The organism is Spirillospora sp. NPDC052242 (assembly GCF_040679555.1).
Classification (GTDB): Bacteria; Actinomycetota; Actinomycetes; order Streptosporangiales; family Streptosporangiaceae; genus Spirillospora.
On sequence record NZ_JBFAUZ010000042.1, the window covers coordinates 1 to 57671 of the forward strand.

The 57671-nt window shown below is 70.4% G+C and carries 48 protein-coding genes and 1 pseudogene; 35 read left to right on the forward strand and 14 right to left on the reverse strand.

The genetic code is table 11. The features are described from left to right. Window positions 1–149 precede the first annotated feature (149 nt). Window positions 150–1205, reverse strand: coding sequence for a hypothetical protein (locus tag AB0L25_RS29480; protein WP_500175987.1), 1056 nt, complete (start codon window positions 1203–1205; stop codon window positions 150–152). Between the two features lie 393 nt (window positions 1206–1598). Here AB0L25_RS29480 and AB0L25_RS29485 point away from each other — a divergent pair, with 393 nt between their 5' ends. From AB0L25_RS29485 to AB0L25_RS29515, 7 genes are all read left to right on the forward strand, one after another. After that, window positions 1599–3881: a sensor histidine kinase gene (locus AB0L25_RS29485; RefSeq protein ID WP_500175988.1), complete on the forward strand. Its 2283-nt coding sequence runs from the start codon at window positions 1599–1601 to the stop codon at window positions 3879–3881. Further along, entirely contained in the window at window positions 3878–4294 is a 417-nt protein-coding gene (locus tag AB0L25_RS29490) for a roadblock/LC7 domain-containing protein (protein ID WP_416500731.1), read from the forward strand. The genes AB0L25_RS29485 and AB0L25_RS29490 overlap by 4 nt, the downstream gene beginning before the upstream one ends. Window positions 4295–4614: 320 nt before the next feature. Continuing rightward, on the forward strand, window positions 4615–5958 hold the full coding sequence (locus AB0L25_RS29495) for a long-chain-fatty-acid--protein ligase (protein WP_500175989.1): 1344 nt from the start codon (window positions 4615–4617) through the stop codon (window positions 5956–5958). Continuing rightward, window positions 5955–7373, forward strand: coding sequence for an acyl-CoA reductase (locus AB0L25_RS29500; protein ID WP_500175990.1), 1419 nt, complete (start codon window positions 5955–5957; stop codon window positions 7371–7373). The genes AB0L25_RS29495 and AB0L25_RS29500 overlap by 4 nt, the downstream gene beginning before the upstream one ends. Next, entirely contained in the window at window positions 7370–8245 is an 876-nt protein-coding gene (locus AB0L25_RS29505) for an oxidoreductase (protein WP_500175991.1), read from the forward strand. Before AB0L25_RS29500 ends, AB0L25_RS29505 begins: the two co-directional genes overlap by 4 nt. A gap of 2 nt (window positions 8246–8247) precedes the next feature. Then, a complete protein-coding gene (locus tag AB0L25_RS29510; RefSeq protein WP_500175992.1) occupies window positions 8248–9402 on the forward strand; it encodes an acyl-CoA dehydrogenase family protein in 1155 nt (384 codons plus the stop codon). A gap of 242 nt (window positions 9403–9644) precedes the next feature. Continuing rightward, complete coding sequence (locus AB0L25_RS29515) at window positions 9645–10757, forward strand: RNA-guided endonuclease InsQ/TnpB family protein (RefSeq protein ID WP_500175993.1); 1113 nt, start codon at window positions 9645–9647, stop codon at window positions 10755–10757. Window positions 10758–11145: 388 nt separating this feature from the next. Here AB0L25_RS29515 and AB0L25_RS29520 read toward each other — a convergent pair whose 3' ends face one another. Next, a complete protein-coding gene (locus AB0L25_RS29520) occupies window positions 11146–12192 on the reverse strand; it encodes a TIGR03617 family F420-dependent LLM class oxidoreductase (RefSeq protein ID WP_500175994.1) in 1047 nt (348 codons plus the stop codon). Window positions 12193–12318: 126 nt separating this feature from the next. Here AB0L25_RS29520 and AB0L25_RS29525 point away from each other — a divergent pair, with 126 nt between their 5' ends. Next, on the forward strand, window positions 12319–13494 hold the full coding sequence (locus tag AB0L25_RS29525; protein ID WP_500175995.1) for an acetyl-CoA C-acyltransferase: 1176 nt from the start codon (window positions 12319–12321) through the stop codon (window positions 13492–13494). Window positions 13495–13536: 42 nt separating this feature from the next. Here the strand turns inward: AB0L25_RS29525 and AB0L25_RS29530 are convergent, their stop codons facing one another. Then, window positions 13537–14760: a CaiB/BaiF CoA transferase family protein gene (locus tag AB0L25_RS29530; protein ID WP_500175996.1), complete on the reverse strand. Its 1224-nt coding sequence runs from the start codon at window positions 14758–14760 to the stop codon at window positions 13537–13539. Between the two features lie 109 nt (window positions 14761–14869). Here AB0L25_RS29530 and AB0L25_RS29535 point away from each other — a divergent pair, with 109 nt between their 5' ends. Beyond that, window positions 14870–15358 carry an FAS1-like dehydratase domain-containing protein gene (locus AB0L25_RS29535; protein ID WP_500175997.1) on the forward strand — a complete coding sequence of 163 codons (489 nt, stop codon included), beginning with the start codon at window positions 14870–14872 and terminating at the stop codon, window positions 15356–15358. 67 nt (window positions 15359–15425) lie between these two features. Here AB0L25_RS29535 and AB0L25_RS29540 read toward each other — a convergent pair whose 3' ends face one another. Continuing rightward, window positions 15426–16592: a CaiB/BaiF CoA transferase family protein gene (locus AB0L25_RS29540; RefSeq protein ID WP_500175998.1), complete on the reverse strand. Its 1167-nt coding sequence runs from the start codon at window positions 16590–16592 to the stop codon at window positions 15426–15428. A gap of 149 nt (window positions 16593–16741) precedes the next feature. On the opposite strand from AB0L25_RS29540, the gene AB0L25_RS29545 reads away from it, so the two are divergent. Genes AB0L25_RS29545 through AB0L25_RS29570 form a run of 6 tightly spaced genes read left to right on the forward strand, consistent with a single transcriptional unit; the run spans window position 16742 to window position 24574 of the window. Further along, a complete protein-coding gene (locus AB0L25_RS29545; RefSeq protein ID WP_500175999.1) occupies window positions 16742–18220 on the forward strand; it encodes an aldehyde dehydrogenase family protein in 1479 nt (492 codons plus the stop codon). Between the two features lie 23 nt (window positions 18221–18243). Beyond that, window positions 18244–19122 carry an NAD(P)-dependent oxidoreductase gene (locus AB0L25_RS29550; protein WP_500176000.1) on the forward strand — a complete coding sequence of 293 codons (879 nt, stop codon included), beginning with the start codon at window positions 18244–18246 and terminating at the stop codon, window positions 19120–19122. Beyond that, complete coding sequence (locus tag AB0L25_RS29555; protein ID WP_500176001.1) at window positions 19115–19936, forward strand: N-acyl homoserine lactonase family protein; 822 nt, start codon at window positions 19115–19117, stop codon at window positions 19934–19936. Before AB0L25_RS29550 ends, AB0L25_RS29555 begins: the two co-directional genes overlap by 8 nt. Window positions 19937–19953: 17 nt before the next feature. Further along, window positions 19954–21111: an acyl-CoA dehydrogenase family protein gene (locus tag AB0L25_RS29560; protein ID WP_500176002.1), complete on the forward strand. Its 1158-nt coding sequence runs from the start codon at window positions 19954–19956 to the stop codon at window positions 21109–21111. Then, the gene (locus tag AB0L25_RS29565; RefSeq protein WP_500176003.1) at window positions 21108–23207 is read left to right on the forward strand and encodes an acetate--CoA ligase family protein; all 2100 of its coding nucleotides are present in this window, start codon (window positions 21108–21110) and stop codon (window positions 23205–23207) included. The genes AB0L25_RS29560 and AB0L25_RS29565 overlap by 4 nt, the downstream gene beginning before the upstream one ends. A 5-nt stretch (window positions 23208–23212) precedes the next feature. Beyond that, window positions 23213–24574, forward strand: a complete 1362-nt coding sequence (locus AB0L25_RS29570) for an MmgE/PrpD family protein (RefSeq protein ID WP_500176004.1) — start codon at window positions 23213–23215, stop codon at window positions 24572–24574. Window positions 24575–24678: 104 nt separating this feature from the next. Here the strand turns inward: AB0L25_RS29570 and AB0L25_RS29575 are convergent, their stop codons facing one another. Further along, window positions 24679–25596 (reverse strand): SDR family NAD(P)-dependent oxidoreductase, encoded by a 918-nt coding sequence (locus tag AB0L25_RS29575; protein ID WP_500176005.1) that lies wholly within the window; start codon window positions 25594–25596, stop codon window positions 24679–24681. A 131-nt stretch (window positions 25597–25727) separates the two neighbouring features. On the opposite strand from AB0L25_RS29575, the gene AB0L25_RS29580 reads away from it, so the two are divergent. The 4 genes from AB0L25_RS29580 to AB0L25_RS29595 all read left to right on the forward strand — a co-directional run bounded on the left by AB0L25_RS29580 (window position 25728) and on the right by AB0L25_RS29595 (window position 30645). After that, the gene (locus AB0L25_RS29580) at window positions 25728–26759 is read left to right on the forward strand and encodes an LLM class flavin-dependent oxidoreductase (RefSeq protein ID WP_500176006.1); all 1032 of its coding nucleotides are present in this window, start codon (window positions 25728–25730) and stop codon (window positions 26757–26759) included. Then, window positions 26756–27550, forward strand: coding sequence for an SDR family NAD(P)-dependent oxidoreductase (locus tag AB0L25_RS29585; RefSeq protein ID WP_500176007.1), 795 nt, complete (start codon window positions 26756–26758; stop codon window positions 27548–27550). Before AB0L25_RS29580 ends, AB0L25_RS29585 begins: the two co-directional genes overlap by 4 nt. A gap of 61 nt (window positions 27551–27611) precedes the next feature. Then, on the forward strand, window positions 27612–29105 hold the full coding sequence (locus AB0L25_RS29590) for an aldehyde dehydrogenase family protein (protein ID WP_500176008.1): 1494 nt from the start codon (window positions 27612–27614) through the stop codon (window positions 29103–29105). A 157-nt stretch (window positions 29106–29262) separates the two neighbouring features. Next, window positions 29263–30645, forward strand: a complete 1383-nt coding sequence (locus AB0L25_RS29595; RefSeq protein WP_500176009.1) for a family 1 glycosylhydrolase — start codon at window positions 29263–29265, stop codon at window positions 30643–30645. A gap of 84 nt (window positions 30646–30729) precedes the next feature. Here AB0L25_RS29595 and AB0L25_RS29600 read toward each other — a convergent pair whose 3' ends face one another. After that, the gene (locus tag AB0L25_RS29600) at window positions 30730–31527 is read right to left on the reverse strand and encodes a VOC family protein (protein WP_500176010.1); all 798 of its coding nucleotides are present in this window, start codon (window positions 31525–31527) and stop codon (window positions 30730–30732) included. A 218-nt stretch (window positions 31528–31745) separates the two neighbouring features. Here AB0L25_RS29600 and AB0L25_RS29605 point away from each other — a divergent pair, with 218 nt between their 5' ends. Continuing rightward, window positions 31746–32606, forward strand: coding sequence for an SDR family NAD(P)-dependent oxidoreductase (locus AB0L25_RS29605; RefSeq protein ID WP_500176012.1), 861 nt, complete (start codon window positions 31746–31748; stop codon window positions 32604–32606). Window positions 32607–32608: 2 nt separating this feature from the next. On the opposite strand, the gene AB0L25_RS29610 is transcribed toward AB0L25_RS29605, so the two are convergent. The 3 genes from AB0L25_RS29610 to AB0L25_RS29620 form a co-directional block, all read right to left on the reverse strand. After that, entirely contained in the window at window positions 32609–33139 is a 531-nt protein-coding gene (locus AB0L25_RS29610; RefSeq protein ID WP_416502113.1) for a PaaI family thioesterase, read from the reverse strand. 61 nt (window positions 33140–33200) lie between these two features. Further along, window positions 33201–34529, reverse strand: a complete 1329-nt coding sequence (locus AB0L25_RS29615; RefSeq protein WP_500176013.1) for an acyl-CoA dehydrogenase family protein — start codon at window positions 34527–34529, stop codon at window positions 33201–33203. Between the two features lie 41 nt (window positions 34530–34570). Continuing rightward, entirely contained in the window at window positions 34571–35596 is a 1026-nt protein-coding gene (locus AB0L25_RS29620; protein ID WP_500176014.1) for a phosphotransferase family protein, read from the reverse strand. A gap of 119 nt (window positions 35597–35715) precedes the next feature. Here AB0L25_RS29620 and AB0L25_RS29625 point away from each other — a divergent pair, with 119 nt between their 5' ends. The 3 genes from AB0L25_RS29625 to AB0L25_RS29635 are packed head-to-tail and all read left to right on the forward strand — an operon-like array spanning window position 35716 to window position 38058. Beyond that, a complete protein-coding gene (locus AB0L25_RS29625; RefSeq protein ID WP_500176015.1) occupies window positions 35716–36510 on the forward strand; it encodes a FadR/GntR family transcriptional regulator in 795 nt (264 codons plus the stop codon). Next, window positions 36510–37286 (forward strand): SDR family NAD(P)-dependent oxidoreductase, encoded by a 777-nt coding sequence (locus AB0L25_RS29630; RefSeq protein ID WP_416499715.1) that lies wholly within the window; start codon window positions 36510–36512, stop codon window positions 37284–37286. Before AB0L25_RS29625 ends, AB0L25_RS29630 begins: the two co-directional genes overlap by 1 nt. 31 nt (window positions 37287–37317) lie before the next feature. Then, the gene (locus AB0L25_RS29635; protein ID WP_416499714.1) at window positions 37318–38058 is read left to right on the forward strand and encodes an SDR family NAD(P)-dependent oxidoreductase; all 741 of its coding nucleotides are present in this window, start codon (window positions 37318–37320) and stop codon (window positions 38056–38058) included. 64 nt (window positions 38059–38122) lie between these two features. Here AB0L25_RS29635 and AB0L25_RS29640 read toward each other — a convergent pair whose 3' ends face one another. Continuing rightward, on the reverse strand, window positions 38123–39202 hold the full coding sequence (locus tag AB0L25_RS29640) for an amidohydrolase family protein (RefSeq protein ID WP_416499713.1): 1080 nt from the start codon (window positions 39200–39202) through the stop codon (window positions 38123–38125). Window positions 39203–39350: 148 nt separating this feature from the next. Here AB0L25_RS29640 and AB0L25_RS29645 point away from each other — a divergent pair, with 148 nt between their 5' ends. The 6 genes from AB0L25_RS29645 to AB0L25_RS29670 are packed head-to-tail and all read left to right on the forward strand — an operon-like array spanning window position 39351 to window position 45698. Then, on the forward strand, window positions 39351–40790 hold the full coding sequence (locus tag AB0L25_RS29645; protein WP_500176016.1) for an OB-fold domain-containing protein: 1440 nt from the start codon (window positions 39351–39353) through the stop codon (window positions 40788–40790). An 11-nt stretch (window positions 40791–40801) separates the two neighbouring features. Then, window positions 40802–42007, forward strand: a complete 1206-nt coding sequence (locus AB0L25_RS29650) for an acetyl-CoA acetyltransferase (protein ID WP_500176017.1) — start codon at window positions 40802–40804, stop codon at window positions 42005–42007. A gap of 26 nt (window positions 42008–42033) precedes the next feature. Continuing rightward, window positions 42034–42525, forward strand: a complete 492-nt coding sequence (locus tag AB0L25_RS29655; protein WP_500176018.1) for a PaaI family thioesterase — start codon at window positions 42034–42036, stop codon at window positions 42523–42525. Window positions 42526–42533: 8 nt separating this feature from the next. After that, on the forward strand, window positions 42534–43373 hold the full coding sequence (locus AB0L25_RS29660) for an enoyl-CoA hydratase-related protein (protein WP_500176019.1): 840 nt from the start codon (window positions 42534–42536) through the stop codon (window positions 43371–43373). Between the two features lie 20 nt (window positions 43374–43393). Then, complete coding sequence (locus AB0L25_RS29665; protein WP_500176020.1) at window positions 43394–44257, forward strand: acyl-CoA thioesterase; 864 nt, start codon at window positions 43394–43396, stop codon at window positions 44255–44257. Window positions 44258–44294: 37 nt separating this feature from the next. Then, window positions 44295–45698, forward strand: coding sequence for a class I adenylate-forming enzyme family protein (locus AB0L25_RS29670; protein WP_500176022.1), 1404 nt, complete (start codon window positions 44295–44297; stop codon window positions 45696–45698). A gap of 120 nt (window positions 45699–45818) precedes the next feature. Here AB0L25_RS29670 and AB0L25_RS29675 read toward each other — a convergent pair whose 3' ends face one another. The 3 genes from AB0L25_RS29675 to AB0L25_RS29685 are packed head-to-tail and all read right to left on the reverse strand — an operon-like array spanning window position 45819 to window position 50581. Beyond that, window positions 45819–46562: an ABC transporter ATP-binding protein gene (locus AB0L25_RS29675; RefSeq protein ID WP_500176023.1), complete on the reverse strand. Its 744-nt coding sequence runs from the start codon at window positions 46560–46562 to the stop codon at window positions 45819–45821. Then, complete coding sequence (locus AB0L25_RS29680; RefSeq protein ID WP_500176024.1) at window positions 46559–49318, reverse strand: ABC transporter permease subunit; 2760 nt, start codon at window positions 49316–49318, stop codon at window positions 46559–46561. The genes AB0L25_RS29675 and AB0L25_RS29680 overlap by 4 nt, the downstream gene beginning before the upstream one ends. Before the next feature lie 9 nt (window positions 49319–49327). Next, entirely contained in the window at window positions 49328–50581 is a 1254-nt protein-coding gene (locus AB0L25_RS29685; protein ID WP_500176025.1) for an ABC transporter substrate-binding protein, read from the reverse strand. A 183-nt stretch (window positions 50582–50764) separates the two neighbouring features. Between AB0L25_RS29685 and AB0L25_RS29690 the strand changes: the two genes are divergently transcribed. Next, window positions 50765–51610: an SDR family NAD(P)-dependent oxidoreductase gene (locus AB0L25_RS29690; RefSeq protein ID WP_500176026.1), complete on the forward strand. Its 846-nt coding sequence runs from the start codon at window positions 50765–50767 to the stop codon at window positions 51608–51610. A 146-nt stretch (window positions 51611–51756) separates the two neighbouring features. Here AB0L25_RS29690 and AB0L25_RS29695 read toward each other — a convergent pair whose 3' ends face one another. After that, window positions 51757–52944 (reverse strand): amidohydrolase family protein, encoded by a 1188-nt coding sequence (locus tag AB0L25_RS29695; RefSeq protein WP_500176027.1) that lies wholly within the window; start codon window positions 52942–52944, stop codon window positions 51757–51759. Window positions 52945–53056: 112 nt separating this feature from the next. On the opposite strand from AB0L25_RS29695, the gene AB0L25_RS29700 reads away from it, so the two are divergent. From AB0L25_RS29700 to AB0L25_RS29720, 5 genes and pseudogenes are all read left to right on the forward strand, one after another. After that, entirely contained in the window at window positions 53057–53563 is a 507-nt protein-coding gene (locus AB0L25_RS29700) for a DoxX family protein (RefSeq protein ID WP_500176028.1), read from the forward strand. 228 nt (window positions 53564–53791) lie between these two features. Beyond that, window positions 53792–55063 (forward strand): phenylacetate--CoA ligase family protein, encoded by a 1272-nt coding sequence (locus AB0L25_RS29705; protein ID WP_500176029.1) that lies wholly within the window; start codon window positions 53792–53794, stop codon window positions 55061–55063. After that, a complete protein-coding gene (locus AB0L25_RS29710) occupies window positions 55063–55764 on the forward strand; it encodes a hypothetical protein (protein ID WP_500176030.1) in 702 nt (233 codons plus the stop codon). The genes AB0L25_RS29705 and AB0L25_RS29710 overlap by 1 nt, the downstream gene beginning before the upstream one ends. Window positions 55765–56059: 295 nt before the next feature. Then, window positions 56060–56617: pseudogene (locus AB0L25_RS29715) on the forward strand (transposase family protein); the annotation flags it as partial. Window positions 56618–56886: 269 nt separating this feature from the next. Further along, window positions 56887–57564 (forward strand): ISL3 family transposase, encoded by a 678-nt coding sequence (locus AB0L25_RS29720; protein ID WP_500176053.1) that lies wholly within the window; start codon window positions 56887–56889, stop codon window positions 57562–57564. The last annotated feature ends 107 nt before the right edge of the window (window positions 57565–57671 follow it).

Below are 57671 nucleotides of genomic sequence, written 5' to 3' on the forward strand. Positions count from 1 at the left end.
GCGCGCGGCCCCCCCCCCGGGGGCCCCCGCCCCCCCCCGCGGGGGGGCGGGGGCGGGGGGCGGGCCCCCCCCCCCCCCCGGGGTCGGCGCGCCGACCATGGTGAACGGTCCGGCCCGTCAGGCGATGAAGCGCCCCTGGGCCCACGAGCTCACCGATGGTTTCGGCGGACCTCGCCGTTCTTCGGGACGGTCTCGCCCCATGCCATCCACACTTCGACGTCGCGGGTCTCGTCGCGGCGGCGGATGCGGGCCTCCTGCTGCGGGTTGGGGATCGGGCCGAGTTGCATGCGACCGCGCGGATCGGGTTCGCAGATCCACTCCTCGCCGTCGAGGACGTAGTCCAGCCCGTCGTGCCAGTAGCCCTCGGAGTTCCTCCGGACGACCGCGTCCATTTGATTCGCGACCTGGACATGTCCGTCGCTGGAGGCCACGACGCCCACGTGGAAGTCGTCCTGGCCGAAGAGGAAGTGGCCGACTTCCGTGGTGCCGTCGCTGTACCGGTTGGCCCACGAGTACCACGTCGTGTAGGCGACATCGTGCAGCGGGTCCTTGGCGACGTACAGGCGAGCTCCGGGGTACATGTACGCCTCCTCCCAGAACAGGAAGCCGCGGACCTCCCGGCCGAGGACGGTGCCGGTCACTTCCCAGGTCTGGGTGAGATACAGGAGGGCCGCGTCGGCTCCCGGCAGGAACCACTGGAGGCCGGGGCAGGCGAGCGTGCCGCGGAGGTCGACGATCCCCTCTTCCGAATAGGAGAGTTCGTGCGGAGAGAGGCTCAGGTCGAAGGCGCCGCCGCGGGCGGCCGCGGCCGACGCGAACCGCACACCGCCGGGGACGGGGGCTCGAGTGATCTCCCGGCTGTCCACGGCCACTTTGGGCTCTCGCCGGACGCGCAGCGCGCCGGCGCCGTCATGGGTGGACATGACGATGAGCTTGCCGGAGAGGGCCTCCTTCGAGTCGGGTTCGCCCATGGTGGAACCGGCGGGCGGAATGCGACGCATGAGCGAGACGACGTCTCCCGTCTCGGCGTCGCGCACCGTCCCCCACAGGTAGCCCGCTTCGCGGGTCAGTCCCAGGATCGTGTCGTCGGACGCCCATTGGCGGGGGTCGATCCCGCGGCCGGACGCCAGGGCCCGCCCGGCGAACGCGCCGGCCGGGCCCCCGAGCCCGGCGAGCCGTCGCGAGGCGCTGCTGTCGTTCTTCATCGAGTTGCCGCTCCCTGTCGATCGGTCGGTCGCGATCCCTCGGCCGCGAGCAGTATCGAACGGCCGACGCGTCCCGAGATACAGTTATATTTTTAAGCTTATCCACTGGATAGGTGGTGTCGATAGGTGTTCCTTGGGTTCTTTCGTTTTGGCTGGTCGCAGCCCAATCTGAAGCTCTTGGGCAACGCGGGGCGACGGTGCCGCCGTGGTCATCGACATCGACTCTCGCCGTGGAACGCTAGATCTAACTAGATCAAATAAGTAAGATCTATGGCCTACGTCACGTCCGAGGTCGGCTTGGTGGAGGGTGGACGCATGGCGAGGCGAGACCGTGGCCGGGCCGGTCGTCGGCGGCCGCGCGCACAACCGGTTCGGCGAAGGATCGCGCTGCTGTTGGCACTGCCCCTGATCGCCCTGCTGTCGCTCTGGGCGTTCGCCGCGGTCACCACGGCGTCCGCCGCGCTCGAGCGGTACGACTACTCCACGATGTACAAGCGCGTCGGGTTGCCGGTGAGCGTCGTGAACGAGGCGGTTCAGAGCGAGCGGGCCACGGCGGCCTCCTTCGTCGGCAAGCGAACCGGTGCGGGTCTTCGGCGCTTCCAGGAGCAGGCGCGCAGGACGGACGCCGCCCTGGGCGCCTTCCGCGAGTCGGCCTTTTCGCAGGATGCCCAGCGTGCCCTCGACTCCGAGACGAAGCAGCGCCTGCGCTCCATCGACCAGGCGTTCTCCGGTATGGAGGCGCTCCGTTCCCGAATCGGCTCGGGAGCGGTGTCATCCCTCCAGGTCATCGAGGGCTACGACCAGATCACCGAGACGACGATTCCGCTGCTGGGCATGATGGTCGACGTCGACGACATCGGTGTTTTCCAGCAGAGTCGCGCGTTGATCGACGCCTACTGGGCACAGGAGTTCATCCTTCGAGAGGGCGCTCTGATGGCCTCCGCAGGCACGGCCGGCAGGTTGACGGACGGTGAGTACACCGCCTTCGTCGCCTGGTCGGGGGCCCGCGCTCAGGCCCTTGCCGAAGCGCGCGCCGGATCCTCGGGGGCGGTGGCCGACATCCTTGCCGGGCTGGAGAGCTCTCCCCAGCACACGGCCTTCCTCAGGCTCGAGGCCGACGTCGTGCAGAGGCGGTCCGTGGCCGACCCGGCACAGTGGCGAGCCGCCACGGAGGCACTGTCGAAAACCTGGCTGCACGCGTCCCAGCAAGCGGCCGCCGTGGTCGACCGGGACCAGGTTCAGCCGGTCGCCCAGCGGATCACCGTCCGGTTCCTGGTCGTCTGCGTGGCCGGTCTCCTCGTCGTCGTCGTGGCGGTGCTCTCCTCGACCTTGCTCGCCCGGAGCCTGGCGGCGGAACTCGGGAAGCTTCGGCATACGGCCCGGCACATGGCTCAGGAACGGCTGCCACAGGTCGTGGGGAAGCTCAGACGCGGTGAACGGGTGGACGTGAAGGCGGAGACGCCGCCACCGGTTTTCGGCAGGACCCAGGAGATCGTGGAGGTGGCGGAGGCGTTCGCCGCGGTCCAGCTGACGGCGATCACGACGGCGGTGGGGGAGGCGGAATTGCGAGGCGGCATCAACCAGGTGTTCGTCAACCTGTCATGGCGTAGCCAGTCGCTGCTCCATCGCCAGCTCAGGCTGCTGGACGCCATGGAGCGCAAGGCGTCCAGTCCCGAGGAACTGGAGGACCTCTTCCGGCTGGACCACTTGACGACACGGATGCGACGTCATGCCGAGGGGCTCGTCATCCTTTCGGGCGCGCCGACGGTGCGGGCCTGGGAACACCCGGTGGCGGCGGAGGACGTGGCCCGGGCGGCGATCGCCGAGGTCGAGGACTACACACGGGTGGACGTGGTCGGCTCCTCGCCCGCCGCGCTGAGCGGCGACGTCGTGGCCGACGTCATCCACCTTCTCGCCGAGCTGATCGAGAACGCCACCACCTTCTCGCCGCCCGGCACCGAGGTGACGGTGAAGATCGAGTCCGTCGCCGCGGGCCTGGCCGTCGAGATCGTCGACCGCGGGGTCGGCATCCATCCCCTGCAGCGCACCGCGCTCAACGAGCGGCTGGCCCAGCCGGTGGACTTCGACCTGGCCGATACCGATCGTCTGGGGCTTTTCGTGGTCGCCCGGTTGGCGGCCCGACACGGTGTCAAGGTCTCCCTGGAGCCCTCGCCGTACGGAGGGACCACTGCGATCGTGCTCATTCCCGGCAAGCTCACATCGGCGGTCGCGGAAGAGGGCGCCGCCACTGCGACGGTCGCCGTCGGCGGCGAACACGGGCCGCCTGCCACTGCGGGGGCCGCTCCGGCGAAGGGCGTTACGCCCCCACAGCGGCTCGGCCGGCCCTATCGGTCCGGGGGTCCGGCACAGGCGGCCGAGGCTTCGAATCCGGTGCCGTCCCAGGCGGCCGTCGCCCGGACGGTCGAACCGGAGGCCCACGCCGACCAGACCAGTGAGACCACCGGAGTCCTCCCCAGGCGAGTGAGGCAGAGTCATATGGCCCCCCAGCTCAGACGGTCCGCCGGAGGTGCCCACGCCAGGCGGGAAGCCGAGCCGGACGACGACGAGGCGGACGCCGACCTGAACCGTGGCGTCATGTCGGCTCTCCAGTCGGGATGGCGGCAAGGCGGGGAAGACGACGTCAGCGATCCGAACAACGGGTGGGAAGAAGCATGACCTCGCAGGCTCACGGCTCCGGCCGGTTCGACTGGTTGCTGGAGGACCTCGTCCAAAGGGTCGAGGAGGTGCGTCAGGCCGTGCTGCTCTCTCGGGACGGCCTCGTCATGGGCGCTTCGGAGAACATCGCCCGCCAGGACGCCGAGTTCCTCGCCGCCGCGTCGTCCGGCTTCTTCAGCCTCGCGAACGGCGCCCGTGAGCATTTCGGAGCCGAACGGGTGCGGCAGACCGTCGTTCATCTCGACGAACTGCTGTTCTTCGTGATGCCGGCGGGCAGCGGCAGCTGCCTCGCCGTGCTGAGTGACAGCGGGGGCAATACCGGCCTCGTCGCCTACGAGACGACCATGTTGATCAAGCGGCTGAAACTCCAGTTCGGCGCCGCGCCGCGCGCCTCAGATGGATCCACCGGCTGAGCGGAGCCGCCGGTGCCTGCTCAGGCGCGTGGTCGAGCGCCTCGATGACGTTCCCTTGTGCGGAGTGATGAGCTTTCAGGCGCCCTCGCTCGACGTGCCCGGAGGCTCTGCATGTCGAGGATGTGTCGTTGGGATTCGTGGGTCGATGCGGCACAAGGGCGCCGTGACGTGCGGGTAAATCGTCTCGTGCCATCGTTTCGACACCGACCATTGACATCATCACAGCACCCACCTATGTTCGAAATAGCTAAATATTTCAGATTCAACATCTGATTTAGATTCGACCGCCGGCCGTGCGGCGGATCGAGCGAGGAGGGACCGTGACCAGCGCCCGAGATGAGCTCCGGAGTCTCGCCGGCTTCGGGGAGACGTTCGACCAACCGTCCAGGCGACTGCGCGCCCTCCAACTGGAGGCGGCACGTGAGTGCTTCGCCGCACATCGCGAGCGGATCCCGCTGCTGCGGCGCAGGGCGGACGAGGTGGGCGTCAAGGAGATCGGAGCGGAAGCCGACATCGTTCCGCTGCTGTTCTCGCACACCAGCTACAAGTCGTACCCGCTCAACTACATCACCTCCGGACGCTGGGACGGGCTGCTGCGCTGGTACTCGACCGTCTCGGTGGTGGAGCCCGGCGAGGTCGACGTCACCGGCGTGACCGACATCGACGACTGGATCGCGCGGCTCGACGCGGCGGGGCACCGGCTCTACATCACCAGCGGCACATCGGGGAAGGTCTCGTTCCTCAACAGCGTCGAAGCGGACCGCGCGCTCCTCTGGGACGTCATGGCCAACCTCACCTGCTGGCCGCGTCCGCTGCCGCCCGAGCGCACCCGCCGCGGCTACATCCTGACCCCGGCGGCGGGCCCCATGCGCTCGATCGACGGCTTCCGGATGCACGCGGATCTGTTCGTCACGGAGGGGGCGCTGAGGCTCCTGACCGACGAGCCGCTCAGGGTCTCCGAACTCATGCGCACCGGCCTGCTCCGAAAGAAGATGACCGACGGGACCGCCACACCCCAGGAGGTCAAGGAGTTCGAGAGCGCCTCGGGCGAGCGGGGCGGCGAGATGCAGGCGACGTTCGACGCGCTGATCGACGACATCACGGAGCATCGGCGCGAGCCGCTGTTCATCGCCGCGATGAACAACCAGCAGTACGCCCTCATGCAGGGCATGCGGGCGCGCGGCGTGCCCGACGGAGAGTTCCACCCCGACTCGCTGGTCCTCGCCGGCGGCGGCAACAAGAACAACGTCCTGCCCGACGACTACCCGCAGCAGCTCGCGGCGTTCTACGGGGACGTCCGGAGGATCCGCAGTTACGGCATGACGGAGCTGCAGGGCTCCTGCCCCGCCTGCGAGAAGGGGAACTACCACGTGCCGCCGTGGGTCCTGCCGCTGATCCTCGACGAGCCGGGCGAAACGCTCCTCAACGAGAGCGAGGGAACCGTCGAGGGCCGGTTCGCCTTCCTGGACGTCTCCCTGGAGGGCCGCTGGGGCGGCCTGATCAGCGGCGACCGGGTGCGGGTGAACTTCGGCGACTGCGAGTGCGGACGGTCCGGCCCCGCCGTGCTGCCCGACATCACCCGCTACGGCGACCTCGGCGGCGACGACAAGATCACCTGTGCGGCCACGCTCGACTCCTACGTGAGAGGAATGATCCAGGCATGAGCGGCGCGACTCTGTCCGGTACCGAGAATCCGGCGGGGAACACCGCCGAGCCGACACCGGTCGCCCACGTCGTCCAGGGCGAGGTCGACCACGGTGCCGCGGTCGTCCACGGCCGGCCCGGCGAGGAGTTCCGCACACCCGCCCTCGACCTCGACCGGCTGGTCTGGCCGAGGTCGCAGGCGGGTCCGGCCTTCGACGTGCCCACGAGCGAGATCGTCGACCTGCTGGTGGAGACCGGTCTGCACCTCAAGGACGACACGTACGGCCTGCTCGCCGAAGCGCTGGAGCACATGACGGCGGTCAGCCCGCTGCCTGCGGAGGTCCTGGAACGTGCCTACGCGCTGCTGTGGCGGAGCTTCCAGCGGCCCGGAATCCTGGCCCAGATCGACAACGAACTGGGCGGCGCCGACGTCCTGGACGGCTGGCGGGAGGTCGTCCTGCCGGACGGCCGCGTCGCCGGGATCCGCGCCTTCCCGCCGCGCCTGGTCCACATCCTGGCCGGCAACGCTCCCGGAGTCGCGGCGCAGTCCATCGTCCGCGGTGCGATCACCAAGGGCGTCAACCTCCTCAAGCTTCCGTCGAACGACCTGTTCACCGCGACCGCCGTGCTGCGCACGATGGCGGCCGTCGCCCCGGGACATCCGATCGTGCGCTCGTTCTCGGCGGCGTACTGGCGCGGCGGCGACACCGCCGTGGAGAGCGTGCTGTTCCGCGCCCAGTTCTTCGACAAGCTCGTCGCGTGGGGCGGAGAGGGCACCATCCGCGGGGCGCTGAAGTACATCGGCCCCGGATTCGAGCTCGTCTCCTTCGACCCGAAGACGTCGATCTCGGTGATCGGCGAGCAGGCCTTCGCCTCGGAGAAGGCCCTTCGGGAGGCCGCCGAGGCCGCCGCCACCGACGCCACGTTCTTCAACCAGGCGGCGTGCGTCGCCAGCCGGTTCCAGTTCGTCGAGGGGCCGGTGGAGAACGCCGACAGGTTCGCCGCCGCGCTCTGCGAGCGGATGGGCGTGGCACGCGAGTTCTCCTCCGCAGGCGGGCCGAAGGTCGACGCCGAGCTGCGCGAGGAGATCGAGGTCCTGCGCGGCCTGGAGGACGACTACCGCGTGTGGGGCGGCTACGACGGTCACGGCCTGGTCATCCGTTCTCCCGAGCCCGTGGAGTTCCACCCCGACGGCAAGGTGGTCAACGTGATCCCGGTGCCGTCGCTCGCCGACGCGATCCGGTACGCCGGTGTCGCCACGCAGACGGTGGGCGTCTACCCGGCGGCGCGCAAGGTCGAACTCCGCGACGCGCTCGCGTCCGCCGGCGTCCAGCGCGTGGTGACCCTGGGCATGGCGGGCGGGATGCCTCCGGGGCTGTCGCACGACGGCTTCTACCCGCTCCAGCGGCTGATGCGATGGGTGAACGACGAATGAGCGAAGGCAACGCCCCCGGGCACTGGATGATCACGGGAGTGTCGGGCGGCCTGGGACGTGCGCTCGCCGAGACCGTCCTCGACCGCGGCGGCACCGTGGTCGGCACGTTGCGGAACAAGGAGCAGGCGGCCGAATTCGAGCTGCTGTCGTCTGGACGCGCCTTCGCGGTCGTCCTGGACGCGACGGATCCCGCGGACGTCCTCGCCGAGCGCGTCGACGAGGCCGTGCGGATCGCCGGGCACCTGGACGTCTTGGTGAACAACGCCGGTTACGGTCTGCTCGGCGCGGTCGAGGAGGTGAGCGATGAAGAGGCCGGGCATCAGATGGACACCAACTTCTACGGACCTCTCCGGCTCATCCGCGCGGTTCTCCCGCACTTCCGCGAGCGAGGCCGCGGGCACGTGGTGAACGTCAGCTCGATCGCCGGGTTCACCGGCCAGCCCGGCCTCGGCCTGTACAACGCCTCCAAGTTCGCCCTGGAGGGCCTCTCCGAGGCGCTCCGCCACGAGCTCGCGCCGTTCGGCGTGCGCGTCACCATCGTCGAACCCGGGGCCTTCCGGACCCGCTGGGCCGGGGCCGGGCTCAAGCGGGCGGCGCGGAGCATCACCGAGTACGAGGTCGTCACCGCGATCGCGGGCGGCCTGGAGCGGCTGGACGGCGCGCAGCCGGGCGACCCCCGGCGGGCCGCCGAGGCGATCGTCCGGGCGGTCGAAGCGGACGATCCACCAGGACGGCTGCCGCTCGGGCATGACGCCGTCCGTGCGATTCGCGGCAAGCTCGCCGACGTGGAACGTGAGCTCGACGCGTGGGAGGAAGTCGCCGGCTCGACCTCCTTCACCCCGGCCGATGAACCTGCCGGAGGTGCGGGGTGACCGTGGCGCCCGTTCCGACCGACAGCGCGGACGACCTGGAGACCCTGCGCAGGGAGGTCCGCGACTGGGCCCGGCGGCGAGTGCGGCCGCTGATCGGCGACATCGACCGGACGCAGCGCTTCTCCTGGGAACTCTGGGAGCGGCTGCGCGAGCTCGAGATGTTCTCTCTGCCCTTCCCCGAGGAGGTGGGCGGCGCCGGCGGCACCTTCAGCGCGTACGTCGCCGCGACCGAGGAGGTCGCGCGTGCCGGAGCCATCGCGGCCCTCTATCCGGGGACCACGGTGCAGGTCGCCGACACGCTCCTGCGATTGGGCGGTTCCGAGGTCGTCCGGCGCTGGGTGCCGAGGCTCGTTTCGGGTGAAGTGGTGGCGGCCTGGGCCTTCACCGAGGCCCAGACGGGCTCCGACCCTCGCCAGCTTCGGACCGAGGCGCGGCGTGACGGCGATGACTGGATCCTGGACGGAGCCAAGCAGTTCATCTCCTATGCCGGGGTGTGCTCGGTCGCCCTCGTGTTCGCCAAGACTCCCGGGGACCGTGTCGGCGCCTTCCTCGTGGACACCGCCTCACCGGGCTGGTCCACCGGCCCGCCGGTGGAGGTGCTCGGACTCGGCGGCGGAGAGCCCGCCCCGGTGTACCTGGAGGGCGTCCGCGTGCCCGCCGACCACGTCGTCGGCGATCCGGCGGGCGGGTTCGAGGCCATGCTCGCGGGGGAGTCGCGGGGCAAGGTGCGCGCGGCGGCGATCTGCGTGGGCATCGCGCAGCGAGCCTTGGACGAGTCGGTGCGGTACGCGCTCGAGCGCACCCACCGTGACCAGCCCATCGGGCGCAAGTTCGCCTCGATCCAGTCCCATCTGGCGGAGACGCAGGCGGACGTCCTGGCCGCGCGGGCGCTGGTCCAGTCGGTCGCGGCCATGGTCGATCGGGGCCTGCCGGTGGCGCGCGAGGCGGCGGCGACGAGGCTGGTCGCCGGACGCACCGCGCGCGAGGCGGCCGGCTCGGCGCTCCAGGTCTGCGGAGCCTACGGCTGGACGCGGGAGATGGAGGTCGAGCGGCTGTTCCGGGAGAGCAAGTTCTTCGAGGTGACCCAGGGGTCCGCGGAGATCCAACGGGCGATCGTGGCTCGCGAACTGCTGCGGGCGGGCGAGAAGGAGCGATGACGGCCGTCGCCCCGCCGAGCAGGGAGGACCGCTGGAGCTACGTCCCACCGGACCTGCGGATTCGCTACCGGCATTCGTCGGCAGTGCTCCGCCCTGCAGCTTCAGGGGAAGCCGACCCTCCCGCGAAGCGGGACAGGAATAGCCGGACCGCCCTCGGGGCGGTCCGGCGTCACCCGCATCGAACCGGCCCGTTTTCCTGCGTCCCGCAGCCGGATGGATCCGGAGGGTAATAGTCTGGTTACGTGCAGCTTCGGTATCGGTTTCGTCTCTACCCCACCCGGGGGCAGCGGAACGCCCTCGCGCGGGCGTTCGGCTGCTCGCGCGTGGTGTACAACGATGCGTTGCGGGCGCGCAAGGACGCCCGCGAGGCCGGGCTACCGTACCCGAGGGCGGCCGAGCTGTCGGCTGCGATGACCGCGGCGAAGAAGACGCCGGAGCGTGCGTGGTTGGGTGAGGTGTCGGCAGTGGTGCTGCAGCAGTCGCTGCGGGACCTGGAGGCCGCCTGTCGGGCGTTCTTCGACGGCCTGGCCGGCAAACGCCCCCGCACGGGGGCGCCGAAGTTCAAATCCGGCAAGGATGCCCGGCAGTCGATTCGGTTCACCGCCAACGCCCGCTGGTCCATAACTGGCGGCGGGAAGCTCGCCCTGCCCAAGATTGGCGAGGTGCGGGTGCGGTGGTCGCGCCGGCTGCCGTCGGTCCCGGCGACGGTGACCGTGGTCAAGGACGCCGCCGGACGGTTCTTCGCCTCGTTCGTTGTCGAGACCGACGACGAACCGCTGCCGGCGGCCGATGCCGAAGCGGGCATCGATTTGGGGTTGGAGCACTTCGCGGTTCTGTCGGACGGCCGTAAGGTTGCCTCCCCGCGCTTCCTGCGCCGCGCCGAGAGAAAGCTCCGCAAAGCCCAGCGGGACCTGTCCCGCAAGCAGAAGGGCTCGGCCAACAGCGACAAGGCCCGCACCAAGGTCGCCCGTTCGCACGCGCAGGTCGCCGACGCGCGCCGCGAGTTCCACCACCAGTTGTCCACTACGCTCGTGCGCGAGAACCAAGCGCTCTACGTCGAGGACCTCTGCGTGAAGGGACTGGCGCGCACCCGGCTGGCCAAGTCGGTGCACGACGCCGGATGGTCGGCCTTCACCGCAATGCTGGAGTACAAGGCGGCCCGGTACGGCCGGACCTTCGCGCGGGTGGACCGGGCGTTCCCGTCCTCGCAGATCTGCTCGCACTGCGGACAGCGCGACGGCCCCAAACCGCTGCACGTCCGCGCGTGGGCGTGCGGGGGGTGCAGGGTGGTGCACGACCGGGACGTCAATGCCGCACGCAACATCCTGGACGAGGGACGCCGCATCACCATGTGATGCTCTGCTGGTCGCCGCTGGACGGAAACCCCCAGGCGTCCGGGGGAGGCGGAGACCTTAAACGCCTGATGGAGGGCAGGTAAGACCCCCGACCCTGGGTCGGGGCACGGCCCGTTGAAGCAGGAAGCCGCGGAGGTGACCGCACCGGCAACGGCGCGGCACAGGCCGAATCCCCGGCATTCATGCCGGGGAGCGCGTCAAGACGAGGAACTGGTCAGCCTGGGCGTTCGAGTGCATGGCGGGCTTCAAGGTGCCGAGGCGGTTGTTCGTCGTCGAGGACCTGCCGCGCAACGCGAGCTCGAAGGTGCTCAAGAACGTGTTGCGTGCGCGTGCTCGCGACCTGCGGTGAGGCGGGGGCCTCCGCCGCCCGCCTCACCGATCGCCGCCGCTAGGCGGACCGCTCTTCGAGCTGCGCGAGCGCGGGCGTCCACACGTCGAGTTCGTGTTCGTACGGCGCGTAGAACTGGAAGCGGGTCACCAGGTCACCGAAACGCTCGGCCAGTACCGGGGCGATCTCCTCGGGCGGGCCGACGACCGCGAAGGTGTTGAGGACCTCGTCGTCGACGGCGTCCCCCATCCTGGTCCACTTGTCCGGGGCGTCGCCGCGCGACATGGCGTGCAGCTCGTCGCCGAGTTCGCCCCAGCCGTGCAGATCGAGGACGGCGCGGTAGGCCGGGGTGCTCGCGTAGAAGGCGATCTGCTCGCGGACGGCGCGCACCGCCGCGGCGAGCGACTCGTCGGTCGTCCCGGTCGCGGTCAGCGGCAGCCCGACGACCTCGAAGGGCAGGCCGGAGCGGCCCGCCTTCTCCTGCCCCTCGCGGACGATCGGCAGCGTCACCTCGCGGATGTAGCGCTCCGTGGTGAATCCGTGCAGGAGGATCCCGTCGCACACCTCGCCGGCGACGCGGGTCATCGCCTCGCCGACGGCGGCGATCACGACCTTGGGCGCGGGGGTCGGCAGCGGCCCCGGTGAGAAGAAGGGGGTCATCAGGGTGTGCCGGTAGAAGTCGCCCTCGAAGTCCAGCTTGGAGCCGTTCTGCCAGCTCTCCCAGATGGCGCGGATGGCCGTCACCATCTCGCGCATGCGGGCGGCGGGCCGGCTCCACGGCATGGAGAAGCGCCGTTCGATGTGCGGCTTGACCTGGCTGCCGAGGCCGAGGGTGAATCGGCCCTCCGTGTAGCGCTGCAGGTCCCAGGCGGTGTACGCGAGGGTCATCGGGGTCCTGGCGAACGCGACGGCGATCGCGGTCCCGAGTTCCAGGCGCTCGGTGCCCTGCGCCGCCGCGACGAGCGGCAGGAAGGGGTCGTGCTTGGACTCCGACGACCAGAGGCCGGCGTATCCCCTCGCCTCGTGCTCGCGCGCCGTCTCGGCCACCCGCCCCAGCGAGCTCGCGACCAGCTTGCCGTCCACCCGCATCTTCGTGTCCACTGTCATCCGTCTAGGTTAAATCATTAATCTATTTTGTGAACAGGGTGGCCCCGGATGTCGGCCCCGGCGTCTCGGGTCGGGGCGACGGGACGATGATATAGTTAAACTATTCAAGTATATCAAGGAGGGGACATGTCCGATGTCGTCATCGTGGAGGCGGTGCGCTCCGCGGTCGGGAAGCGGCGCGGCGGGCTCGCCCATCACCTCGCCCCCGACCTCTTCGGCGATGTGCTCGCCGGGCTCATCGCGAGAACGGGCGTCGACTCGGGCGTGATCGGCCAGGTCGTCGGCGGATGCGTCAACCAGGTCGGCCCCCAGTCGGGCAACGTGACGCGTACCGCCTGGCTGGCGGCGGGCCTGGACCGCGGCGTCGCGGCATCGACCGTGCACGCCCAGTGCGGTTCGTCGCAGCAGGCGTTCACCCTCGCCTACGGGCTGGTGGCCGGGGGAGTGGTCGACGCGGCCGTCGCCGGCGGCGTCGAGACGATGAGCCCGATCCCCATGGGAAGCAGCGTCATGCCGGAGCTGGGGCCCGCCAAGACGTCCCGGTACGAGGGGCACTACGAGGTCACGTCGCAGTTCGAGGCGGCCGATCGGATCGCCGAGGCATGGGGACTCGCCCGTCGGGATCTGGAGGAGTTCGCGGTGCTGTCACAGGCGCGCGCGGCCCGGGCGATCACCCAGGGGCGGTTCGCCGGCCAGATCGTGCCCGTCGAGGCCCCGGCGGTGGACGATGCCGGCGAGCCCGCGGGGACGAAGACGATCGACGTCGACGAAGGGCCGCGCCCGACCACGCTGGAAGGGCTCGCCGGCCTCAAGGTGAACCAGAAGGATCGCCCAGGCGCCCTGCACACGGCGGGAACGTCGTCCCAGATCTCCGACGGAGCGTCGGCCCTGCTCCTGATGAACAGCGCGCGCGCCGGTGCGCTGGGGCTCGTCCCCCGGGCCCGAGTGGTGGACAGCATCCTGGTCGGGAGCGACCCGGTCATGCTGCTGACCGGACCGATCCCCGCGACCGAGGCGATCCTGGAGCGCAACGGCCTCACGCTGGACGACATCGACGTGGTGGAGATCAACGAGGCGTTCGCGTCCGTCGTGCTGGCCTGGCAGCGCGAGCACAAGGCGGACCTGGAGAAGGTGAACGTCAACGGGGGCGCCATCGCCCTCGGGCATCCGCTGGGCGCGACCGGCGGCGTGCTCGTGACCAAGGCCCTCAACGAGCTCGAACGCACCGGTGGACGCTACGCCCTCGTGACGATGTGCGTCGGCGGCGGCATGGGGACGGGGACCCTCATCGAGCGGCTCTGACACCGGAGCGGCGGTCCCGGGAGCGACCCCGGGACCGCCGTGTCAGATCACTCCCTGTGCGGCGAGATCGGCGATCTCCGCCTCGTCCAGGCCGAGGAGGCCGGAGAGGATCTCGCGCGTGTTCTCGCCCAGCGTCGGCGGGGCCGTGTACTCGTCCACGGGGCTGCCGGACATTCTGATCGGGTACCGGAGGCTCGGGATCGCGCCGTGCTCCGCATGGGCCATGCCGATCTCCAGCTTTCGGTGCCGGACCTGCTCGTCCGCCAACGCGGAACGGATGTCGTTGACGGGGCTCACCGGAACGTCGGCGGCGTCCAGGACCTCGATCCAGTGCCGGGCATCGCGCTGGGCGAAGACGGCGCGCAGCTCCGTCAGCAGTTCCAGGCGGTTCTCGATGCGGGCGGAGATCGTGGCGAAGCGTGGATCCGCTATGAGGTCGGGGCGGCCGATCGCGCGGCACGCCCGTCCGAACTGCGGGTTCGTGGTGGCGACGATGAAGAACTGCTCACCGTCCGCGCATTCGAAGGCCTGTGAGGGGATGCCGCCGAAACCGCCGTTGCCCCGCCGCTCGGGCACGTCCCCGGTGACCAGGAAGTTCTGCGCGTAGTGGGACATGGCCGCGATGCCGCAGTCCAGGAGCGAGACGTCGAGGTGCTGTCCCGTTCCCGTCCGGTCCCGGTGCCGGAGCGCGGCCAGCAGCGCGGTGGCGGTGTACAGGCCGGTGAGGATGTCGATGAGCGAGAGACCCGACTTCATCGGCCCGGCGCCCGGAGTCCCGTCGGGGTGACCGGAGACGCTCATCATGCCGCTCAGGGCTTGGAAGATGCCGTCATACCCGGCTTTGTGTCGGTACGGGCCTGTCTGGCCGAACCCGGTGACCGAACAGTAGACGAGGCCGGGAAAGCGCTCGCGGAGGTCGTCGTAGGCCAGGCCGTACTTGGCCAGTACGCCGGGCCGGAAGTTCTCGAGCAGGACGTCCGAGCGCTCGATCAGGTCGAGGAGGAGGCCCCTGCCCTTGTCGGTCGTGAAGTCCACCGTGATGGACCGCTTGTTGCGGTTGCAGCTCAGATAGAAGGCGGACATCCCCGCCGTCTCGTCGTCCAGGAACGGTGGCCCGTACTGCCGGGCGTCGTCCCCTGTCGACGGGCGTTCGACCTTGAGCACCTCCGCGCCCAGGTCGCCCAGCATCTGGCTCGCCATGGGGGCGGCCAGGATGCGGCTGAGATCGAGCACTCGCACCCCGTGCAGCGCGCCGCTGTCGCTCACCGCTCACCTCCTCGCTCGGTCATTCCTCTAATATAGTTGAATAGATTAAACTTTATCGATGACCGGATCGTGTGCGGGCGCCGGTCCGGCGAGCGCGGAGGGAAGTGCCATGACGGAGATCGCGAGGACGGCGGAGCCGCTGGTCCACGGGATGACGTGGGAGGACATGAAGGAAGGGACGGCGTTCCGGACGGCCTGCCGGACCGTCACCGAGACGGACCTCATGAACTTCGTTCATCTCGGCGGCTTCAACGAGCCGCTGTTCTACGACGCGCGCCACGCCGCCGAAGGGGGCTACACCGGGCGGCTGATCCCCGGGGCCCTGGTCTACGTGCTCGCCGAAGGGCTCATCCTGCAGACCAACGTGCTGCACGGTACCGGGCTCGCGTTCATGCACATGGAGTTCTCGGTCAATCGGCCGACTTATGTAGGGGACACGCTTCACGTCGTGGTGGAGACCACCGAGTCGCGAGCGTCCAGCAAACCGGGCCGTGGAGTGGTGACCACCCGCTGCGGGGTGATCAACCAGCGGGACGAGGAGGTGGCGGTCTTCACGCCGGTCCGGCTCATCCGCGGGCGCGACTTCGACGCGTCCTGAACCGCCGGAACGGCTCCGGCCGGCGGGGCCTCGTGGTTCTCTCGGGGGCGACGAGGCCCCCCGGTCCTCATCGCTGCCGGACCACGCCGCCGGTCATCAGGTCCGCGGCCTCCGACGAGGTGAACCCCCAGTCCATGAGAATCCTCAGCGAATCGGCGCCCGGCAGCGGCGGTGGCCCCGCGATTCCGGCGGGCGTCCGGTCGAAACGCGGCGCCGGTGCCGGTTGGACCACATCGAAAGCCCGTTCGTAGGTACCGCGGGCGACGTTGTGGGGATGGCGGACCGCCTCGGTGACGCTGAGCACCGGAGTGACGCAGGCGTCGGTTCCGTCGAAGACGTCGGTCCATTCCGCCCGGGTGCGGGTCCGGAAGATCCTCGCGAACAGCTCCTTGAGCGCGGGCCAGTTGGCCGGATCGTCGCGGTCGGGCAGCTCCGCGAGGTTCAGCCCGAGGAGCTCGACCATGATCGCGTAGAACCGCGGTTCGATCGGCGCCACGGCCATGTAGCCTCCGTCGCCGGTCTCGTAGCTGTCGTAGTACGGCGCCGCGCCGTCGCAGAAGTTGCTGCCCGGCGCGTCGGTCCAGCGTCCCTGCGCCATCATCGAGTGGACGAGCGTGGTCAGCGACGCCACGCCGTCCACCATGGCCGCGTCGATGACCTGCCCGCGTCCGGACGTGCGGCGCCCCAGAAGCGCGGCGAGCACGCCGAAGCCCAGCATCAGCCCCCCGCCGGCGAAGTCGGCGATGAGGCCGGGCGGCGTCGCGGGCGGACCGTCCCCGCGACGCAGGAGGGCCAGCGCGCCGGTGAGCGCCTGGTAGTTGAGGTCGTGCCCCGCCATCCGCGCCATCGGGCCGCTCTGGCCCCAGCCGGTCATGCGGCCGAAGACGAGCCGGGGGTTGCGGTCCAGACAGACCTCTGGCCCGAATCCGAGACGCTCGGCCGCCCCCGGGCGGAAACCCTCGATGAGGACGTCGGCCTTCTCCACGAGCCGCAGCAGTGTCTCGACGCCCTCGGGCCGCTTCAGATCGATGGTGATCGAGCGCCGTCCGCGGCTCAACGCGTACCTGTCGGCGCCCTCGGCCCGGGTGCCGGGCCGGTCCACCCTGATCACCTCGGCGCCGAGGTCCGACAGGAGCATCGCGGTGTACGGCGCGGCCCCGAGACCGGCGACCTCGACCACGCGCACTCCGGTCAGAGGGCCGGCCGGAGGCGATTCATCCGTCTCTTCCTGCATCCCGCACTCCCGTTCTGTGTGCGACGACTTGCTATGATTAAGTTAAACTATATAACTATCTAGGCGGGAGCGGGGAGCGTCCGGACGGCCTCCCCGCGGCCGGTTCGAGCCGGCCGCCCGCGCGGGGACGCACGACGGAATGGATCGCCATGGCAGAGAACTCCCGATCGCGCCTGCTGCTCGCGGAGGCGGGGCTTCCGGACGTCCTGACGGCCGTTGTCGGAGGCGCGCACCTCCCGCCCGGGCGTGACCGGCTGATGGAGATCGAGGATCCGGCCGACGAGGAAACCGTTGGAGCGTTCGAAGGCACCCGCGCCGAAGACGTCGCCGCCGCCGTCGAGGACGCGCACCGCGCGTGGCGCGGCTGGTCGCGACTGGCCCCGGTGGAGCGCGCGCGGCACCTGGCGAGCGTCGCCGCCAAGCTGACCGAGCACGCGGACCTGCTCGCCCGTCTGGAGTCGCTCGACTCCGGCAAGCCCCTCTCCCAGGCTCGGGCGGACATCGCGGCGAGCGTGCGCTACTTCGAGTACTACGCGGGCCTCGCGGACAAGATCCACGGCGAGACGATCCCGCAGCCCCCGGGCACGTTCACCTACACGATCCGCGAGCCCTACGGCGTCGTCGCCCACATCACCCCGTGGAACGCGCCGCTCACCCAGATGACCCGCGGCGTGGCCCCCTGCCTCGCGGCGGGGAACACGGTCGTCGTCAAGCCCTCCGAACTGACCCCCTTGACCTCGCTTCTCGCCGCCCGGCTCATGGTCGAGGCGGGACTTCCCGCCGGCGTGTGCAACGTCGTGCTCGGCACGGGGGACACGACGGGGGAGTGGCTGACGGGCCATCCACTGGTTCGGCACATCACCTTCACGGGATCGGTGCACGCCGGACGACGCGTCGGCGCCGTGGCGGCGGAGCGGATCGTCGGCGTCAACCTCGAACTCGGCGGCAAGTCGCCGACGATCGTCTGTGCCGACGCCGACCTCGCCGCCGCCGCGCGGGCGGGCGCGTCCGCCGTAATCCGCAACTCCGGGCAGTCATGCTTCGCCACCACCCGGCTCCTGGTCGACAGGAGGGTGCACGACGAGTTCGTCGAACGTCTGTCCGAGCACATCGCCGGGTTGTCGGTGGGCCCGGGCCTGGACGACCCCGACCTCGGGCCGCTGATCTCGGCGCGCCAGCGGACGCGCGTCCTGGAGCACGTCGAGCGGGCCGTCCGTGACGGCGCCCGCATCGCGGCCGGCGGCGGGACGCCCGACGCCATGGAGCGCGGCCACTACGTCCTTCCGACGCTGCTCACCGACGTCTCCAACGACATGCCCATCGCCAGGGAGGAGGTCTTCGGGCCGGTGCAGTCGGTGCTGGCGTTCGAGTCCCTGGACCAGGCGGTCGAGATCGCGAACGACACAGAATACGGGCTGTCCGCGGGCGTCTTCACCGCCGACGTCGGCACCGCGCACCGGGTCGCGGCGGCCCTGCAGGCGGGGCAGGTCCAGGTGAACCGCTACGCCGGCGCCGGAGTCGAGGTGCCCTTCGGCGGCTACCGGAACAGCGGGCTGGGACGGGAGAAGGGCACCGAGGCGATCAACCACTACACCCAGCTCAAGAGCGTCATCGTCGCCACCGCATGAGCGCCTCCATGAAGGGTTCGACCATGACAGACACACCAGTCCTCGGATTCATCGGGCTCGGCGTGATGGGCTCGCGGATGTGCGCGAACCTGATCCGCCGCTCGGACGCCCCCGTGGTCGTCTTCGACCCGGTGGCGGAGGCGGTGGAAGCGGCCGCCGCTCTCGGCGCCCGCCCGTGCCGCGACACGGCCGAGCTCGCGCGCGACGCCGAGATCGTCTTCCTCTCACTGCCGAGCATCCGCGAGGTGGAGGCGGTCTGCGCCGACCTCACCGGCGGGCCGGATCGTCCCCGGGTCATCGTCGACATGAGCACGAGCGACGTGAGCCGGACGCGATCCCTCGCCGCCCGCATGAACGCCGTGGGCGTCGCGTTCGTCGATGCGCCGGTCGCGCGGCTGCGCCAGGCCGCCGAGGACGGCACGCTGCTCATCACCGTGGGCGCCGCCGAGGCGCTGTTCGCCGAGCTGAAGCCGTACCTGTCCTGCATGGGCAGCGACATCGTCCACGCGGGCGGTACGGGCAACGGCCAGGTGATGAAGATCCTCAACAACATGGTGCTGTTCCTGAACATGAACGCGCTCGCCGAGGCGCTCACCATCGGCCGCGCCGCGGGCGTGGACGGGGCGCTGCTGTTCGAGACGCTCGCGCTCGGATCGGCGGACAGCTTCGCGCTGCGGCGGACCGCGACGGCGACGATGATTCCCGACGAGTTCCCGAAGCGCGCGTTCCCCACGACCTACGCCATCAAGGACCTGGCGCTCGCTCTGCAACTGGCGCGCGACGAGGGGATCGACGTCCCGGCGGCCGACCAGACGATGCGGTTGCTCGAACGCACCCGTGACGCGGGCTACGGCGACGACTACTACCCCGCGATGATCAAGCTGGTGGACGGCCGTGGGTGAGCGCTCCACGCTCCCGGTGTGGGAGGTCTTCGCGCTGCGCCTGGGATCGGTCGACCGTCCCGCCCAGGACAACTTCCTGATGCCCTGTGCCCGTACGGGCGCCATGCGGCTCGATTTCACGATGTGGCTCGCCCGCCGGGGTGATCGCGCCGTCGTCGTCGACACGGGCTTCAGCGAGCCCGCGGGGACCCGGCGCGGGCGCCGCCTGGACCTGCGGCCCGCCGAGGCCGTGCGCCGGGCGGGCACGGAACCGGCGAAGGTCGATCACGTCGTCCTGACCCACCTTCACTACGACCACGCGGGCAACATCGGGGACTTCCCCGGCGCGCGCGTCGCGGTCCAGGCGGACGAACTGGCTTTCACGACCGGGAAACCCATGACGCATCCGGCCCTGAACCACTTCTACGAGCCCGAGGACGTCGCCGACGTCGTCAGGCGCGTTCACGCGGGAGACGTTCGGGTCATCGAGGGCGACGTCGAACTGGCCCCCGGGCTGGAGTTGCACCTCATCGGCGGGCACACGCGGGGGTTGCAGGTCGTGCGCGTGCACACCGGCCGCGGCTGGGTGGTCCTCGCCTCCGACGCGTTGCACTACTACGCCAACTTCCAGGAGCGGAACCCCTTCCCGGCGATCCTCGACCTCGGCAGGCTGCTCGACGGCTACGAGCGCCTCGGCGAGCTCGCCTCGGGTCCCGATCACATCGTCCCCGGACACGACCCCGAGGTGTTCGACCGCTACGCCGATCCGCGCGCCGGCCTCCCCGAGGGCGTGGTGGCCCTGCACGAAGCCCCGGCGACCGCGTCGGCCCACTGAAGAAAGCTGGACAGTTCATGGATTTCTCCCTGCCGACCGAGGTGGACGAGTTCCGACGCTCCGTGGAGGCGTTCTCGGCCGAACGACTCGCTCCCGACGCCCTCGCGCGGGCGCACTCCGCGGACTACCCGTGGGACGTCGCCAAGGCCATGGCGGACCAGGGTCTGCTCGGCCTCACCATCCCGGAGGAGAAGGGCGGTCAGGGCGCCGGCCTGCTGGCGGCGATCACCGCCATTCAGGCGGTCGCCACAGGCTGCCCGCGCAGTGCCGACGTCGTCCAGGCGGGCAACTTCGGTCCCATCAGGACCTTCGCCGAGTACGCTACGCCCGGCCAGCGGGAGCGCTACCTGCCCGGCCTGCTGGCGGGCGAGACGCTGATCGGGCTGGGCATGACGGAGCCCGAGGCCGGGTCGGCGGTCACGGACCTGCGCACGACGGCCACGCCCAAGGGCGACGGGTACCTGATCAACGGCACCAAGATCTTCTCGACGCACAGCGCCGAGGCGACCGTCTTCCTCGTGTACGTCCGCTTCGGCCCCGGTGTGGGCGGCATCGGTTCCGTCCTGGTGGACCGTGACAGCGAAGGCTTGACGATCGGTGAGCCTTCGACGTTCATGAACGGTGAGCACTGGTGCCAGCTGTACTTCGACGACTGCTACGTGCCGCCCGAGCAGGTCCTCCTGGGAGAAGGCGGATTCAAGAGGCAGATCAGCGGCTTCAACGTCGAACGCCTCGGTAACGCGTCCCGGTCGATCGCTCTCGGGCGGTACGCGTTCGACCAGGCCACGGAACATCTCAACACGCGGTTCCAGTTCGGCCGGTCGCTGGCGGAGTTCCAGGGCCTGCAGTGGATGTTCGCCGAGGCGGCCGTGAAGCTGGAGTCGGCTCAGCTGCTGCTGCACCGGGCGGCGGTCGCCGGAGACCGCGACGGCATTCCCTCGGCGCACGACACCGCGATCGCCAAATTCGCCGCGAACCAGGCGGGCTTCGGCGCAGCCGACGTGGCGATGCAGGGCATGGGCGCGACGGGGTTCAGCACCGAGTCGCTCGTGGAGTACTGCTTCCGGCGGACCCGAGGCTGGATGATCGCCGGTGGCTCGACCGAGGTGCTCAAGAACCGCATCGCCGAGCACGTGTTCGGCCGTCGGTTCAGCCAGCGGGGTGCCGCCTCATGACCGCGGCACCGCCCGGAAACGCTTCCCGCCGGTGGTACGACGCACTGTTCGCTCCGGACACGGTCGCGATCGTCGGCGCGTCCGGAACACCCGGCAAGACGACGGCGCGGCCGCTCGAGCACCTGCGCCTGCACGGATGGCGCGGCGAGGTCTTCCCCGTGAACCCGGTCCGGGCGTCGGTGCTGGGCGAACGGGCCTGGCCTTCGCTCCGTGAGCTACCGGTGGTGCCCGACCACGTCATGATCCTCACCGGTGCGGACCAGGCCCTGGAGACGATCCGCGAGTGCGCCGACCTCGGCGTGCGGGTGGCCACGGTCATCGCGGACGGATTCACCGGCGGCTCCAGCGACGGGGACCGCAGGCGGGCGGAGTTGCGCCGGGTACTGGACGACAGCGACCTGCGGCTGCTGGGGCCGAGCAGCCTCGGGGTCGCGGTCCCGGGCCGCCGCTACGCGCTCACCGCGAACGCGGCGTTCGCCGAACCCGACCTGGAGGAGGGCGGCGTGTTCGTCGCCTCCCAGTCCGGCAGCGCGATCGGTGCCCTGCTCTCCCGGGGCAAGGAGATGGGCATCGGCTTCAGCGGAATGGTCTCCACCGGCAACGCGCTCGACCTGACGCTCGGCGAGATCTGCCTCGCCACGGTCGACGACCCGCGCGTGCGGAGCTACGCGCTGTTCCTGGAGAACCTCGCGGCCGCCGACGATCTGCGCTCCTTCGCCCGGGCCGCGGCCGAGCGGGGCAAGCCGGTGCTCGCCTACAAGCTGGGACGGACCGATGCGGGCGCGGAACTCGCCGTCGGGCACACCGGTGCCCTCGCGGGCGACGACGCCGTCGCCGACGCCCTGCTGCGGGACCTCGGCGTCGCCCGCGTCCACACGTTCGAAGCACTCCTCGAAGGCCAGAACCTCGCGGTCGGCCTGCCGATCCGCCCGGCCGGAACTCCGAAGCCCCGGGTGTGCGTCGTCTCCACCACCGGCGGCGGCGGAGCGATGGCGGTCGACTGCCTGGCGGCGGCGGGCGCGGAACTTCCCGGCCCGTCGGCCGACACGATGGAGAGGCTGGCCCGCGCCGGTGTGAGCGCCGCGCCCGGTGCCCTCATCGACCTCACCCTGGCGGGAACGCGCTACGAGGTGATGAAGGGGGCGCTCGACGTCGTGCTGTCGGCCCCGGAGTTCGACGCCGTGGTGGCCGTGCCGGGCAGTTCCGCGCGATTCCATCCCGAGCTGGCGGTGAAGCCGATCGTCGACAGCGCCGGCGCGGACAAGCCCCTCGCGGCCTTCGTCGTGCCCGCGGCGCCGGAGGCGCTGCGGTTGCTCAGGACCAGCGGCATCGCCGCCTTCCGTACCGCCGAGTCCTGCGCCGACGCCCTTACCGCCGTCTACGGCCGCCGGCCGCCGGTCGCCCGGGCGACCTACACGGTGCCTCCTGGCGTGTCCGCGACGGTCCTGAACGAGGCGGACTCCTATGAGGTGCTCGGCGGCGCCGGTGTTCCCGTAGCGCAGTTCCGGGTGCTGGAGTCGCAGCGGCCGCCCGGCGACCTTCCCGTGCCGGGACCGGCCGCGGTCAAGGTCCTCTCGGCCGAGATTCCGCACAAGTCCGACGTGGGCGGGGTGGTTCTCGGCGTCGCGGACGGCGCGAGTCTGCGCGCCGCGGCCGAGCGCATCCGGGGGGTGGTGCGGGAGCGGGTGCCCGGCGCGACGGCCGACCGGCTCCTCGTGCAGACGATGGTGAAGGGGCTCGGCGAAGCGCTCGTCGGGTACAGGCACGAGCCCGAGGTGGGGCCGGTCGTGGTGCTGGCGGCCGGCGGCGTCCTCGCGGAGCTCTATCGGGACCGCAGCGTCCGGCCCGCCCCCGTCGACATGGGCATCGCCAGGGAAATGGTCGGCGAGGTCATCGCGTTCCGCGCGCTCGCCGGTTACCGCGGTGCGCCCGAGGGGGATCTCGACGCTCTCGCGGATGTCGTGGTCGCCTTCTCCAAGCTCGCCGAGGCGGCGGGACCGCCGATCCTGGAGGCGGAGGTCAACCCCCTCATCGTCCTGCCCAAGGGCGAGGGCGTCGTCGCGGTCGACGCTCTCGTACGCCGTGTGAAGGGCTGACCGCCATGACGACGACGAAGACCGTTGTGCAGGACCTCGCGGCGCTCGCGACGGCCATGCGGGCGACACCGCTGGCCACGGGCACCGCCGAAGCCGCCGAGCGGGTGCTTCTGGACTGGCTCGGCGTCACCCTGGGAGGCGGCCGAGCGGCCCCCGCCGTGGCCCTGATCCAGGGATTCGGACGGCTGGCGGGGCCGAGCCGTGTGGTGGGCGGCGGCAACGCGCCACCGCCGATCGCGGCGCTCATCAACGGCACCGCCGCGCACACCCTGGAACTGGACGACATCTACGCCCCGGGCCTCTACCATCCCGGGGCACCGACCATCGCGGCGGGACTCGCCGTCGCGGACCAGACAGGCGCCTCCGGAGAGCGTCTCCTGCGCGCCATCGTGACGGGGTACGAGGTGGGCTGCCGGGTGGCCGCCGACCTCGGTCCGGAGCACTACCGTAACTGGCACACCACGGGCACGGCCGGGAGCGTCGGCGCCGCCGCGGCGGCCGCGGAGATCCTCGGACTCGACGAGGCCGCCTTCGCCCACGCGCTCGCCATCTCCGCCACAATGGCGTCCGGCCTCCAGCAGACCTTCCGGGGCGACGCCATGGGCAAGCCGCTGCACGCCGGGAACGCGGCCCAGGCCGGGGTCGTGGCCGCCGCGCTCGCGCGCGGGGGAGTGACGGGCGCGCCGGACGTGCTCGAGGGAGCGGCGGGCCTCGCGGCGGCTACCGGGGCCGCGACGTCGGACTGGGCGAACTGCCGGGCGACGCTCGACCGCGGCCTCGCGGTCGAGTCCATCACCGTCAAGCCGTACCCGTGCTGCGGGCACACCTTCGCGGTCATCGACGCCGTCCTGCTGCTGCGGGAGCGCGGGCTGACGGCCGAGCAGGTCGATCGGCTGGAGGTCGGCACCTACGCGGCGGCGCTCGACGTCGCGGGCATCGCCCGTCCGGCGACGGTTCCGGAACGTCGCTTCAGCATCCCGTACCTCGCCGCGGTGGCCCTGACCGATGGTGCCGTCACCGAGGCATCGGTGGAACGGGACAGGACGGACGAGCGATTCCCCGCACTCGTCGGCGCGGTCGCGCTGGAGGTCGAACAACCCTTCGAGGAGCGCTTCCCCGGCCGGCGCGGTGCCCGGGTGACGGCCGTGACCCGGGACGGCCGTCGGCTGAGGGCGGAGGTGCCGGACCGCTCGGGCAGCCCGCAGAATCCGCTGCCTCGCGACCGGATGGAGCAGAAATTCCTTGCCGCTGCGGCGGCGGTGCTGGGGCCGGACGGGCGTGACCTTCTGGAGCGGGTGCGAGGACTGCGCGACGGTGGTCCCGTCTCCGGCCTCATCCTCGGCTCTCCCGTTCCGGACACCGCGTGATGTAGGGGATGACCTGTGCCCCGGTCGCGCCCTGCGATGCAGAACCGGGGCACAGGAGCTTTCGGCACGACGGGCCTTCGTCGAAGGCCCTGGAAGCCGCGGCCTCAGTGCTTGTCGGGCAGCAACCCGATCGGACGGCCGACGGGCGCGGCTCCGTACAGCCGCGGCATCGCCTCCACCAGTTCCTCGGCGGTCACCGGACCGTCCGACTGCGCGTGGTGGGTGGCGGAGATGCTCCAGGACTGCATGCGGTTGACCTTGTCACCGTCGATCCTGAGGACCTGCCCGGTGAGCCAGCCGGCGGCGTCGGAGGCGAGGTAGACGACCGCGCCGGAGGCGTTGGCCGGGTCCAGAGGGTCGAACCCCTTCTCGCCGGAGGCGCCGTCCCCCAGCATCTCTGCCGTCATGCGGGTGGCGGCGATGGGGGAGATGGCGTTGACCGTGACGCCGTAGCGGCGCATCTCCATGGCCGCGATCGTGGTCAGGTTGGCGATGCCCGCCTTGGCCGCGCCGTAGTTGGACTGCCCGACCTGGCCGAACAGGCCCGTGCCCGAGGTGGTGTTGATGAGACGGCCGGCGATCGGCTCGCCGCGCTTGAAGGCGTCGCGCCAGTAGGCGCACGCGTGCCTGGTGAGCGCGAAGGTGCCCTTGAGGTGGACGGCGATCACCGCGTCGAACTCGTCCTCGGTCATCGAGAAGATCATGCGGTCACGGAGGATGCCGGCGTTGTTCACCACGATGTCGAGCCGGCCGAACTCCGCCACCGTGTCGGCGACCAGCGCCTCGGTCGCCCCCCAGTCGGCGACCGAGCTCCCGTTGGCGACGGCGCGGCCGCCGAGCTCGGTGATCTCGGCGACCACCTCGTCCGCAGGCGACTCGTCGGCCCGCTCGCCGTGCAGGCCGGCGCCGAGGTCGTTGACGACCACGGCGGCGCCGGCGCGGGCGAGCGCGAGGCAGTGCGCGCGCCCCAGCCCCCGGCCTCCACCGGTGACGATCGCGACCTTTCCATCCAGAAGCCCCACGAGCCACCCTCCTCATGCAACGTGCTATAAGATTAATTATCTTACTATATAGATGTTCGAGTTGCGATGCCAAGCCGGACCCTTGTCGCGCACCGTTAAATGAGATAGATAGTTCAACTTAGGAGGTTGGGATGAAGGTCGGTCTCTGGTTCGACCTGCGCAACCCGCCGCAGTGGCGGCGGGATCCCGCGCGCCTGTACGCGTTCACGCTGGAGATGTGCGAGGAGGCGGAGCGCCTCGGTGCCGACTCCGTCTGGTTCACCGAACATCACGGGTTCGAGGACGGATACCTCTCGCAACCCCTGACCTTCGCGGCGGCTGCCGCGGCGCGCACGAAACGGGTCCGGCTGGGCACCGGCATCCTCATCGCCCCGTTGCGCAAGACCGTCCAGCTCGCGGAGGAGGCGGCCATCGTCGACCTCATCAGCGCAGGCAGGCTCGACCTCGGGCTCGGCGCCGGCTACCGGGTACCGGAGTTCGCGGCCTACGGAGCCGACATCGGCGCGCGCTACCGGACTCTCGACGCCCAGGTGGGCGAGTTGCGGCGGCTCTGGGCCGAGGGCGGGGTCACGCCCGGCCCGGTCCAGGAACGTTTGCCCATATGGCTCGGTTATCAGGGCCCCAAGGGAGCCGCACGGGCGGGACGGATGGGGGAGCCCCTCCTGACGGCGAACGCGGAGTCCTGGCCCGCCTACCGCGACGGTCTGATCGCCGGCGGGCACGATCCGCGGACCGCGCGCATGTCCGGCGGCATCGATGGCTTCGTCAGCGAGGACCCGGAACGCGACTGGCCGCTCGTGGCGCAGCACGTCGCCTACCAGTTCGACAGCTACCGCCGCTACATGGTGGAGGGCACCGGGCGCCCCGTGCCCCGGCCGGTGGACCCCGACAGGTTGAGGGCGCGAACGCCCCGCGGCCCGCTCTCCTCCTTCCTCTTCGACACCCCGGAGAACGTCGCCACCAGCGTGGCGAAGTACGTCGCCGGAGCCCCGGTCGAGACCGTCTGGTTCGGAGCCTCGGTCGCGGGGCTGCCCGAGGACGCCGTCGCACGGCACATCGATGTCATCTGCAACCGGCTTCGGCCGTTGCTTCAGGGCGCCGGTTCACCGGCCGCGGACGGCGTGGCGGAAGCCGGGGCCGAGCACAGGGGGACGGAAGAATGAAGAGGCTCCAGGACAAGATCGCGATCATCACGGGAGCCGCCTCCGGCATCGGGGCCGCGACGGCGGAACGCGTCGCGGCCGAGGGGGCGCGCACGGTGGTCGCCGACCTGAACGCGGCGGGCGCGGCCACGGTGGTCGAGAAGATCACGGCCGCCGGCGGGACGGCGATGGCCGTGGAAGTGGACCTCGGCGATCCCGCCTCGGTGCGTGCGATGGTCGAGAGCACGGTCACCGCGTACGGCGGCGTCGACGTCCTGCACAACAACGCCGCCGCCACCCACCTCGCGGCTCGCCGGGACCTGCCCGTCGCCGAGGCCGACCCGGCGGTATGGGACGAGACCATGCGCATCAACCTGAGCGGCACGATGGTCGCCGTCCAGGCCGCGGTCCCGCACATGATCGCCCGAGGCGGTGGATCGATCATCAACACCTCGTCCGGGTCCGGACTCGCCGGCGATCTGCGCAACCCCGCCTACGGCGCGTCCAAGGCGGCACTGATCAATCTCACCTGGTACGTCGCCACGGAGTTCGGCAAGCGGGGCATCCGCTGCAACAGCATCACACCCGGCTTCATCGTGACCGGAGCCAGTTCCGGGTCCGCGCAGGGTGCGGTCCAGGAGACCATGCTGCGCCACCACCTCACCCCCCGGCTCGGCAGACCCGAGGACGTCGCGGCCGCGGTCGTCTTCCTCGCCTCGGACGAGGCCGCCTTCATCACGGGCCAGACCCTCGGGGTGGACGGCGGCCTGCTCGTGCACCAGCCCTACGTCGCGGACATGCGCGGCGACTGACCACCGGCCGCCGGGGCGGCCCCGGCCCGCACCCTCCCCACCCCTCAGCGAGGAGAAGCGAATGGTCAACGTCAATGTGGACCTGCATCGGAGCAAGGCCGCCTCGGATCTGCCGCGCCCGCGCCTGATCATCGGGGGCGAGGACGTCGTCGAGGCGAGCGGCGGCGTCCACGACCATGTCAACCCGGCCACCGGCGAGGTGCAGGCGAGCATCCCGATCGCGGGCGCCGCGGAGGTCGACCGGGCCGTCACCGCGGCGCGCCGTGCCTTCGAGGAAGTCTGGGGGCCCATGCGCCCCGCGGAGCGGCGCCGCCTGCTGACCCGGTTCGCGGAGCTGGTCCGTGCGGACATCGAGGACTTCGCCGCCATCTGCCCGCTGGAGAACGGCGTCCCGATCGGCGGCTGGGCCGAGTCCGTCGGTCCGGCCGTCGCGGAGTGGACCGAGTACTACGCCGGCTGGGCCGACAAGATCGAAGGCAGCGTCGGCGCGGCCTACAGCCCGCACGAGTTCATGGAGTACACCATCGCCGAGCCCTACGGGGTGATCGGCCACATCATCACCTGGAACTCGCCCGCGCTCTCCCTGGCGATGAAGGTGCCGCCGTCGCTGGCGGCGGGCAACACCGTCGTGATCAAGCCGGCCGAGAGCACCCCCTACTCCGCTCTGCTGTTCGCCGACCTGGCGCGCCGGGCCGGCATCCCCGACGGCGTCATCAACGTCGTCACGGGCCTGGGCGAGGCAGGTGAGGCCATGGTGACCCATCCGGGGATCGACAAGATCTCCTTCACCGGCGGTCCGGCGACCGCCCGCCGCATCATGGCCTCCGCCGCGGCCGGCCTCAAGCCGGTGGTGTTCGAGCTCGGCGGCAAGTCCGCCAACCTGCTGTTCGCGGACGCCGATCTCGAGGCCGTCGGCGCGTACTGCACCGCGTTCGCCATGAGCAACTCCGGCCAGGGATGCGCGCTGCCGACCCGGCTGCTGGTCGAGCGGCCGATCTACGACCAGGTCGTCGAGATGGCCGTGGCCACCGCGGGCGGTCTGGTCGTCGGAGACCCGCTCGATCCGGCCACGTACATCGGCCCGCTGATCAACGCGACCGCCCGCGAACGCGTTCAGGGGATGATCGACAAGACGGTCGGGGACAAGGCCGGCAGGCTGGTCTTCGGCGGCGAACCCATCGAGGCGGACGGGTTCTACGTCGCCCCCGCGGTGTTCGCCGACGTCGACAACAAAAGCGACCTGGCGCAGAAGGAGGTCTTCGGGCCCGTCCTGGCGATCACCCCGTTCGACGGAGAGGACGAGGCGGTGGCGCTGGCCAACGACAGCGAGTACGGGCTCTCCGCCTACATCCAGTCCTCGAACATCGACAGAGTCAACCGCCTGGTGCCGCGCCTCCGGGCCGGGACCGTGTACGTCAACCCCGGCCCGACCCCCATCACGTGCGCGGCAACTCCTTTCGGCGGCGTCGGAATCAGCGGGTTCGGCAGGGAGGGCGGCAAGGCGGGGCTGGACGAGTTCATCCATGTGAAGGGCGTCGGCGTGGGGCGTCTCTAATTGGATCAAGAGATGCCCGCCGACCAGGTGTGACGGGCTTCCGCGCCGTCTCGCGGCCGGCGATCTCCTCGCCATTGTCAGTGGCCGATTTCGGTGTTAGCGTCGGACCATAATCAAGCCGAACCACCCCTTTATCGCGGCTTGTGGATGGTGAGCCATGAGGAGATCGGATCTGCGGAAGGCATTCCGGGGAGTCGACTGGAGCGTGTCCACGGCGGACGGGCTCGCGGCTCCGGAGGCGGCGGCCTTCGGAGCCGCGCCGTCCGGCCAGGCGAGGCAGTGGTCCGCCGACCTGACCGCGGTGGTCGGGGAGGTCTCGCCCTCGCAGCAGGTGATCGTGGGCTGGCCGCACCTCCAGCCCGAGGGGCCCGGCTCCTTCGACTCTGCCGCGCTGGACCGGTGCGATGAGAGGCTCGACCTGCTGATGGAGCGGGGAGTGAAGCCCGGCCTCACCCTCCTGCACGTCGACATGCCCGAGTGGGTCGACGCTTCGGGCGGCTGGCTGAACCGTGACACCGCCCTGCGTTTCGCCGACCTCGCCGTGGTGATGGCCGATCGCTTCGGTGATCGCGTCGACCATTGGACGACCGTGAGCGACCTGCTCGTCCACTCGGTCGCCGACTACGTCGCGGGGATGCTCCCCACCGGCCGGGGCGTCGGGATGCGCGGTCTGGTCGCCCTTCACAACGTCCTGCTCGGGAACGGCCTCGCGACGCAGGCCGTGAGGAGCCTGGACGGCGATGCCCGGGTGGGCAGCGCGATGACCCTGATCGGGGGATACGCGGCGTCGGACGACCTCGCCGACCGCCTCGCGCTCAACCACATGGAGTGCTGGGCGTATCGGCTGTTCCTCGACCCACTGCTGCTCGGACGGCACATGGTCGACGAGAACGACCGCTCTCCCGTGGAGGAGACCGGCTGTGTCGACGCCGGTGACATGGCGGTCATCTCGGAACCCACCGACATGCTCGGACTGGTCTGGCACGTGCCCTCGCGGGTGGCGGCCCCGGAGAACCTTCCCAGGCTGCTTCCCGTGCGGCAGTGCTTCAGCGCGCTGAACGACGCGAACCGTGTGCTGGCGCCCTTGGGATTCGTGCTCGCCCCGATGGACGCCGTGGAGACCACGACGTACGGATGGCCCGTGGTTCCGGAGGGGCTGGCCGACGCGGTCGCGGCGCTGCACGACATCTACGGTGACGCCCTGCCTCCGGTGCGCGTGATCGACAGCGGCATGTGCGATCTCGGCTCGGCGGGAGACCCGGCCGGTGCCCTGCGGCGACGCTCCGCGCTCGCCGCTCAGCTGGGCTGGCTGGCCGAGGTGATGGAGGACGGAGTCGAGATACAGGGCTACGAGTACTGGTCGCTCGCCGATAACGCCGCCTGGAAGCTGGGATACACGAGGCACTACGCGATGGCGATAGACGCCCGGCGGAACCCCTCCCAGCCCAGCATTCCGCTCGACTGGGCCCACCAGGACGCGTTCGGCGGCCGGGTCGGGTTCACCGGCAAGCCCGGGAAGCGCGCTCTGCATCCGGTATGAGGGCATCCGGTATGAGGCCCGGACCGTGCGGAACCGCCGAGACGCACGGCGATACCGGCGGCGCCGCCCGTGGCCACGGGCTCGTCACGGCGAGCGGGAGACTCCCGTGGTGGCGGGCTCGACGATCGCCAGGGGCGCGCCGGTCGGATCGGCCAGCATCGTCCGGCGGCCGAGCCGGGCCTCGGACGGCGGAGCCAGGACGGTGCCGCCCAGCTCCACGGCCCGGGCGGTGGACGCATCGCAGTCCGTCACCTGGAAATGCGGAATCCACGCAGCCGGCTCCGAGGTCGACGCGCCGTCCGTGCGCGCCAGTCCACCGATCGGCTCGCCACCGATCTCCCAAACTGTGTCCACGACGCCGAGATACTCCCGGTCCACGGCACGCCAGCCGAAGACCCTCTCGTAGAAGCGGCGGCTCGCCCCGACGTCCGAACTGACGAGCTCCACCCAGCAAACCGTGGCCGGCTCGCCGACGGCCCCGAACAGCGGATAGTTGCCGGCCCGCACAAGGCCGAAGTCGGCGCCCAGCGGATCGGAGCAGAGGGCCATCCGGCCGAGGCCTCCGTAATCCGTTGGCGGTATCAGTTCCTGCCCGCCCTCCGCCTTGGCGGCGTGGACGGTGTCGTCGATGTTCTCGACGCAGAAGTCACAGGTCCAGGATGCGGGTTCTGATTCGTCGGTGAGCATCTGCATGCCCGCGACCTCGGGCCCGTGGACATCACCGAGGGTGAAGACGTAGTAGTCCGTGTAGTCCGGGACGGTAAGGGTGTAGACGTACCAGCCGAACAACTCACAGTAGAAGGTCTTGGCGGCTTCCACGTCCGGGCTGACCAGGTCGGCCCACCCCGGCCGCCCCACGGCGGGCTCGCTCGCATCGGGCATCGTGCGACCTCCACGAGACGTGCGTTTCAGGCTCTGAACCAGGCTATGGAGGGGTGTGCCATCCCTTTCGCCCGCCGGGGATCGGGGCCGTCAAGGATGCCTAAAGCTTTGCCAAAGTCCAGCGTCGTGTGGCGTGTCATATGGCCCCTTGTCGACGCGCGTCCAGCGGAGATAGCTTAACTATCTAATTATTTTCGATCGCGTGAACGAGGTGTTCCATGCGAGTGCGGGACAAGGTCATCGTCATCACCGGCGCCGGGTCGGGGCTCGGCCGTGAGGCCGCGCTGCTCTTCGCGGAGGAGGGTGCGAAGGTCGTCGTCACGGACCTGAACCCGGAGCGCGGCGAGAAGGTCGCCGCCGAGGTCGCGGAGGCCGGCGGGCAGGCCGTCTGGCGAGCGGCCGACGTCCGCATCGAGGAGGACATGCGGGCGGCGGTGGCCCTGGCCGTGGACACCTGGGGACGTCTGGACGTGATGTTCGCCAACGCGGGGATCGGCGAGGTCGGATTCGGCACCGTCCCGATCGAGGAGCTCACGCTGGAGAACTGGAACACCGTTCAGGCGACCAACCTGACCGGCGTGTTCCTCTCCGCCAAGGCCGCCGTCCCGACGATGAAGGCGCAGGGCGCCGGGAACATCGTCGTCACGAGCTCGGCGTCCTCGTACGCGGCCTACCCGCACTTCATCAGCTACACGGCGTCCAAGCACGGCGTCAACGGCCTGGTGAAGGTACTCGCTCTCGAACTGGGAAAGTACGGGATCCGGGTCAACGCGCTCTGCCCGACGCACGGCATGTCCGTGAACCTGGCGATGCCGCCGGACGCGGAGGTGCTCGGGAAGTCGTACGAGGAGATGGCCCCGTGGGACAGGGACGCCGCCGCCATGCCGCTGCGCCTGGACCGGCCGCCGACACTGCGCGACAACGCCAACGTCGCGCTCTTCCTCGCCTCCGACGATTCCGCCTACATGTCGGGCGTGTGCCTGCCGGCGACCGACGGTGGCACTCTGTCCCGCGTCGCGATCATCTTTCCTGAGGACGTGGGAGGTGCTGGCCTCGGCGCTCCGCTTCCCCCCGGCTGAGGTCAGGGCGCCGGCGTGTCCAGTTCCGCGAGCCATCGCTCGTGCCGGTCGAAGTGGCCGGGATCGCGCGTCACCCAGATTCCGGACGCACGGGCCAGCACCGCACCGGAGGGCAGGAGCGTCATCTCGCCCGCGATGTACCAGCGGGAGCCTTCCCGCTTCTCGACCCACGCCTTGACCCTGATGGGGCGTTCGATGGGGACCGGCTTGACGAAGCTGACCGACAGTTCGGCCGTGACGGAGAGCGTGGAGTTCAGCAGTGGCACGTGGCCCAGGCACTCGTCGAGGACCGACGCGGTCCAGCCGCCGTGCGCGACGTTGGGGCCGCCCTCCTGGTCGCGGGGGCAGGAGACGTCGAACCATGCGGTCCCCGCTTCGTCCAGGCGCTCACGCTCGACTCCGAGCCGGCAGGAGCCCGCAGTGCGGCAGGCGCCGCACAGGGCGACCCCGCCGTCCGTGCGGGGAGGGTCCTGGAAGTCGGATCCCGCCCAGCGGAGATTGGGTGTTCTGGGCTCACTGCCGCCGGTGGACATGACGCCTCCTCGTGGATAGATAAATAAGTAATATCATTATATCTTCCTGAGATGCTCGCGGTCACGCCCCGTCGGTGTCGGCCCGCAGCTCGAGCTCCCAGGCATCCTGCTCGGCGAGGGCCGCGGAGTATCGCCGCCTGGCCGCCTCCCGGCGTCCCGGGATCCACTCGGTGGGCCACAGGCCGGGAGCGGGAGAGAAGTCGCGCAGCACTTGCCTGGCGACCGTCGTCGTGTGAGCCTCCGTCGGCCCGTCCCAGATCCCGAACATCGGGACCTGCATCCACATCCGGGCCAGCGGCAGCTCGTCCGAGACACCGAGCGCGCCGTGCACGTGCACGGCGCGCTCGACCACATCGTGGACGAGCTTCGCGCCGAGGTTCTTGATCGCCGCTATCTCCTTGCGGACGTTCGCCGTCCCGCTCTGATCGATGAGCCACGCGGTGTGCAGGACCAGCAGCCGGTACTGGCCGATCTGCGCCCACGAGTCGGCGATCGCCTGCTGTACCAACTGCTTGTCGGCCACGAGAGAGCCGTGGGCCCGGCGGCTGAGCGCGCGCTCGCACATCATCTCGAAAGCCCGGGTCGCGACCCCGACCGCCCTCATCGAGTGGTGGACGCGGCCCCCGCCCAGCCGGGTCTGGGCCACCGCGAAGGCTTCGCCCTCCCCGCCCAGCATGGCGTCCGCTCCGACGCGGACATCGTCGTACCGGAGGTGGGGATGCGTCATCCCCCCGGGCTCCTCGCCGTAGGTGGTCGTCGAGCGGATCACCTCCACCCCCGGTGTGTCCGCGGGCACCAGGAACATCGACATGCCGCGGATCGGGTCGGCGTCCGGGTCGGTGACCGCCATGACGATGACGAACGCCGCCTGCTCGACGTTGGAGGAGAAGAACTTCTCCCCGTTGATCACCCAGCCGTCGCCGTCGCGGACGGCGCGGGTGGTGAACTGCCGAGGGTCGGCGCCCGCCTGCGGCTCGGTCATCGAGAAGCAGGAGAAGACCTCGCCGGCCAGGAGCGGCCGGAGGTAGCGCTCCTTCTGCTCCTCGGTCCCGTAGTGGGCGAGGATCTCCGCGTTGCCGGTGTCGGGTCCCTGGACGCCGAAGATCGTCGGCGCCCATTCGTTGCGGCCGATGATCTCGTTCATGAGAGCGAGCTTCACCTGCCCGTAGCCGTGGCCGCCGAGTTCCGGCGGAAGGTGGCAGGCCCACAGACCGCGATCCCGCACCTGCTGCTTCAGCGGTTCGATCACCTTGCGCAACCAGGGCGGTGGCGGCGTGTGGTCCATGCCGGGCCACAGCAGGCACAGCGGCTCCGTCTCGGTCTCGACGAACTCGCGCATCCAGTCCAGCTTCTGCTGGAACTCGGGCTCAGTGGAGAAGTCCCAGGCCATGGTGCCCCTTCGGTGTCGTGGTGGTCGGTCGTGCCGGCGGGTCAGCCGAGCGCGGCGCGCGCACGGGCGATCATGTCCGGGACCTGCCGGGCGGCCCTGGCGCCGAACCCGGACGTCTCGCCGCGCCGCCGCGCGTTCTTGGCGATGAGGGCGGACGCGGACGCGAGCTTGAAGAGCACCAGGGCACGGAACCACTCCAGGTCAGCCGTATTGGAGCCTCCTGCGTCGATGTAGACGGCGCGGAGTTCGTCGGGCCAGGGCATGCCGGGTGCTCGCCGTTGCGCCGATGGATGCCCGTCGGGGTCGGCGGTCAGCAGGAACCAGGCCAGGTCGAGCCGGGGGTCCCCGACCGACCAGATCTCCCAGTCGATCACCGCGCGTACGCGGGCGCCCTCGCACAGGGTGTTGCCGAGCCGGTAATCGCCGTGGAGGAGCACCGGAGCGCACATCTCGGGGATCGTCTCGCGGAGGCGTCCGGCCACGGCGTCGGCGCCGGGGCGCAGGTCGTCGGGCACCGTGGCGAAGGCGCGTTCCCATCTGCCGACCTCGGCGTCCAGAGTCCCCACGGGTTCGTCGTTCAGCGGCGTCAGGGACGGATCGACGCGGTGCAGGGCCGCCAGGACCTCGGCCGCATGCAGGGCTCGGCCCCTGACGTCGGCCGGAGGGGGCAGGGCGATGTCGGGGTCGATGTTGGGATCCAGCGATTCACCGGTCACGAACTCCATGCCGAAGAAGGGGGGCACCTCCGGCGGCGAACCCGCGTCCTCGAAGAGCACCTCGGGCACGAGGACGTCCCGTACCTCAGCGAGCGCGCGCAGGATTCTCGCCTGCCTGAGCACGTCGCGGTTGCGCACCGGTGGAACACCGGGCGGGGCGACCTTCAGCACGAGTGGTCCGGGAGCGGGCCCGTCCCCCCATCGTCCTTTGAAGGTGAGGCTGGAAGCCCCGCCCTGGAGGGGGACCGGATCGCGCACGGCACGGCCCGCGGCCGAGGACGCGCGTGCGATGAGTTCCTCCGGCTGTACCGCCGGATGGTCGGGTGCTGACGTTCGGGCCCGTTGCGGCATGGGTCTCCAAACCTTGCGCCGGTTTTCTAAATCAGTTATCTATATAACATGATCCAACTTTATCGTCCATACCTTGTGGGTGCGGTGGTGCCGGTGCCACGGGGCGCGGGCGGGCTTCGATGAACCCCCCGGAGGAGCGGGAATACCTGCGCAGGGACCAGGTCCCGGACCGGGCGGAGAGACGGTCCCTCGGGGCCCGGACGGCCCGCCGGATCGAGGAGATGGTCATCGACTCCGGGTGGGCGGTGGGGACGGTCCTGGGATCGGAAGCCGAACTGACCGCCCGGCTCGGGGTGGGGCGGTCGGTCCTGCGCGAGGCGGTCAGGCTGCTGGAGGCGGAAGGGGTCGCCAGGCGGCGACCGGGCCCGGGCGGGGGACTGGTGGTGACGGCGCCCGACGTCGACGCGGTCCTCGGCTCCGCCCGGATGTTCCTGGACTACCGAGGCGTTCGTTCCGACGATCTGTTCGAGGTGTGGCTGGCGGTCGAGATCGCGGCGGTGGGCCGCCTGGTCACCACGATCGACCGGGAGGGCGCCGTCCGGCTGCGGGCTGTACTGGCCGCCGGCCGCCTGGCCTCGGGCGGCGAGCCGGCGGACCTTCCGAACGTTCATGTCGAGATCGCCCGCCTGTCCGGTAACCCGGTGGCGGAACTGTTCCTCCGCGTGGTCATCGAGCTGTGCCTGGAACACGGCGTCCGGCGCATCGACAAGCCTGACCGGGCGTGGCTGGACGCCCGCCACAGCGAGATCGTCGAAGCCGTGGTGAGCGGTGACGGCGCCCTCGCCCAGCAGGCGGTGCGCCGCTACATCGCGCGCCTGTCGTCCTGGGGCGCCCTGCCGGGGCGCGCCCGTCCACCCCGTTCCCATTCACCGCGTTCCCGTTCACCGCAGCCGCCCGAACCGGAGGTTTCCTGATGACGAACGCCTACGACCGCACGAAGCTGTTCGACCTGGAGGGGAAGATCGCGCTGGTCACCGGCGGCAGCCGCGGCCTCGGCAGGGAAATGGTCCTCGCCTTCGCCGCCGCCGGAGCCGACGTCGTGGTCGCCAGCCGGAAGCTGAGAGCATGCGAGGCGGTCGCCGATGAGGTGCGCGCCCTCACCGGTCGCCGTGTCATGCCGATCGCCTGCCATGTGGGCGACTGGGGGCAGATCGACCGCATGATCGACGAGGTGTACGACCGCTGGGGACGCGTCGACGTCCTCGTGAACAACGCCGGGATGTCGCCGCTCTACGAGCATGTCGGCACCATCAGCGAGGAGCTTTACGACAAGACCTTCGCCGTCAACCTCAAGGGTCCCTTCCGGCTGATGGCGCAGGTGGGCACGCGGATGGCGGCGGGGAGGGGCGGTTCGATCCTCAACATCAGCAGCATCGGCGCCATCAAGACCGGTGCGGACGTCATCCCCTACGCGGCGGCCAAGGCGGGGCTGAACAGCATGACGGCCTCTTTCGCCCACGCGTTCGGCCCGACCGTGCGCGTCAACGGGATCATGCCGGGCGGGTTCTTCACGGATGTGGCCGCGCACTGGGACCGGGACGCGTTCGACCGGCACGCCGCTCAGAACTTCGCGCTCGGCCGGGGCGGCGAGCCGCGGGAGATCGTCGGCGCGGCGCTGTACTTCGCCTCGGCGGCCTCCAGCTACACCACCGGGTCGCTGCTCGTCGTCGACGGCGGCGTCCCGGCCTGACCGCCCGCGCTCGAACGTGAGGAGTGACGAAGTGGGTCTGCTGCAAGACAAGATCGCGATGGTGACGGGTGCCGGATCGGGGATCGGACGGGCCATCACGCTGAGGTTCGCCGCCGAGGGAGCGACGGTCGTCGCCGCGGACGTGTCCGGAAAGGAGCGGGACGTCGCGAAGGAGGCCGAAGGCCGGGTCACCCCGTTCGCCTGCGACGTCACGGACGAGCGTTCCATCCGCTCACTGATGGAACACTGCCGTGAGCAGTACGGCCACCTGGATGTGCTCGCCAACAACGCGGGGATCGCCGGCGGCCGGGCTCGCATCCACGAGATGGACATGGCCGAGTTCGACCGCGTGATGGCGGTGAACGTGCGCGGCTCCTACCTCGTCCTCAAGCACGCGCTGCCCCTCTTGATGGAGGCGCCCTCCGGGGCGTCCGTGGTCAACACCGCGTCCATCGGCGGCTTCAGGGCGACTCCCGGCTCGTCCGCGTACATCACCTCGAAGGGGGCGCAGGTGATGATGACCAAGGTCGCGGCGCTGGAGTACGTCGGGGACGGCGTCCGGGTGAACGCCGTGTGCCCAGGGACGACGCAGACCGCGATCTTGGAGGGCAGCTCGCCGGAGATGCTGGAGATGTTGTCGGCCAGAATTCCGATGGGCCGTCTCGGCGGCGCGGACGAGGTGGCGAACCTGGCCCTGTTCCTGGCTTCGGACGAGGCTTCCTACATCACCGGCCAGTGCTACGTGATCGACGGGGGCCGCAGCGCGGGCTGAAAAGGCGGCGCGCGCCGGGCGGTGAGGAGAGACCGCCCGGCGCGCAGGGAGAACAGACGACCGGTCAGACGGCCATCTGCTGGGGGGTCTGGTCGGGGACGGTGAACAGCTCGCCGAACGCGCCCCGGGTGATGCGTTCGCGGACCGCGTCCGGCACACCGTCGAACAGGCCGCGGAGGGTCTCCTGCGTGTGCCCGTAGGTGCCCTCCAGATGCGGGTAGTCGTCGCCCCACATGACGTTCTGGTAGTCGGTGTACCGCACGGTGTCCACGGCGCTCACGTCGTGCTGGAACGACGCGTACACCTGCTTCTTGATGATCTCGCTGGGCAGGCGGCTCAGCTTCGGCCGCACGAAGATCCCGTGCTGGCGGTACGCCTCGTCCATCCGGTCGGCGACGGCGGGGAGCCAGGACGCGCCGCCCTCGGCGATGAAGATCTTCAGGTCCGGGTGACGGTCGAGGGCGCCGCCCGCGACCATGTGCGACACCACCCGCATGCCGGGATAGGTCGTCTCCATGAAGTTGACCACCGCGCCGCCGGGGCCGCGGTAGACGACCGTCTCGCCGCCGGTGCCGATGTGGAAGGCCACGGCCATCCCGGCCCGCTCGGCGACGGTCCACAGCGGTTCCCACCGGTCGAGGCCGTACTCCTCGCCGGCGGCGGTCTGGGTGGGCAGGAACACCGACTGGAAGCCCAGCTCGGCGGCGCGCTCGAGCTCGGCGACGGCGTCGTCCATGTCCGCCATCGAGACGCAGGCCGGGGTGAAGATGCGATCCGTGCGCTGCATGATCTCCGCGTGCGCCCAGTCGTTCCACGCGCGGACGACCTCGCGGGCGAGCTCGCGGTCGCGGATGAGCACGGACCAGAAGCCCATCGAGGGGAACGCCACCTGCCCCCAGACGCCTTCCTGGTCGAGGTCCTTGAGCCGGACGTCCAGGTCGCGGGCGCCCGGCGGGCGGATCGCGTCCATCATGTCGTTGAGCTGGCGGCTGACCTGGTCGCCGTCGATGTACAGCACCTCGAACCGATCGCCGCGCTCGCTGCGCGGAGCGCGCTCCGCCAGTCGCTTGGGCAGTGCCTGGAGCCACAGGTCGTCGGGCTCCAGCACGTGCGAGTCGGCCGAGTTGGCCCAGATCTTGGTCATGAGACCCTCCTGAACATCCCCGAAGAAGACGAAACTATTCTATATATCTAGCTATATCTGGCAAGGGTCGGGGTCGCGGCCGGGCGCCCCTCATCTTGTTAAAGTAGTCTAATTATGTAACTATATCTAGTGCAGAGAGGGAGGTCACATGGGTGGTCTGATCGCCTACGGCGCCTACGTCCCGCACCATCGGCTGCGTCGGTCGGAGATCGCCGCGGTCCTCGGCGGCGCGGCCGCGCCGGGAACCCGCACGGTCGCGGGGCACGACGAGGACAGTACGTCACTGGGGGTGGAGGCGGCCAGGACCGCGTTGCGCGGACTGTCCGATGGGCGCGCGCCCCGCAGGCTGTACTTCGCGTCGTCGGCTCCCGCCTACCGCGACAAGACCAACGCGACCGCCGTCCACGCGGCCCTGCGGCTGGACCGGTCGGCGCCCGCCGCCGACATGTGCGGCGCCGTCCGCTCCGGGTTCGACGCCGTCGGCGCCGCCATCGACTCGCCGGTCCCGGCGCTGGCGGTGCTGTCGGACCTGCGCGGCGGCCTTCCCGGCGGAGCCGACGAGCGAGACGGCGGCGACGCCGCGGCGGCGCTGGTGTTCTCCGGCTCGGGCGAGGACGCGTCCACCGCTCCGGTGATCGCCGAAGTGATGGGCCAGGGCTGGGCGACCGCAGAGTTCCTGGACCGCTGGAGACCCCAGGACGCCGTCGCGTCGCGGACCTGGGAGGAACGCTTCGGCGAGCAGGCGTACGCGCCACTGGCGGAGTCCGCGTTCGCCCAGGCGCTGAAGGAGGCCGATCTGACGCCCGAGGGCGTCGACCACCTCATCGTCGCGGGCGCCCACGGACGTGCCGTCCGGACCGCCGCCGCGCGGACGGGTGTACCGCGCGAGGCGTGGGCGGACGACCTGTCCCGCTCCATCGGCAATCCCGGAGCGGCGCAGTTCGCCGTCGTCCTCTGCGACGTGCTGGACCGGGCGGGGGCGGGCGAGACCGTCGCCGTCCTGCTGCTGGGCGACGGTGCGTCGGCGCTGGTGCTCCGGACGACCGAGGCCCTGGCCGAGCGCCGCCCCGCCCCCTCGGTCGGGGAGCAGGTCGCGGGCGGGGACGACTCGCTGACCTACGCGACCTACCTCACCTGGCGAGGACTGCTCGACCGGGAGCCGCCCCGGCGCCCGGACCCCGAGCCCCCTTCCGCGCCGCCCATGCACCGCTCCACGGACTGGAAGTACGCGTTGGTGGCCGGGCGGTGCGCATCCTGCGGGACGCGGCACCTTCCGCCCGCGGACGTGTGCCGCGCATGCCGGCACACCGGGCGGATGGAACCGGAGCCGATGGCCGACGTCCCGGCCACCATCACGACCTACACGGTCGATCATCTCGCGTACTCGCTCAACCCGCCGGTCGTCACGGCGGTCGTGGACTTCGAGGGCGGCGGCCGGATGCGGTGCGAGCTGGCCGACACCGACCCCGGATCGGTTCGGATCGGGAATCGGGTGGAGATGTCCTTCCGGCGGACCCAGACCGCCCGGGGCGTCCACAACTACTTCTGGAAGGCGCGGCCCGCGCGCCGTGTCCCGGGGCAAGGCTGAGGAGGAGACCGGTGGGATCGAACGGTATCCGCGATCGCGTGGCGATCGTCGGTATGGGCTGCACGGCCTTCGGGGAGCACTGGGGCCGGTCGGTCGAGAACATGCTGGTGGAGTCGACGAACGCCGCAGCGCAGTCGGCGGGGCTCGCGCTGACGGACGTCGACGCCTTCTGGCTGGGCACTCAGGGATCGGGCGTCTCGGGACTGACGCTCAGCCGGACGCTGCGCATCGGCGACAAGCCGGTCACGCGCGTCGAGAACTTCTGCGCCACGGGCTCGGAGGCCCTGCGCCAGGCGTGCTACGCGGTGGCCTCGGGTGCCTACGACGTCGCGATGGCGGTCGGCGTGGAGAAGCTGAAGGACTCGGGATACTCGGGTCTGGTCGGCACCGCCATCCCCGATGACGGCACCGTGGGCATGAACGACATGACGGCTCCCGCCTCCTTCAGCCTCCTCGCACCGGCCTATGCCGAGCGGTACGGGGTGGACCAGGACCAGCTGAAGGACGTCCTGGCCCGCATCGCGTGGAAGAACCACGTGAACGGAGCGCGCAACGAGCGGGCGCAGTTCCGCAAGGAGGTGCCGATCGAGCGCATCAAGGCGGCTCCGCCCGTGGCGGGCATGCTGGGCGTGTTCGACTGCTCCGGGGTCTCGGACGGTTCCGCGGCCGCCATCGTGGTCCGCGCCGAGGACGCGTACCGCTACACCGACAAGCCGATCTTCGTGAAGGCGCTCTCCTTCGTCGCCGGAGCCGCCACCGGCGCCAGCGACCCCGACTACGACTTCACCACCTTCCCCGAGGTCGTGGCGTCGGCCCGGGACGCCTATCGGCAGGCGGGCGTGACCGACCCCCGGACACAGATCGCGATGGCCGAGGTCCACGACTGCTTCACGCCCACGGAACTCGTCCTCATGGAGGACTTGGGGTTCTCCGAGCGGGGCCAGGCGTGGAAGGACGTGCAGGCGGGCGTGTTCGACCTCGAGGGCGAGCTGCCGGTCAACCCGGACGGGGGCCTGAAGGCGTTCGGCCACCCGATCGGTGCTTCCGGCCTGCGGATGATGTTCGAGGCGTGGCTACAGCTGCGGGGAGAGGCCCCGCCGGACCGGAGGATCACATCTCTCGGTGAAGGGCGGCTCGCGCTCACCCACAACCTGGGCGGAGCCCCCGGCGAATGCGTCTCCTTCGTTTCACTCGTCGGCGCAGAACCCGGCGCCTGACGTCTGCTCCCGAGAAAGGACGGCGAATGACCGTCACCAGTCCCGGCCCGCTGAGCGAGGCGGAACAGCAGGAACGACGAGCCTGGTTCCGCGAGCACTGGGAACGCGGGGTCGGCTTCAACAATGACTGCGGCATGCGCGTGCTGCGCTGGGAGCCGGACGGGATCGAGATGAGCCTGCCGTACGCCGACCGGCTGTCCGCCCATGACGGCGTGATCCACGGCGGCGTGGTCTCGGCGCTCATCGACACCGCGGGCGGCGGCGCCGTCATCGCCGGGCACGACTTCGCCAAGGGCAGCCGGTTGAGCACGGTGTCCCTGACGGTGCAGTACCTCGCTCCCGCGGTCGGCCCGGAGGTCGTCGCGTCCGCGCGGTGCGTGCGTCGGGGAGGGCGGATCCACTTCGCCGAGGCCGAGGTCCACCGGGCCGACGGCACGGTGTGCGCCCGAGGCCAGATCGTCGTGAGCGTCTCCGGCGAGCGGCCCCGCGTGGGCGAACCGGTGCCGAGCCAACCTTAGGAGAGTAGATGTCCCAACAAGACGACCTGGTCCTCTACGAGGTGGACGCGGACGGCGTCGCCACTCTCACGTTCAACCGGCCGGAGCGCAAGAACGCCTGGAACGTCCCGATGGAGGAGCGCTTCTTCGCGCTTCTCGACCGCGCCGCGGCCAATCCCGACGTCCGTGTTCTCATCGTCACGGGCGCGGGAACGGCGTTCTGCCCCGGCATGGACATGCAGCGGCTCGAACAGAACTCCCAGCCGGGGCAGACCCTGAACCTTCAGGACCGCACTCCGATGTACAGCCGGCGGTCGCTGCCCAAGCCGATGATCGCCGCGATCAACGGAGGCTGCGCCGGGATCGGTCTCATCCAGGCTCTGCAGTGCGATGTGCGGTTCGCCGCTCGCGGTGCCCGTTTCACCACCGCCTTCACCCGGCGCGGACTGGCGGGCGAGTACAACATGCCCTACGTCCTGCCTCGTGTCATCGGGCTGGAGAACGCGTTGGACCTGCTCCTGTCCGGAAGGACCTTCGACGCCGACGAGGCGAAGACCCTCGGCCTGGTCAGCCGGGTCGTCGAACCGGAAGAGCTCTTGGACGCGGCCCGGGCGTACGCGCGGGACATCGCCCGCAACTGCTCGCCGCGGGCGATGGCCGTCATGCGGCGGCAGGTGTACGGCGATCTGGACCGGAGCTTCGACGAGGCACTGGCACGGAGCTATTCGGTGATGGAGTACTTCGCCGGATCCGCGGACTTCCGGGAGGGCGTCGACAGCTTCACCCAGAAGCGGCCGCCGAAGTTCGACGGACTGCCCGCGGACTTCGATCCGGACGACGCCGTCGCCGACCCCTTCCTCCCCGGCTGAGCGGCCCGAACGGACACGAGATGACGACAGGAAACGGGTATTCCGGTGGCGCCGGCGAGACCCTGGCCGCAGTGCCCGCGGCATGGCGAGACCTCCGGTCGCTGCTGGAGTTGACACCCACCGGAACGGATCGCTACCGCGCCCCGGCCACACTGACCGGGCATGAGACCCTCTTCGGCGGCCTGGTGGCGGCCCTCGCCGTTCTCGCCGCAGGGCGTACCGGCCGACCGGGGCAGGTTCCGCACTCGTTGCACGCCTACTTCCTGAGACGGGGAACCGACCACCCCTTCCTCGACATCCGGGTTCGCCGGGTCCGGGACGGGCGGGCCTTCGCCGTCCGGGAGGTCGAGGTACGGCAGGGAGATCGGACGATCTTCACCATGGTGTCGTCCCTGCATGCCCCCGAGACCGGCGATGACTGGCACGCGGGCGGCGAGACGGAGGGCATCGACCCCGCGACCGCTGATCCCGCATTGCCGACCCAACGGCTGAGGGACGTGGGCTTCCCCTTCGACATACGCCATGTCGCCGCCCCGCGTCCGGACGGATTCGTCCCGCTCCACCCGATGTGGCTACGGCACCGCCGCCCCCTGCCGGCCGATCCCCTCTGGCAGATCGCGGCGCTGACCTACATCTCCGACCTCGGGGTCGTCATGGACGCCCGGCCGCCGGGTTCCACCCTGCCCCCGGACTTCATCGGGACGAGCCTCGACCACACGGTCTGGTTCCACCGGCCGGCCCGCGCGGACGAGTGGGTGCTGCTGGAGTCCGAACCGCTCAACAGCAGCGGTGGCCGGGCACTGAACCAGGCTCGCATCAAGGACCGGTCGGGTCGGCTCGTCGCGTCCATCCTGCAGGAAGGGCTGCATCGACGTGGGGACTGAAGCGACTCGGTCGGTGCGGGATTCCACCTGGTCGGCGATGGTGGCCGGCTCCTACGATCACGATCGTCCCGCCGTGCTCTACGACGGGACGGAGTGGAGCGGGCATGAGCTCATGGACCGCGCCGGCGGCGCCGCGTGCTGGCTCGACTCGCTCGATCTCCCCGCCGGAGCGGCGGTGCCCGCTCTCGTCGCCTCGTCCCCCGAAGCGCTCGCCCTGGTCGTCGGAGGTGCCGGGAGCGGGCATCCGATCGCGCCCCTCGGGGTTCGCATGACGGCGGCCGAGGTCGCCGCCGTGGTGGAGCCCATGGCGTCGCCCGTGGTCGTCGCCCAAGAGGAGTTCGCGGCTCTCGGGCGCCGGGTGGCGGAGCGGACGGGGCGTCGTTTCGAGCCGGTGCCGCCCCTGGCGCCTCGCCAGCGCGATCTGCGGGCCGGTCCGGAGGACGTCGCGATCGTGCTGCACACCTCGGGCACGACCGGCGCTCCGAAACCGGTCCCCATGCTCCAGTGGCGCCTGGCCGCTCGCGCTCGGGTGAACGGCGGCCTCTGCCGCCTGGATCCGGAGAGCCTCTACGGCGGCAGCGCACCGTTCCATCACATGTCCGGGCTGGGGAACGTGGCCGTCGCACTGGGAGCCGGGGCGCGGATGACGGGCATCCCACGTTTCACGGTGGAGGGATGGAGGCTGCTGTGCGAGAGGGGGGCGACCCATACCAGCATGGTTCCGGCCATGTTGGAGATGCTGCTCGCGGAAGGCGAGCTGCGGCCCGCGAAGTGGTGCGTGCTCCAGTACGGTGGTGCACCGATCCGGCCCTCGACGCTCCGGGCGACCTACGCCGCCGTCCCCGGTGTTCGGATGCTCAACATGTTCGGCCAGACGGAGGGCTCCCCGCTCTCGGTCCTGACCCCCGACGACCACCGAGCGGCGATCGACGGCAGAGAGGGACTGCTCCTTTCGGTCGGCCGTGCCGCTCCAGGGGTCGAGCTGCGGATCGACAAGCCCGATCCGCAGGGGGTGGGCGAGGTTCTCGCGCGAGGCGACCACTTCTTCGTGCTGGACGCGGAGGGCTGGCTGCACAGCGGTGACCTTGGACGCGTCGCGGAAGACGGCTACGTCTACCTGTCGGGACGGCGCAGCGACATGATCATCCGCGGTGGCGAGAACGTCCATCCGGCGGAGGTGGAGGCGGTTCTCGCCGCATGCCCGGGCGTCGCCGACGTCGCGGTGGTGGGAGTGCCGGACGATCGGCTCGGCCAGACGGTGGCCGCCTTCGTGGTCCCGGCCGACGCGGCGGCGCCGCCGGACCACGCCGCCATGCGGACGTTCGCCCGTGCCGAGCTCTCCGGGTTCAAGGTCCCCGTCCACTGGCACTTCGTGGAGGAACTGCCGCGCAACGCCAACGGCAAGGTCCTCCGGCGGGTTCTCCGCGAACAAGGGTCCTGACCCGCGGGCACGGCCCGGTGCGATGGAGAACTCCATCGCACCGGGCCGTGGCCTTTCCGGCGGTGCGCAGCGGCGAGCGGTCGCGCCCGTCCGCCCACCGCGGCGCGCCGGCCCGGAGGATCAACCGGGACCGATGTAGCTGTCGAAGACGTCCCCCTTAAGGAGTTCAGCCGGGGAGCCGTCGTAGCCGATCTCGCCTCGGCGCAGGACGTAGGCGTGCGTGGCGATCTGCAGCACCTTCTGCGCGAACTGGTCGACGATGAGGAGCGCGACTCCCCGGGCGGCGAGCGTCTCCAGGAAGGCGAACACCTCGTCGACGATGACGGGCGCGAGCCCGAGCGACGCCTCGTCCACCATGACGAGGGCCGGGTCGCGGTGCAGGGCCTGCGCCATGGCCAGCATCTGCTGCTGACCCCCGCTGAGCGTCCCGGACGTCTGGTCGAGACGGTTCGACAAGGCGGGGAACGCCTCGACGGCGCGCTCGACGGCGTTGGCGGAATCTCCCGGGTCCGCCTGGAGCCGGAGGTTCTCCCGAACGCTCAGGCCCCGGAAGATGGCGCGTCCCTCGGGGATGTAGCACAGCCCGCGCCGGGCGCGCCGGTGGGCGGCGAGGGCTCCCACATCCTCGCCCAGCAGTTCGATCCGGCCCGACTGGACGCGGTTGAGGCCGCCGACCGTCCGCAGCAAGGTCGACTTGCCCGCGCCGTTGGCGCCGAGGAGGGCCACCACGGCGCCTCTGGGCACGGCGAGAGAGACACCGTGCAGGACGGTGGTGTCGGCATAGCCGGCTCGGACATCGTGCAGTGCGAGGGCCGGGGAGTCGACGCCGTCGACGGTCGTCGCGGTCACTTCGGTGCTCGTCATGCTTCGGACTCCCGCACGTCGCCGGCGATCTGGAGTTCCTCTGTGCCCAGGTAGGCCGCGCGGACCGCGGCGGAAGCGCGCACGCTCTCCGGAACGCCCTCGTGCAGCAGCCTTCCGAAATCGAGGACGTAGATGTAGCTGCAGATGCGCATGACCAGGGACATGTCGTGTTCGACGATGAGGACCCCGATACCGCGCTCCCGTACCACCTTCTCGAGCACCTGCGCGAAACGGGCGGTCTCCATCTGGTCGAGGCCGGAGGAGGGCTCGTCGAGCAGGAGGGCGTCGAACCGGCCCGCCAGGCATCGAGCCAATTCGACCAGGCGACGTTCACCGGTGGAGAGTTCGCCGGCCTGCCGCCGGGACAGGTGCTCGATTCCGCACAGCCGCAGCGCGCTCTCGGTCGCGGCACGGGTCTGGCGGCGTTGCGCCCTGGTCGCCGCAATCTGCGACCAGGGCCGTGAGCCCGCGAGGCCGCTCTCGTGCCCGAGGGCGACGTTCTCAGCGACCGTCAAAGAGTCGCAGAGGTTCATGATCTGGAAGGTGCGTCCCACCCCGGCCCGTCCCCGGGCGGCGGCCGAAGCGCGCGTGATGTCGCGCCCGCCCATGGAGACGTGTCCGCCGTCCGGTCTGAGCAGCCCCGTTCCGGCGTTGAACAGGGTCGTCTTCCCGGCCCCGTTGGGCCCGATCAACCCGGTGATCCGCCCCGCCGGAGCGTGCAGGTCGACCCCGTCGACGGCGGTGACACCCCCGAAGCGCACGGTCATGCCGCGGATCCGGAACCCTTCGTCCTGATCCGCGACGACGGAATGGCCGGACGGTTCGTCCAGGGCGTCCACGCCGGTATCGGTCGGCGGCCCGCCTGTCCCCGGCGCCGGCTCGTCTCCCGCCAGGGACGGGCGTCGGCCTCCTCCCAGGCGCTCGAGCGCGGCGCGGAGCCGGGCGGGCGCGGGCGGGGTTCCGCCGGCCATCGCGACCTGGATGGCGAAGAACCCGAACGCCGCGTTCAACCAGTAGGTGGTGTCCTCACCCGGCAGGTAACCCGGGAGGACGGCCGCCATTCCGATGAAGACCGCGTACCAGGGAGACGCGAACGGTGCCAGGGCGAGCGATACCAGAAGGGTGATCGAGTAGAAGGACGAGTAGTGCATGTCGGTCGTACCGGCGAAGTGCAGGGTCGATCCGTACAAGACGCCCGAGATGCCCGCCATGAAGGCGGAGACGCAGAAGACGATGAGCTTCGTCACCCTGATGCTCAGGCCCGACGTGGACACGGCGGTCGGCGCCTCCGCCATTCCCCGCAGCATCCGGCCGAGCCGTGCCCGTTCCGCAGCGACCACGGCGGCGCCGCATACGACGACGATCGCCAGCACGAAGAAGTAGAAGGCGGTGTCGCTCTGCGCGAAGGACGGACGCGGCATCGCGCGGCCGGTGCTCAGCGGGGTGAACATCCAGTTGAGCGGGTAGAAGAGCCGCTCGACCATGATGCCGAACCCCAGTGTCGCCAGGGCCAGGAAGACGCCGGACAGGCGGATCGCCGGCAAGGCCACGAGCGCCCCCACCGGGACGACGACCAGCGCGCCCAGCAGCAACGCCACGAGCCAAGGGAGTCCGTGGTCCACCGCGAACTGGGAGAAGGCGACGGCGCCAATCGCACCGAACGCCGCGTGGCACAGCGACACCTGCCCGGACGTGCGCACCAGCAGGCCGAGCGACAAGAACATCACGATCTGGGTGAGCGCCACGATGTAGAAGGTGAGCTTCGTACCGGCGAAGGCCGGAACCGAGGCCAGCAGCGCCACGACGACCACCGCGGTCCCGGCCCGGACGCGCCACGGAGCGTTCCACTGCAAGGGGGGACGGCGCTCGACCAGGGACGCGGGCATGAGCTTGCGACGCGGCGTCAGCAGCAGGGCCGCCACGAGGATGACGAACGGCAGGCTCGCCGGGAGACCAGCCAGCCAGCTGACGTCCAAGAGGAACTTCTTGGTCACGTCGGTGGCCACGCCCAGCACGAGGCCGCCGAGGAACGTCAGCGGGATGCTGGCGAACGCGCCGATGGCCGCCGCGCCGAAGGCCGTCACCACGAGGAAGGTGAGCGCGATCGGTTCCAGCCCCACGAGCGGGAGCAGCAGAACGCCCGACAGCGCGGCGAAGGTCGAGCCGATGAGCCACGCCGCCCGCCGGACCCCCACCGGGCTGACGCCCTTGATCGCCAGCAGGTCGGCGTCGTCGACCACGGCGCGCATCGCGAGGCCGATCCGGGTGTAGCGGAACAGCCCCCAGAGCGCCGCCACGGCGACCAGGGCGATCGCCGCCGTGAACAGGTACTTGTACTGCACGTTCACGGACCCGACGGAGATGAACTCCTCGGACTTCGGAAGGAAGCCCTGCACGGAGATGGGGTCGGGCCCGTACTTGATCGTTCCGAGGCCCTGGACGAGCAGGATCAGCCCGGCGGTCCCGACGATCTTCATCGCCACGCGCTGGGGCGCCAGTTGCCGAGCGATGAACTCCATGGCCAGGCCCATCAGCGGACCCGCGAGCAGGACGGTGACCGCCGCGGACACCTGCCAGCTCAGTCCCAGGTCGATGTGCAGCCAGTAGAAGAGGTACGCGGCGATGGTGGCAAGCGCACCGTGCCCGAAGTTGAAGATGCCGGAGGTCTTGTAGGTCACGATCAAGCCGGTGCCGATCAGGCCGTACACCGCCCCGATCGCCAGCCCGCTGATCAGGAAGGGAATGAGTTCCTGCATGGGCCTTCCTCAGCCCGTCGCCGGCGCGGTCATGCAGTCGGACTTCAGTTCGCCGCTGCCCACGCTGTTTCCGGAGGGGCCGGAGAGCGGGGCGCTGGCGAATTCGCCGTCCTCCAGCTTGTAGACCCAGAGGCAGTTGATGGCCGGGCCGGGCTTTCCTTCGGTGTAGGTGATCTTCTGCGCCAGCAGGCCGCCGAGGTCCTCGTCCTTGATCGTGTGCAGGCCGGTGACCATGTCCTTCCGCGTGGGCGCGTCGGGCAGCTTCGCCCCCGCCTTGCGGGTGAGTTCCAGGGCCGACCAGGTGGAGGTCGCGGAGGGCGTGGCGTAGTCGGCGTCGGGCGCGTACTTCTTCATCGCGTCGCGGAACTGCCGGACCTTGGGGTCGTCGGCCCACCAGGGGAAGCCCTGCAGCCCGCCGACGAGCTTCGCGTTCGGTGTGCTGGTGATGTCGGCGTTCACCGCGCCCGCGGTGACGCCGAAGTGCCCGCTGTATCCCTGGCCCATGCACTCGGAGATGAGCTTGCTGCCGGCCGCGGGGGCGATCGAGATCTGGATGAGGTCGGCGCCCATGTTCTTCAGCCGCAGGCACTCCGCCGTGTAACTGGCGGCCGTCGTGGACGCGGCGACCGAACCGACGTACTGCACCCCGTGCTGCTGGGCGAGCGGACCGTAGAGACCGACCGCCTCCTTGCAGGCCGCGATCTCGGCGCAGTAGACGGATGCGAACTTGCTCGCGCCGACCGCCTTGGCCGAGGCGACCTGAACGGCCACCGTGGTGGGGAACGCCTGCGGACCGGTGGGGAAGTAGTTGGGCTGCACGGTCCAGATCTTGGTCTGGTAGCCGGTGGAGCCGATGACGGGGACGTCCTTGCCGCCCAGTACAGAGGCCACGGGCTGCTCGGTGTTGGGCGCTTCGATGGTGATCGACAGGATCTCCGGATCGGCCAGCAGCTCCTGAGCCGCCGCCGAAGCGGTCGCGCCGTCGCTCTTGTCGTCCTTGACGACGACCTTCACCGGATGCCCGGCGATTCCCGGACCCGCGTTGACCCAGTTCTGCCAGGCGAGTGCGGCGTCGGCCGCGCTCTTGCTGGAGGAGGAGCTCGCGCCGGTCTGCGACACGAGAAGGCCGATCTTGATCTCGGACTTGGTGAGCTCGGGGTTGACCGTCGCGGTCTTGGCGCCGTCCTCACCGCTGCAGGCGGCGAGGACGAGCGCGGACGCGGCGGCACAGGTGATGCCGGCAAGGCGACGTGGTCTGGTCATGGTGGGGACTCCCTCGCGCGTGAGACCGCTGAGAAGGGTGGGGTGGGCAGCCGGGCACGGCTTCGATGCACGTACCGGGGGAGCGCGTGTGAGGAAGGTAACAGTGCAACAAGGTGAAGTAAAGAGATTGGTTATATATTTCAGCTGTATAGCGAACCGAAGGCGACTGCGGAGGAGGGCGTCATGGAACGGGCACAAGAGGGGAAACCGCGGCTGGAGGCGGCTTCGCTGCCGAGGCGGGGCACGAGGATGCGCGGACGCGTCGCTCTCGTGGCCGGTGGTGGCGGCGGGCCCGACGCGGATTTCCTGGGTACGGGTGCCGCCATCGCCCTGTTGCTCGCGGCGCAGGGGGCGGTGGTGGGAGTCCTCGACCGCGACGGGTCCCGTGCGGACCGGACCTGCGCTCTCATCGGCGAGCAGGGCGGCCATGCGATGCCCTTCGCCGCCGACGTGACGGACGAGGAGGCCGTCGAGCGGGCCACGGCGGATCTTGTGGCGTCCACGGGACGGCTGGACGTTCTGGTGAACAACACCGGCGTGACCGGTGGGGCGATCGACGCTCCCGATCTACGTGAATGGGACCGCGTCATGGCGGTCAACCTGCGCGGATGCGCGGTCACGAGCCGAGCCGCGCTGCCGCATCTCCGCGCGGCAGGGGGAGGCGCCATCGTCAACGTCTCGTCGGCCGCCGCGATTCGCGCCTTCGGCAGTGGCGCCTATGGGGCGTCGAAGGCGGGGGTCATCGCGCTGACGCGGGACCTTGCGTACTCCTGGGGACGTTACGGGATACGGGTGAACTGCCTCGTTCCCGGTCATCTGCACACCCCGATCGGTGATCACGGCGGTTCCGAGGGGCGTGATCTGCGCCGGAGGGCTAATCTGCTGGCCACCGAGGGGACGGCCTGGGACGTCGCCTGGGCCGCGCTCTTTCTCGCCGGCCCGGAGAGCTCATGGATCACCGCGGCCACGCTTCCCGTCGACGCCGGTTCGACCGCCGCCACGACCTTGGGGCTACTGCCCCTGCTGTGATCCGGAAGTCGGATCCGGGCACGGGCCGGCGGTGGGGGCGGGATCTTCGCGTGGACGTCGCCGAAGGCCGCCGCGGTCCACGGTGGGACCGCGGCGCTTCGGCAGCGTCACCCGGAGAGCGGCCGGCGCCGGAGCCACGGGCCGGATCAGCCGGTCAGCACGGTCAACGCGTTGTCGCGCAGGAACTTCTTGCGGGCTCCGTCGCCGAGGCCGGCGACCTTGTCGTAGTAGTCCTTGGGGTCGGCGAGCCCCTCGGCGTGCGGCCAGTCGGATCCCATCACGAGCGAGTCCACGGTTCCGAGCCGGTCGGCCAGGGCGATGATGTCGTCCTCGGGGTAGGGGACCACCTTGACGTGCCTGTGGAAGACGTGGCTCGGGCGCTCGGCGAGCTGGCCGCCGAGCCAGACGCCGTTGCGGCCCATGCCGCGGCTCTTGTCCATGTGCTTGAGGAAGTGCGGCACCCATTCCGCGCCGAACTCGCTGACCACCACGTTGATGTTCGGGTAGCGGCCGAAGAGGTTGTCGAAGATCAGGGCGGAGAGGGTGTCGGTGATGGGGCGCTCGCCGTAGGTGTTCTGCCACTGCCAGGCGGAGAACTGGAAGGGCGGCACGAGCCCCCAGCCCCAGTGGGAGGCGACGTTGGCCTGGTAGTGGAACTCCGAGATGTGGAACGCCACGTTCGCCTTGGCCTCGTTGATGCGGGACCAGAACGGGTCGAAGTAGGGGTCGCCCGGCGAGCGGCCGTAGGCCGGCCCGGCGGGGAGCAGGATGAACCGGGCGCCCGCGTCGAGGACCGCTTCGAGTTCGGCGACCGCGTGGTCGAGGTCGCGGAGCGAGAGCATGGCGGGGGCGTAGATCCGGTCCTTGTAGGCGAAGCCCCAGTCCTCGTTCATCCACCGGTTGAACGAGCGCAGGTTGTCGTAGAGCGGCTCGACGCCGTCCAGGTACGCCTCGGCGAGCAGGCCCCAGCCGCCGGGGTACATCAGCGCGCGCTCGATGTCCTGCTCGTCCATCTTCGCCAGCCGCGCGTCCCGGTCGAGGTACTCGTCCCTGAAGTCCTCGAAGAAGCGCTCGGCGTCGGCGGTGTCGCCCTGGGAGCGCTGCCGGAGCATCTCGGCGAGGGAGCCCGGCACGTAGGCCTTGTCCAGGTTCTTGTGCTCCAGGGCGTTGATGATCTTGTGGTTGGCGAGCAGGACCTGGTCGCCGGAGGCGAGCTTCACCAGCTGCACCGCGGTGTCGAGCTTGTCCTTCGGCATGAAGCGGGTGAAGCAGTCCGTCGTCTCGTACGAGTGCGTGTCGAAGTCGATCATCCGGTAGGGGAGTGCGCCGCTCATCGGCCGTCCTCTCGTGGTGGGTGGGTCTCTCCCCCTAATATAGCTATATAAATACAACTCGCTAGCTTTCACTTCATGGGCTGGCGCGCCAGGAACGAAGAGGTGATGGCACATGACGGCGATCGACGTGGCGGCCCTGCTCGTACGGGCGGTTGTAGGGGTGACGATGGTGCTCCACGGTTGCAACCATCTTTGGGGTGGCGGTGGAGTGGCGGGTACCGCCGGCTGGTTCGCCTCGCTCGGCATGCGGCCGGCCAAGGTCCACGCGCTGCTCAGCGGAGTCGGTGAGATCGCGGCGGGAACCGCCCTGGTGGTCGGCCTTGTCGCGCCGCTCGCCTGTGCGTTCGTGGTGGGCACGATGGTGGTGGCGGGCGTCACCGCGCATCGCAAGAACGGCTTCTTCATCTTCCGTGACGGTTACGAGTACGTGCTCGTCATCGCGGTGGCCTGCGTGGCCCTCGCGCTGCTCGGCGCGGGGACGGTGTCGGTCGACCGGATGCTCGGGATCGAGGACGACCTTCGCGGCGGACTCGGCGCGGCGATCGCCATCGTCGGCGGTGTGGGGGGAGCGGTGCTCCTGCTCGGCGCGAGCTGGCGCCCGAGCCGCGCGGCGGGCTAGCGGTGCGACGCCCACAGGTCATCGGTTTCGCTGAATCAGTTGACTGATTTAACGTTCTCGTCGCATGATGTGGGTGGCCTGCATCACATCAACGCCCTGCGGCCGCGTTCTGCCTTGGCTCCGGCCGTGCGAGCGCCGCCCGCACGGCCACCGGCGCCGCTCGGAGCGACCTTCCCGAGCCCATGACGAGGAGGGCCCTTGCCGGAAGACAGATACCTAGAACCAGCGGTGGAGACGATGTCTCGGACGGCGCTCCGAGAACTCCAGGAGAAGCGTGTCCTGGATTTGGTGCCCGCCGCCTACGAGAACTCGCCGTTCTATCGCGAGCTCTGGGACTCCCACGGGGTGCATCCGCGGGACATCTCGTCCTTGGAGGACTTCCGGGAACGCATTCCGTCCTTCGGGAAGGACGTCCTCCGTGCCTACCGGGCTCGCACCGGGGACCCCTTCGGAGGGCTGCTGCACGTCCAGCCCTCCGAGCTGAACTCGATCACCTCCAGTTCGGGGACGACGGGCGATCCGGAGTTCTTCGCGGAGATCTGGGACGGGGCCCCGCCACTGGTCACCGCGCAGCTGCGGGATCTCTGGGAACTGGGCCTGCGGCCGGGCGACCGGGTCCTGAGCCCGCCCGGGACGTTCCGGAACCTCATGGATTACGGCTACCACGCCCTCGGCGCCGTCGTGATCTCCACGAACACCTGGTTCGGGCGCATGCGGGAGACGCTGGAGGCGGTCCGGCGCTACCGGCCCGCCTACATGCAGCTGATGTACCCGCAGCTGGTCGAGCTGGAGCACATGGAGAAGGAGTACGACCTCAAGGAACTCTTCTCGTCGCTCAAGGGCGCCTCGTGCGCCGGGCAGCCGATCAGCCCGCGGATGCGGCAGAAGGTGCAGAACGAGTGGGGCGTCGAGCTCTACGAGTACACCAGCGCGGCGGACACGGGGACGGCCTGGGAATGCCGAGAGCACGACGGTTTCCACCTGTGGGAGGACACCGTCTTCGCCGAATGCCTGAACCCCTCCGGCAATGAACCGGTCGAAGAGGGACAGATCGGCGAGCTCGTCGCCACCGATCTCGACAACCGCGCGGCGCCGCTCATCCGCTATCGCAGCGAGGACCTGGTGCGGGTGTCGAACGAGACCTGCGGCTGCGGCCGGACTCACGGGCGCATGTGGGTGTCGGGGCGACGCGGTGACGAGACCCTGGTCGGCGGCAGGCCCGTCGTCCTGGGCGACGTGTGGCAGGCCGTGGAGGCCGAGCCGGAGACCGTCGCGGGCGTGTTCCAGATCGTCCGGCCGGCGCGGGAGGTGGACCGGCTCCTCGTGCGCGTCGGCTACGACCCGTTCCTGACCACCGACACCGCCGATCTCGCCGATCGGCTGCGGGCGGGCATCGGCGGGCGGACCGGAGTGGAGCCCGAGCTGGAACTGCATACCGAGGAGGAGCTCATGCAGACGGTGCGGAGTGTGGCCAAGTTCCCGAGGGTGGTGAAGCGGTGATGGCGCGTCAGGAGACGCTCTCCCGGGCCTGCATGCTCGATCACCCGCCCATCGCCTATCTTCTCGCGGTTCCCGGGCCGGAAGGCGCCGTCGACTGCGAAGTCGGCTGGGACGACCTCGCGCGTGACGCCGCCTGGACTCAGGAACGGCTCGAGGCGCACGGGCTGAAGCGCGGCCAACAGGTGGCCGTCAGCTTCTCGGGCCATGAAGGCGTCTGGTTCCAGCCGGTCATCGAGGCGCTCCGCAACCTGGGCGTCGTGTACGGCAGCGTGGAGGCGATGGGCTGGGACCACGTGCGCACCAGGGTCTTCCATCGCGAGCTCGACCTCCACGCCATCCTCGGTCTGTCCGGGGAGACGCTGGAAGCGCTGAGCGGCCAGGTCATGATCGGTGACCTTCTCCGGGACACCCCGGTCATCCTGGCCCGCCCGGAAGGCGCCGAACGCCTGCGCAACGCCGGAGTGTCCGCAGCGGTCCTCTCGACACTGGGACCCGCCCTGGCCATCGAGTGCCCCGAGCGCGCCGGAGCGCACGTCAACCGAGCGGAGTGGACGGTCGGCGAGCGGGAGGGCCGTCTGGTCTTGATGGCCGCGGCGGTGCGGACGGCGGCGGGACGAGAGTTCGTCCTGGAAACGCGGGGGACGGTACGCACCGAACGCTGCGCGTGCGGCAGCGACGATCCGCGCGTGGTGTTCGCCTGAGGAGCGTTCGGACACCCGCGAACCGGCGCCGTGATGTGGACATCCCTGCCACATCACGGCGCCGTCGTCTTGCCCGGAGATCCGGTGTCGACGACGCGTGAAAACTGGCTCTGGCACACATTCCGTGAAGGTGCTGGTCCGGTAGGTCACGGTTCGGGCGTTCTGGCCGGTAGCCGATGTCGTGATCGCGAGCATCGCGGGTGTGTCGATCAAGGAACTGGTGACCGTACTGCTTCCTCACCTGGCCCGTGTGTCCGTGGAGGGGGTGACCCGCTGCGGAGCCTCGGTGCGGATCATGGCTCGGACCACGACGCGTGAGGCCGGATGCCCGGGGTGCGGGACGCGGTCGCGGCGTAGGCACAGCCACTACGAGCGGCGGCTGTCCGACACCGCGGTCGGCCGGCAGGAGGTGCTCATCCATCTGCGGGTTCACCGGTTCCGGTGCGGCAACGAGGCCTGCGCCAGGCGGACCTTCGTCGAGCAGGTTCCGGGCCTGACGGTCCGCTACGGCCGCCGCAGCACCGGAGCCGGGGAGGCGTTGCGGGCGATCGCGCTGGCGCTGGGCGGCCGGGCGGGTGCCCGCCTGGCCGGACGGCTGGCGGGCTCGGTGGGCCGGACGACGCTGAACCGCCTGATCCGCGCTTTGCCCGAACCCGCCGCACCAACACCGCGTGTGCTGGGCGTGGACGACTTCGCGCTGCGCCGCGGACACGTCTACGGGTCGATCCTCATCGATATCACCTGCGGCCGGCCGGTCGAGGTCCTGGCCGACCGGACCGCCGACACCCTGGCCGCCTGGCTGCGAGCACATGCCGGTGTCGAGATCGTCTGCCGGGACCGGGCCGGAGCCTATGCCGAGGGGGCGTCGCCCGGGGCGCGCCGGAGGCGATCCAGGTCGCCGACCGCTGGCATATGTGGCGGAACCTCGGTGACGCCGTCGAACGGGCAGTGGCCCGGCATCGCCACCACCTTCACGTCCTCGCAGAACGGGAGAACGGGCCCGACGCGCTACCCGGCCCGCGCACCTCCCGTTCCCCCGAAGGCAGAAACGACCGGGTCGCCGTCCGCACCCGGCAGCGCCACGCCGCCGTCCACGACCTGCTGGCTCAGGGCGGCACCATCATGCGGATCGCCGACGAGCTGCAGCTCAGCCGAAACACCGTCCGGCGGTTCGCCCGGGCCGCCGACCCCGACCTGCTCTTGGTCCACAACGGCACCGGCCAGCGCACCAAGGACATCGAGGCCTACGACGCCTACCTGCGGCAGCGCTGGAACCAGGGATGCACCAACGCCCGGCGGCTCCACGCAGAACTACGCGAACGCGGATACCGCGGCGCCCTCACCACGGTCCGGCAGCACCTCCAGCCCTGGCGGACCGGCCCGCCCGCGCCGGCCGCCCCGCGGCCGCCGACGGTCCGCCAGGCCACCGCCTGGTTCCTGAGCAACCCCGCCCACCTGGACCCCGGTGACCGGCACCGCATCGACACGCTCTGCGCCACCTGCCCGCAGCTGGCCGTGCTGCGCGATCGAGTCCGCGAGTTCGCCGAGATGATGGTCCACCGCCACGGTCGGTGGCTCGAGACCTGGATGACCGCCGTTGCCGGTGAGGACCTGCCCGAACTGCACTCCTTTGTCACCGGGCTGCGCCGCGACCAGGACGCCGCCACCGCCGGGCTCACCCTGCCCTACAGCTCCGGCCCCGTCGAAGGACACGTCAACCGGATCAAAATGATCAAGAGACAGATGTACGGCCGAGCCAACCCCGACCTCCTGCGCAAACGCATCCTCCTGGCCGACTGACACGGACCCGCTTCACGGAATGTGCGCCAGAGCCAGGATTCGGCCGTCGTTGACAATCCGGCCATCGCGGCCGGCGGCTTCAGGCACGGGAAGGCCCGCCGCGGGCG

Coding starts and splice junctions, on each gene's coding strand:
- AB0L25_RS29560 (WP_500176002.1), top strand. CDS start 19,954: ATGGATTTCTCCCTGCCGACCGAGGTGGACGAGTTCCGACGCTCCGTG.
- AB0L25_RS29580 (WP_500176006.1), top strand. CDS start 25,728: ATGAAGGTCGGTCTCTGGTTCGACCTGCGCAACCCGCCGCAGTGGCGG.
- AB0L25_RS29550 (WP_500176000.1), top strand. CDS start 18,244: ATGACAGACACACCAGTCCTCGGATTCATCGGGCTCGGCGTGATGGGC.
- AB0L25_RS29640 (WP_416499713.1), bottom strand. CDS start 39,202: ATGACCAAGATCTGGGCCAACTCGGCCGACTCGCACGTGCTGGAGCCC.
- AB0L25_RS29710 (WP_500176030.1), top strand. CDS start 55,063: ATGGCGCGTCAGGAGACGCTCTCCCGGGCCTGCATGCTCGATCACCCG.
- AB0L25_RS29525 (WP_500175995.1), top strand. CDS start 12,319: ATGTCCGATGTCGTCATCGTGGAGGCGGTGCGCTCCGCGGTCGGGAAG.
- AB0L25_RS29665 (WP_500176020.1), top strand. CDS start 43,394: ATGACGACAGGAAACGGGTATTCCGGTGGCGCCGGCGAGACCCTGGCC.
- AB0L25_RS29610 (WP_416502113.1), bottom strand. CDS start 33,139: ATGTCCACCGGCGGCAGTGAGCCCAGAACACCCAATCTCCGCTGGGCG.
- AB0L25_RS29540 (WP_500175998.1), bottom strand. CDS start 16,592: ATGCAGGAAGAGACGGATGAATCGCCTCCGGCCGGCCCTCTGACCGGA.
- AB0L25_RS29590 (WP_500176008.1), top strand. CDS start 27,612: ATGGTCAACGTCAATGTGGACCTGCATCGGAGCAAGGCCGCCTCGGAT.
- AB0L25_RS29605 (WP_500176012.1), top strand. CDS start 31,746: ATGCGAGTGCGGGACAAGGTCATCGTCATCACCGGCGCCGGGTCGGGG.
- AB0L25_RS29655 (WP_500176018.1), top strand. CDS start 42,034: ATGACCGTCACCAGTCCCGGCCCGCTGAGCGAGGCGGAACAGCAGGAA.
- AB0L25_RS29700 (WP_500176028.1), top strand. CDS start 53,057: ATGACGGCGATCGACGTGGCGGCCCTGCTCGTACGGGCGGTTGTAGGG.
- AB0L25_RS29695 (WP_500176027.1), bottom strand. CDS start 52,944: ATGAGCGGCGCACTCCCCTACCGGATGATCGACTTCGACACGCACTCG.
- AB0L25_RS29480 (WP_500175987.1), bottom strand. CDS start 1,205: ATGAAGAACGACAGCAGCGCCTCGCGACGGCTCGCCGGGCTCGGGGGC.
- AB0L25_RS29505 (WP_500175991.1), top strand. CDS start 7,370: ATGAGCGAAGGCAACGCCCCCGGGCACTGGATGATCACGGGAGTGTCG.
- AB0L25_RS29545 (WP_500175999.1), top strand. CDS start 16,742: ATGGCAGAGAACTCCCGATCGCGCCTGCTGCTCGCGGAGGCGGGGCTT.
- AB0L25_RS29570 (WP_500176004.1), top strand. CDS start 23,213: ATGACGACGACGAAGACCGTTGTGCAGGACCTCGCGGCGCTCGCGACG.
- AB0L25_RS29660 (WP_500176019.1), top strand. CDS start 42,534: ATGTCCCAACAAGACGACCTGGTCCTCTACGAGGTGGACGCGGACGGC.
- AB0L25_RS29615 (WP_500176013.1), bottom strand. CDS start 34,529: ATGGCCTGGGACTTCTCCACTGAGCCCGAGTTCCAGCAGAAGCTGGAC.
- AB0L25_RS29680 (WP_500176024.1), bottom strand. CDS start 49,318: ATGCAGGAACTCATTCCCTTCCTGATCAGCGGGCTGGCGATCGGGGCG.
- AB0L25_RS29520 (WP_500175994.1), bottom strand. CDS start 12,192: ATGACAGTGGACACGAAGATGCGGGTGGACGGCAAGCTGGTCGCGAGC.
- AB0L25_RS29720 (WP_500176053.1), top strand. CDS start 56,887: ATGCGGATCGCCGACGAGCTGCAGCTCAGCCGAAACACCGTCCGGCGG.
- AB0L25_RS29500 (WP_500175990.1), top strand. CDS start 5,955: ATGAGCGGCGCGACTCTGTCCGGTACCGAGAATCCGGCGGGGAACACC.
- AB0L25_RS29625 (WP_500176015.1), top strand. CDS start 35,716: ATGAACCCCCCGGAGGAGCGGGAATACCTGCGCAGGGACCAGGTCCCG.
- AB0L25_RS29490 (WP_416500731.1), top strand. CDS start 3,878: ATGACCTCGCAGGCTCACGGCTCCGGCCGGTTCGACTGGTTGCTGGAG.
- AB0L25_RS29670 (WP_500176022.1), top strand. CDS start 44,295: ATGGTGGCCGGCTCCTACGATCACGATCGTCCCGCCGTGCTCTACGAC.
- AB0L25_RS29565 (WP_500176003.1), top strand. CDS start 21,108: ATGACCGCGGCACCGCCCGGAAACGCTTCCCGCCGGTGGTACGACGCA.
- AB0L25_RS29645 (WP_500176016.1), top strand. CDS start 39,351: ATGGGTGGTCTGATCGCCTACGGCGCCTACGTCCCGCACCATCGGCTG.
- AB0L25_RS29620 (WP_500176014.1), bottom strand. CDS start 35,596: ATGCCGCAACGGGCCCGAACGTCAGCACCCGACCATCCGGCGGTACAG.
- AB0L25_RS29690 (WP_500176026.1), top strand. CDS start 50,765: ATGGAACGGGCACAAGAGGGGAAACCGCGGCTGGAGGCGGCTTCGCTG.
- AB0L25_RS29535 (WP_500175997.1), top strand. CDS start 14,870: ATGACGGAGATCGCGAGGACGGCGGAGCCGCTGGTCCACGGGATGACG.
- AB0L25_RS29675 (WP_500176023.1), bottom strand. CDS start 46,562: ATGACGAGCACCGAAGTGACCGCGACGACCGTCGACGGCGTCGACTCC.
- AB0L25_RS29595 (WP_500176009.1), top strand. CDS start 29,263: ATGAGGAGATCGGATCTGCGGAAGGCATTCCGGGGAGTCGACTGGAGC.
- AB0L25_RS29585 (WP_500176007.1), top strand. CDS start 26,756: ATGAAGAGGCTCCAGGACAAGATCGCGATCATCACGGGAGCCGCCTCC.
- AB0L25_RS29630 (WP_416499715.1), top strand. CDS start 36,510: ATGACGAACGCCTACGACCGCACGAAGCTGTTCGACCTGGAGGGGAAG.
- AB0L25_RS29600 (WP_500176010.1), bottom strand. CDS start 31,527: ATGCCCGATGCGAGCGAGCCCGCCGTGGGGCGGCCGGGGTGGGCCGAC.
- AB0L25_RS29685 (WP_500176025.1), bottom strand. CDS start 50,581: ATGACCAGACCACGTCGCCTTGCCGGCATCACCTGTGCCGCCGCGTCC.